Genomic DNA, 57,223 nt, shown 5'->3' on the forward strand with positions numbered 1-57,223 from the left:
CCATGTACCTGCACTTCGTGGAGGTGTCGGCGAAGATGGCCGACGTCATCGGCGAGACCGAGTACGCCGAGTCCCTCCGCCAGCGGTTCGCCCAGGGCAAGGAGAGCTTCAACAAGCTCTACGTCGACCCGCAGACCGGCTTCACCCTGAACGCCACCCCGGGCGAGGAGCTGGTCTCCGGCCGGAGCCTGCAGGACTCGCAGGCGTCCTACGCTACGCCGCTCAACCTCGACTTGTTCAGCGACGAGATGACGGTGCAGGCCGGGCCGAACGCGGGCCTGACCTACAAGGAGTTCGCCACCAAGCGGCTCCGCGAGCTCGTCGAGGACCCGGGGCAGAGCCACAACGGCGACGGTCCCCGCGACGGCGGCGGTGGCTTCTCAGGCGGTCAGGCGAGCAACAAGCCCTACACCATCACCACCGGCTTCAACGGCACGCCGAACATCCTGCCGGCGCTGACGAAGAACGGCGAGATCGAGACGGCCTACAAGCTGTTCAGCAGCGACGACTACACCAGCTGGCTCTACCCGGTCACGCTGGGTGCGACCACGATGTGGGAGCTCTGGAACTCCTACGAGCGTGCCTTCGCCCAGGGCGGGGAGAGCTCGATGAACTCCCAGAACCACTTCGCGCTCGGCGCCTCCCAGTCCTGGATGTACGAGTACCAGCTGGGCATCACCTCGGACGGGGGCAAGGGCTACCAGGACTTCGTGCTGCAGCCCATCGCCGGTGGTGACTTCACCTCGGTGGAGGGCAGCTTCGAGTCGAGCCACGGGCTCATCGAGTCGGGCTGGGAGGCGGCTGACGGTGAGATGACGTCGTACGCCACCACGGTTCCGGCGAACACGACCGCGACGCTCTACCTGCCGGTGGACGAGGAGGTCAGCGAGTTCGAAGAGGTGCCGGGCGTGACCTTCGAGGGCATGACCGAGCGGAACGGGATCGACACCGCGAAGTTCACCCTCCGCGCCGGCGGCTACGAGTTCGACATCGACGGCTCGGAGGTGTCGGCGACGATCGACCGTGGCTACGTCTCCGGTGAGGAGCCGAAGCCGCCGGTCAAGAAGGCCAAGGTGAAGGCGACCCCAGGCGCCGTCCGTGCCGGCAAGAGCCTGAAGGTCGTCGGGCGCAACCTGCCCGTGACCTGGGTCCGGATCAAGCTCGGCGGTCGCGACCTCGGTGCCGTCCGGGTGGAGGACGGGACCTTCAGGGTTCGCAGGGCGGTCCCCAAGGCGATGGCGGGCACCTTCCGCCTTCGCCTGGTCGCCGGCGGCGACGTGCTCGCCAAGGACAAGGTCAAGGTCCTGCGGGCCAAGCGCCGCTAGTCACCCAGCAACAGCCAGCAGCAACACCGCTGCAGCGCGAGGGGCCACGCCGCACGGCGTGGCCCCTCGTCGCTGTCTCGGGTGGCGAAGAGGTGGGAGGATGGCGCGGTGCGTGCGGTGGTCGTCGACGAGGTCCGGGCGCAGCCGCGGGTGCGTGACGTGCCCGAGCCGGAGCCCTCGCCGTCCGGCGTGGTGGTCCAGGTGCGGGCCACCGGCCTGTGCCGCAGCGACTGGCACGCCTGGGCCGGCCACGATGACATCGCGTTCCCGCACGTGCCGGGCCACGAGCTGGCCGGGGTCGTCGTCCGGACCGGTGCCGACGTGCGGCGGTGGTCGGTCGGCGACCGGGTGACCGTCCCCTTCGTCTGCGGCTGCGGGCGGTGCGAGTGGTGCCGGACCGGTCAGGCGCAGGTCTGCCCCGACCAGCAGCAGCCCGGGTTCACGCACTGGGGCTCCTTCGCCGAGCACGTCGCGCTGCATGCCGCGGACGTGAACCTGGTGGCGATCCCGGAAGGGGTCGCCTACACCACCGCCGCCAGCCTCGGGTGCCGGTTCGCCACCGCCTACCGCGCCCTGGTCGGCCGGGCGCGGGTCGCCGCCGGCGAGTGGGTGACGGTGATCGGTGCGGGCGGCGTCGGCCTCAGCGCCGTGATGGTCGCCCACGCCCTCGGCGCCCGGGTCGTCGCCGTCGACCGCAACCCCGAGGCTCTCGCAGCGGCGTCGCGCGCCGGCGCCGAGCACACGCTCCTGACCGGAGGTGGGGAGGGCGCCGACGTCCCCGCTGCCGTCGCGGAGCTCACCGCCGGCGGCAGCCACGTCGCGGTCGACGCGGTCGGCAGCGAGCAGACCTGCGCCGACGCCATCCTCAGCCTCCGGCGCCGCGGCCGGCACGTCCAGGTCGGCCTCCTGCCGCCGGTGGCCGGCCACCCGGCCGTGCCGATGGCGCGGGTGATCGCCTGGGAGATCGACGTCCTCGGGAGCCATGGGATGGCGGCCGCCGACTACCCGGAGATGCTCGCGCTGATCGAGGCCGGGCGGCTCCGGCCCGACCGGCTGGTCGAGCGCGTCGTCGGGCTGGAGGAGGTGGCCGCGATGCTGCCGGGGTTCGACCAGGCGGCGGTGGCCGGCATGACGATGGTCGACCCGACCCGGTAGCCCGGGCGGCGCCGGTCGTCTGCCGGCTGTTCACCCCTCGGCCCCGATCGGCCCCTACCGTCGCGCTCCGTGTGCGAGCAGAACCTGACCCGGCGCCAGCTGGTCCGCTACGGCGCCCTGGTCTCCGCGACCTTCCCGGCGCTGGGCGTCCTCGACCGCGGCTGGACCCTGGCCGACCAGGCCGAGTCACCTCGCGCGGGCGGCCTCGTCGTGCCGATGCACCTCGAGCTCGTGACGGTGACCGACACCTCCGCCGTCATCACCTGGTTCACCGGCGACCCGACGCGCCGCGACGAGTTCGGCCGTCCCCGACCGGTGGCGGCGCCGGGCCGCGTCCTGATCGGGACCAGCCCGGATCCGCGAACCTGGCGGGTCGTCGGCCGGCACGACGCCACGGCGTACCACTACGTCGAGGTGACCGGGCTGCGGCCGGGCACGACGTACTTCTGGCGCGCGGAGAGCAGCGGGCGGGTCGCCATCCCCCTCATGCCGACCCCGACCGCACCGCTCGTGGGCCCGGCCCCGCCGGTCTTCACCACCATGCGCCGGCCGGGCGGGCGGGAGATCGGCCGGGTGGCCTGGCTCAACGACCTGCACTTCGGTGAGCAGGTCGCCGGCCTGGCCTACAGCAACCCGGACCTCCCCGGTGGCGGGCTTCCCCCCGGCTTCCCCGTCGACCCCGAGCACCCCTACTGGCGGTTCATGGCGCAGGGTGCCGTGGCCGACGCCCGCCGCCGGGGCTGCAACCTGCTGCTCGCCAACGGCGACCTGTCCAACGAGTCGGAGCCCGCTGCGCTGCGGGAGTGCCGCCGCACCCTGGACGGGTTCGGCACCCTCGGCGGCCGGGGCATGGTCAGGCCCGGGGACGCGCCGCGCTACCACGTGACCCGCGGGAACCACGACCGTCAGCGTCCGCACGTCAGCGGCCGGCTCGTCGACGAGTTCGACCGACGCTTCGACCGCGGGTTCGAGCGCGGCTCCCAGCACTTCTCCGTCGCCGTGGGGACCAAGCGGGCCCGGTACCGTTTCGTCGGCCTGGACTCCAACGACGGGGAGAACACCGGTGTGCTGCGCCGCTCCGAGCTCGACTACCTCGAGGCGGAGCTCGAGAAGGGCGACATCACCATCCCGCTCTTCCACCACCCGGCCAGCCTCACCGCGTCGGCGATCGGCATCCCGCCGTTCATCGGCGGCCTCGCGCAGGACGACGCACGCGCCTTCCGGCAGCTGATCGCACGCCACCCCAACACCGGCGGCGTCTACGCCGGCCACACGCACCGCAACAACCTCTCCCGCAACGTCGAGACCGGGCGGCTGCCCTACTTCGAGGGCGGCGCGGTCAAGGAGTACCCGGGCGGCTACAGCGTCGTGCGGCTCTTCGAGCGCGGCTACATGGTCAACTTCTACAAGACCCGCCGGCGCGACGCCCGGGCCTGGTCGGAGCGGTCGCGTGGCGAGTACTTCGGGCTCGCCCCGTCGTACCTGCTCGGCGGCCTGCACGAGCGGAACTGGAGCTACGAGGTGGACGCCCGCCGGCGTACCCGGCTCTCGGTGCGGCCGGCCGCCGGCGCCACCGAGCCGGTGGACCTCGACGGCATCGGTGCCGTCACGGACGAGGCGTGAGTCAGCCGGTGAGGAAGAGCGTGAAGCCGGTGGTGACGGCGGCCAGGCACCAGGCCGCCGTCGAGGCGAGGAACGGCGCCCAGTCCCCGGTGCGCCGGCCCCGGACACCGAGGTAGCCCCACGGACCGAGCGTGACGAGGTGCCGCACCATCCGCACGATCGCGGGAGCGCCGCTCAGCACGCCCCAGCCCCGGAGGTCGAGCAGGTCGCGGACGGCCGCCACCAGGAGCACCCCGACGGTGGCGAGGGCCAGGCCCCCGCCGAGGACGACGGCCGCGCCCCGGGGCAGCACGACGAGCACCGGGCCGACGAGGACCAGCCAGGCGTGGGCGAGGGCCAGCTGCCAGGCCGGCTCGACGGCGTACCGGCGCAGCGCCGCGCGCCACGGCGTGCCCGGCGCGACGACCGGCGGCAGCACCGCCGCCGACGGCGCAGGAGGATCCGCCGGCTCCAGCGCGTGCGGGGACATGACCAGTCGCAGGTGCGGCCGGGCGGGAGGATCGTGAGCGACCGGCGCTGGGTGGAGAGGCTCGGCGGTCACGGCAGGGCGGTACCCCGAACGGCGGGGGGACAGCCGGGCCGACTGGGTACCGGGGGCCCATGAGCGAACACACCGACCGCACCGCGGACCCGGCGCCGAGCAGCGGCACGACGCCGGGGACGGCACCTGGGCCGACGGCTGGGGGAGGCAGGAGCGGGGACCCCCTCCGCGGCTCACGCACCAGCGGGCTGTGGGCGGCCCTGGTGGCCTTCGGCCTCGTGCTCGTGCTCCTCGTCGTGTTCATCGCGCAGAACACCGATCCGGTGCTCGTGCGGTTCCTGAGCTTCGAGGGCGAGACACCGTTGGCCGTGGCGCTGCTGGTCGCCGTCGCCGCGGGTCTGCTGCTGACCGCGCTGGCCGGCACGCTCCGGATGTGGCAGGTACGGCGGCGCGTGCGCCGGGACCGCAAGAGCCACTGAGGCCGGGCCTCAGCCGGGCGCGCGCCCGGCCCTGAGCCGGGCGTCGACGGCGGCGGGGCTGAGCTCGTGGTCGATGACGAGCGCCGCGCAGCCGACCAGGCCGGCGGAGTCCCCGTGCGCGGCCGGCGCGAACCGGAGGTCGCGCGCGACCGACGCCGCGGCCCGCGCGTAGACCGCCTCGCGCATGCCGGCGGTGTAGAGGTCGAAGGCCGCGCCCATGTCCCCGCCGACGACGACCGTCTGCGGGTGGAGCAGGTTGACGGCGACGGCGAGCACCTCGCCCACCCGGCGGCCGCTCTCGCGCAGGAGGCTGCGGGCCAGCGGGTCGCCGTCGAGGGCCAGGGCGACCAGGTCCCGCACGTGGCGGGCGGTGCCGCCCTGCTCGGTCAGCCGGTGGACGAGCGACCAGCCGGCGGCGACCGTCTCGAGGCAGCCGTGGGCGCCGCACCGGCACAGCAGGTCGTCGGCGCCGTCGACCCGGGTGTGCCCGAGCTCGCCGGTGACGCCGCGGTCGCCGTGGACCAGGCGGCCGTCGGCGATGATGCCCAGGCCCAGCCCGGTGGAGGCCTTGACGACGAGCAGGTCGCTGCCCAGCGGCGGCGGCCCGAAGAGCTCGGAGCGGGTGAGCGCCGCCGTGTCGTTCGCGAGGTGGACCGGGGCGTCGACCACCGCGGTGAGGTGGGGCGCGAGGGGCACGCCGTCCCAGCCCTTCATCACCGGCGCGTCGACGCTGACCCGGCGCTCGGGGTCCACGGTCCCGGGCAGCGACATGCCGATGCCCAGCACCGGCGGGCCCACGCGCTCGACGGCCGTGGCGACCCGGGAGGCGATGTCGGGCAGCAGCTCCTCGGGCCCCGTGCCGACGTCGTGGTCGCGGGTGTCGCCGACGATCTCGCGGCCGGCGAGGTCGTAGACGCCGATCTGGGTGCGGGAGCGGCCGATGGCCACGCCCACCACCGCGCCGGCGTCGACGTCGAAGGCGAGCGAGCCCGCGGGCCGGCCCCCGGTCGAGGCCCCGGCACCCTCGACGACCAGCCCTGCCTCGGCCAGGGCGGCGACCCGCACCGCGACCGCGGAGCGCGACAGGCCGGTGAGCCGCCCGAGCTCGGCCCGCGTGGCGGCCTCGCCCGACCGGATGAGGGCGAGCAGCCCTCCGGCCGAGGTCTCGGGCGTGGTGGCGGTCACGGCCGGATTGAAGCACGTCACTTCGACCGCCAAAAGTCCGAAGTCTGCTTGTATCGATCCAAAAGTCTTGAGACCGTGGAAGCCATGTACTCCTCACCGGACAGCCCGGCCGCGCACGCGGGCCTCCCGGACCACTGCGACTTCACTGTCTTCGGCGGCACGGGCGACCTCGCCCTCCGCAAGCTGATCCCGGCCCTCTACCACCGCGACCGTGAGGGTCAGCTGCCCGCCGACTACCGGATCGTGGGCGTCTCCCGCAGCGACGTCGACACCGCCGGCTACCGGGCCCTGGTCCGCGACGCCCTCGCCACCCACGTCCCGGCCGACGAGCTCGAGCCGGTCGCCGTCGACCGCCTGCTCGGCCGCCTGCACCACCTCTGCCTCGACGCGCACGCCGCCGACGGCTGGCACGAGCTCCACGGCCTCCTCAAGGACCGCCCGCACGCCGACGAGACCGTGCGCGTCTACTACCTCGCCGTCGCGCCGACCCTCTTCGGCGCCACGTGCGAGCGGCTCGACGACCTCGGCCTGGTCGACGAGCGCTCCCGGGTGGTGATGGAGAAGCCGATCGGCCACGACCTCGCCTCCGCCCGCGCCGTCAACGACGCCGTCGGCCGGGTCTTCGAGGAGTCGCAGATCTTCCGCATCGACCACTACCTCGGCAAGGAGAGCGTGCAGAACCTGCTGGTCACCCGGTTCGCCAACGCCTTCCTCGAGCCGCTGTGGAACAGCCGCTGGGTGGACCACGTCCAGATCACCGTCGCAGAGACCGTCGGGGTCGGCACCCGCGGCGGCTACTACGACGCCGCCGGGGCGCTGCGCGACATGGTCCAGAACCACCTGCTGCAGCTGCTCTGCCTGGTCGCCATGGAGCCGCCGACGTACATCGGTCGGGAGACCGTCCGCGACGAGAAGCTGAAGGTGCTGCAGGCGCTCAAGCCGATGGGTCCCGCCGACGTCGACCGCGACACCGTCCGCGGCGCCTACGACGGGTACGGCGACGAGGTCGGCCGGCCCGACACCGCCACCGAGACCTACGTGGCGCTCCGGGCGGAGGTGCAGAACTGGCGGTGGGCCGGCGTGCCGTTCTACCTGCGCACCGGCAAGCGGATGGACCAGCGGCTCTCCGAGATCGTCGTGGTCTTCAAGGAGCCTCCGCACCCGATGTTCCCCCACAGCGAGGGCACCACCGCGCCGAACCGGCTGCACATCCTGGTCCAGCCCGAGGAGGGCATGCGCCTCCACCTGACCGCGAAGGAGCCGGGCCCCGGTGGCATCCGGCTGCGGCCGGTCTCGCTGGACCTCTCCTACGCCACGGCCTTCGACCAGCGCTCGCCGGACGCCTACGAGCGGCTGCTCATGGACGTCGTCCGCGGCAACCCCACGCTCTTCATGCGCCGCGACGAGGTCGAGGCCGCGTGGACCTGGGTCGAGCCGGTGCTGGCCCGCTGGGCCCAGCGCAGCGCCGAGACCGGCGAGCGGCCGGTGGGCTACTCCGCTGGGAGCGCCGGGCCGGAGCCGGCGGCCGACCTCCTCGCGCGCGACGGCCGGGGGTGGCAGGCCTCCGACGGGTGACCCAGCCGGGACGGGCGGGTACTGGAGCGGTACGCACCCACCACGCGGCCGGAGAAGGTCGCCGCCGACATCGAGGAGGCACTCGCCTGATGGCCAGCTTCACCGCCGGGACCCGCGCCGAAGCCGTCGTCCTCGCCCCACGGGAGGCGATCTGGGACGTGCTCACCGATCCCACGCTGGTCGCCCGGCTGACCCCGCTGCTCGAGCGGATCACCGCCGAGGGCGACCACTGGACCTGGCAGATGACGGGGATCGACGTGCTCGGAGTCAAGGTGGCGCCGTCGTTCACCGAGCGGATGAGCTACCGGGAGCTGGAGCGGATCGGCTTCTCCCACGACCCGCCGGCCGGAGCCGCGGAGCGCGCCGGGGTGGAGGGCTGGTACCAGCTGGACGAGGTCCCCGACGCCGACGGCGGCGGGACCCGCCTGGCCACCAGTCTCGACATCACCCTCGAGCTGCCGCTGCCCAAGGTCTCCTCGCCCGCCGTCACGGCGGCGATGAAGGGCGTCGTCGGCCAGATGGGCGAGCGGTTCTCGAAGAACCTGCTCGCCCACCTCGGGGTCGAGGAGCGCTGACTTCTCGGGCCTGCGCCCCGCCCCGCCCGCTCAGACCGGCTGGCGCTCCTCGGCCGCGCCGGCCTCGCCGGGGACGAGGTGGCCGCTGCCCCGCTGGAGCTTCTCGCCCTCGACGTCGACCACCGGGAGCAGCCGGTCCAGCCACCGGGGCAGCCACCACGCCTTCTCGCCGAGCAGGTCGAGCAGCGCCGGGATGAGCGCCATCCGGACCACGAACGCGTCGAGGAAGACCGCGACCGCGAGCGCGAAGCCCATCGACTTGATGATCGGCTCGTCGATCAGCACGAAGGCCGCGAAGACCGAGATCATGATGACCGCGGCGGCCGCCACCACGCGGGCGCTGTTGCGGAAGCCGTCGATGACCGCGTCGCTCGTCGACATGCCGTGCACGTGCGCCTCGCGCATGCGGGTGACCAGGAAGACCTGGTAGTCCATCGCCAGGCCGAAGACCAGGCCGATGAGGAAGATCGGCATGAAGCTGACGATCGGCTGGCCCTCGACCAGACCGAGCGCACCCTCCTGGAAGACCGCCACCGTGATGCCGAGGGTGGCGAGCACCGAGAGCAGGAAGCCGAGGGTGGCGGTGAGCGGCACGAGGATCGAGCGGAAGACGATCATCAGCAGGATGAAGGCGAGCCCGATCACCACCGCGAGGTAGACCGGCAGCGCGTCGCTGAGCCGCTCGGAGATGTCGGTGAAGATCGCCGTGGTGCCGGTGATCCCCAGGTCCGCCCCGGTCCGCTCCTCGAGGTCGCCGGTGCCGGCGCGCAGGTCGCCGAGCAGGTCCTCGGTGGCGGTGTGCTCGGGGCCGGTCTCCGGAGTGACGAGCACCTGGGCGCCGGTGCCGTCCTCGTTCTGGCCGACGACCTGGGCGTTCACGACGCCGTCCTGGCCGGCCGCCCAGGCCACGACCTCGCCGTACGCCGCCGGCCGCTCGTCGGCGGGCACGTCCCGGCCGTCGACGACCACGAGCAGCGGCGCGCTGCGGCCGGGGCCGAACGCCTCCGCGACGAGGTCGGAGGCGCGGCGCTGGGTGGTGTCGGTGGAGGCGGTGCTGTCGGTGGGGAAGGCGAGGTGGAGGCCCTTGAGCGGCACCGCCAGGACGCCGAGCGCGACGACCACGATCGCCACCACCGCGGCCGGACGGCGGCCGACGAACCGGCCCCAGCGCACGCCGTTGTTGAGGATCCGGCCGTCGTGGTCGCGGGCCGGCCGGTAGCGGCGCACGCGTCCGGCGAAGACCTTGGAGCCGAGCATGCCCAGCAGGGCGGGCAGCAGGGTGAGGGCGACCAGGACCGCGACGAGCACGGTCGCGGCGGCCGCGAGGCCCATCGACGTCAGGAACGGGATCCGCACCAGCGAGAGGGCGGCCAGGGCGATGAGGACGGTGAGGCCGGCGAAGACGACGGCGGAGCCCGCGGTGCCGACCGCGAGGCCGGTGGCGTCCTGCCGGTCGGAGGTGTGGTCGAGCTCGGAGCGGAACCGGGCGAGGATGAACAGGCAGTAGTCGATGCCGACGGCCAGGCCGATCATCGTGGCGAGCATGGGGGTGGTGGAGCCGACGTCGGCGAACGCGGTCATCAGCGTGATGCCGGTGAGGCCGAAGCCGACGCCGATGGCGGCGGTGAGGATCGGCAGGCCGGCCGCCACGAGCGAGCCGAAGGTCAGGACCAGCACGACGAGCGCGACCGCGACGCCGATGATCTCCGAGGTGCCGCCCAGGTGCGGCATGCCGGCGGTGCCGGGCCCGTTGGCCTCCACGGTCAGCCCGCTCCCACGGGCCTCGGACATGACGTCCTCGAGCTCCTCGATCGTCGACGGCTCGACGTCGGCCACCGAGTCGACCGCGAAGTCCCAGGTGATGATGCCGACCCGCCCGTCCTCCGACAGCGGCGAGAGGGCGCGGGCGTCGGCCTCGGCCACCTGCCGGTCGGTGCCGGCCTGGGCGGCCGCCTGCAGCAGCTGCTGGCGCTGCTGCTCGGCCGCCGTCACCGGGCCGACCAGGGGCGTCTCCGGCATCTGGGGGAGGCCGGAGAGGTCCTCGATGAGGGCCTGGGTGGCCTCCTGCCAGCGCGGGTCGGAGAGCTGCTCGCCCTCGGGCGCGGCGACCACCACGTTGGCGGTGGCGCGCTCGGACGGGTCGGGTGCACCGGGGAAGAGCTCGGACTGCAGGTCCGCGGCCTCCTCCGACGGGATCCCCGGGATGGAGAACGAGTCGCTCATCGGCTTGGAGAACGCCGCGGCCGAGGCGCCCAGGGCGATGAAGAGGACGACCCACGTCCCGATGACGAGCGGCCATCGCCGGTAGGCGGTGAGTCCGAGGCGGTGCAGCAGGGTGGCCATGCGATTCCTTAGGGACGAGGGTCGAGAACCAGGTGTCGGGGGTCAGGCGAGGAGCTGGCGGGCGGCGGTCAGGTGCTCGTCGAAGAGCTCGACGAGCGGGCGGTCGTCGCCGGCGGTGTAGGCGGCCATGGCGCTGTCGAAGACGGTGACCAGGAGGCGCACGATGAGGCGGGCGCGGAGCGGGTCGACCGGGGTGCCGCGCTGGGCCTCGCGCTCACCGAGGAGGGTGGCGAAGTCGGCCGAGATCGTCTCGAAGCGGCCGTGGACCGCGAGCAGGATGCGCGGGTGCTCGTCGGCGATCTGGCGGAGCCGCTCGAAGCGCTCGCGGTCGACCTGCCGGGAGTCGAGGATCTCGCGGGCGAGGACCTGGAGGTCCTCGATCAGCACGCCGTGGGGCCCGCCGGCGACGAAGCGCGCCCGGCTCTGCTCCGACAGCGTCGGCGCGGGCCCCAGGACGGCATCGAGCTTGCTCGGGACGTAGTTGAAGAGCGTCCGCCGTGAGACGCCGGCTCCGGCGGCGAGGTCGTCCATCGTGAAGCCGTCGAGGCCGTGCTCCTCGGTCAGCCGGAGCGCGCTGGCGAGGATGCGCTCCTCGGTGTCGCGTCGCTTGGCATCGCGGAGCGACGGCTCGGTTGCACTCGAAGTCACGTAGTGCAGTATTGCACTGCGGCCACTATGGTGCAAAAACGTGACCGGCGTCACCCCGCGGAGGGACGGACTTGCCGGTAACCATTGCCGGGCCGGAGAGTGTCGTGGTGACCAACCGTGCCGCCGCCACCACCTCGTCGTACTCGATCACCATGCGCCTGCACACCGCGCCGGACCACGGCGTCGTCGGCGCGGTCGCCACGGCGGTCAGCCAGGCCGGCGGCATCGTCACCGCGATCGACGTCGCGGAGTCCAGCCACGAGCGGCTCGTCGTCGACGTGACCTGCTCGGCCAGCGACGCCGAGCACGCGGCCGACCTCGAGCGCGCCGCCGACGGCGTCGAGGGCGTCGAGGTGCACAAGGTCAGCGACCGGACCTTCCTGCTGCACATCGGCGGCAAGATCGAGGTCTCCTCCAAGGTGCCGCTGCGCAACCGGGACGACCTGTCGATGGCCTACACGCCCGGCGTCGGCCGGGTCAGCCTGGCGCTGGCGCAGAACCCCGACGACGTCTCACGCCTGACCGTGAAGGGCAACTCGGTCGCCGTGGTCACCGACGGCTCGGCGGTGCTCGGCCTCGGCAACATCGGCCCCGGCGCGGCGCTGCCGGTCATGGAGGGGAAGGCCGCGCTGTTCAAGCGGTTCGCCGACATCGACGCGTGGCCGATCTGCCTGGCCAGCCAGGACACCGACGAGATCGTCCGGGCGGTCGAGATGATCGCACCGGGCTTCGGTGGCATCAACCTCGAGGACATCGCCGCGCCGCGCTGCTTCGAGATCGAGCAGCGGCTCCGCGAGAGCCTCGACATCCCGGTCTTCCACGACGACCAGCACGGCACCGCCATCGTCGTGCTGGCGGCCCTCACCAACGCCCTGCGGGTGGTGCGCAAGTCGCTGGACTCGGTCCGGGTCGTCGTCTCCGGTGGCGGGGCGGCCGGTACCGCGATCGTGACGCTGCTGCTGGCCGCCGGGGTCACCGACGTCGTCGTCGTCGACCGTGCAGGCGCCCTCAGCGCGGACGACGACACCCTGGAGGGCGCCCACCGCGAGCTCGCCGCGGTCACCAACCCGCGGCGGGCCCGTGGCGACCTGCACAGCGTGCTCGTCGGGGCCGACGTCTTCATCGGGGTCAGCGCGCCGCGCATCCTGGACCCGGAGTGGATCCAGGAGATGGCCGACGACGCGGTCGTCTTCGCGCTGGCCAACCCCGACCCCGAAGTCGACCCCGCCGCCGCGGACAAGTACGCCGCGGTGGTGGCCAGTGGCCGGTCGGACTACCCGAACCAGATCAACAACGTGCTCGCCTTCCCGGGCGTCTTCCGCGGGTTGCTGGACGCGCGCGCCTCGGAGGTGACCATCGAGATGCTGCTCCGAGCGGCCGACGCCATCGCGCACGTCGTGCACGACGACGAGCTCAACCCGTCCTTCATCATCCCGTCGGTCTTCCACCCCGACGTGCCGAAGGCCGTGGCAGCGGCGATCCGGGGAGCCTGACCCGAGGTCCTGGCCCGCGCCCCCGCCTGCTCAGCGGATGACGGTCCCGCGCACCTCGCCGGGGTCGCGCATCTCCACGAAGCGCTTGAACGCACGGTCACGGGCCCGGGCCGTCGGGGCCTCGACCGTCACGAAGAACGGGTGCTCGCGGTACATCGAGGTCAGCACCCAGTCACCCGAGGGCGTCGGCTCGGGCAGCCGCCACACGTAGCGGTTGACCGAGCCGTCCGGCGCCTTCGCCTCGGCGCGCGCCCCGTCGGCGTACGTCTTCTCGAAGTAGGACCGGCCGCCCTCGACCTCGCCCACGGCGCCGTACCGGATCGTCACCGGCTTCCGCCCGATCGACTCCTCGCACTCGACCTTCGCCGGCCCGGTCCGGTCGGGGTGCGGGTCCTCGCACTCGGCGGTGTCGAGCGAGGGGAAGACCCACGCCAGGCCCTCCTCGCTGCGCGGGCGCGAGCAGTTCTCGAGGGAGTCGGTGCGCAGGCCGTCCCAGCACTCGACGGTGGCCCCGGCATCGGCCGGGTCGGGCTCGGACAGGAGCATGCGGGCACCGGTGGCGCCGCTGAGGGCGACCGCGACCAGGAGCGGTACGACGATGTACGGCGTGCGCGCCACGCGGCCTCCCTCGGGTCGGTCCCCACGAGGACAGTCCCCGGCGCGCTGGAGGGCTAAACGTTTGCGCTGCCGCAGGTCATCCGGTGGCGTGCAGGGCGGCGCCCACGACGCCGGCCTTGTTGCGCAGGGCGGCCGGCACCACCTCGACGTCCACGTCCAGCAGCGGGAGGAACTCGTCGGCGCGCTTGCTGACGCCGCCGCCCACGACGATGAGGTCGGGCGAGAAGAGCCGCTCCAGGTGGCGGTAGAACGCCGTCAGCCGGCCGGCCCACTCCTCCATCGACAGGTCCTCGCGCTCGCGGGCGCTGTTGGCGGCGCGCTGCTCCGCGACGTGCCCGTCGAGCTCGAGGTGGCCCAGCTCGCTGTTGGGCACGAGCACCCCGTCGTGGACGAGTGCGGAGCCGATGCCGGTGCCCAGGGTGGTCAGCACGACCAGCCCGGAGCGGCCGCGCGCCGCGCCGTACCGGACCTCGGCGAGCCCGGCGGCGTCGGCGTCGTTGACCACGTGCACCTCGCGGCCGGTCGCCTCGGTGAAGAGCGCGTCGGCGTCGGTGCCGATCCAGGACGGGTCGATGTTGGCGGCCGAGTGGACGACGCCGTGGCGCACGATGCCCGGGACGGTCACGCCGACCGGCCCGTCGCAGTCGGGGAACCTCGCCAGCAGGTCGACGAAGACCTCCGCGACCGCCGCCGGCGTGGCCGGTCGGGGCGTCGGGATGCGCTCCCGCTCGCGGGCGAAGTCGCCGCTGTCGAGATCCACCGGCGCGCCCTTGATGCCGGTGCCGCCGAAGTCGATGCCGAAGGGGGTCGCTGCCATGCCCCCATCTCAGCACGGCTCCGGCGACGCACCGATGAGTCGGGCGACCGGCGCCGGTCGGTGGAGTCGAAATCGGTTGACGCCGCCCCGTCACCGGCCCGAAGACTGTTCGCCGTCCCACCGTGACCGAGGAGCGCCCATGATCCGTGCACGAGGACTCGTGCAGACCTTCCACACCGGCCGAGGGAAGGAGAAGAAGCCCGTCCACGCCGTGGCCGGTGTCGACCTGGACGTCGCCGAGGGCGAGGTCGTCGGGTTCCTCGGCCCGAACGGCGCCGGCAAGACCACGACGCTGCGGATGCTCACCACGCTGCTCAAGCCGACGGCCGGCACGGCGACGGTGGCCGGCTACGACGTCGCCACCGAACCGGTGCAGGTGCGCCGCAGCATCGGCTACTGCTCCCAGGTCGGGTCCACCTTCTCCGGCGCCTACGCCGGGGACGAGGTGGTCGACCACGGCATGCTCTACGGGATGTCGCGGGCCGAGGCCGTGGCGAAGGGCCAGGAGCTGTTCGAGCGGTTGCAGCTCGACGGCCTGTGGCGCCGGATGCCGAAGAACATGTCCGGCGGCCAGAAGCGGCGTCTCGACATCGTCATGGGGCTCATCCACTCCCCGTCGCTCGTCTTCCTCGACGAGCCGACGACCGGGTTGGACCCGCAGGCGCGGGCCAACCTGTGGGAGCACATCGCCGACCTGCGCACCGCGCAGGGCGCCACGGTCTTCCTCACCACCCACTACCTCGACGAGGCCGACGCCCTCGCGGACCGGATCGTCATCATCGACAAGGGGCGGATCGTCGCGAGCGACACCAGCGACAACCTCAAGGCCCAGGTCGCCGGCGACCTGGTGGACCTGGAGGTGAGCGCCGAGGCCGAGGTGGCCGTCGCCCGCGACAAGCTCGCCTCCATCGCTCCCGACGTCGTGGTCGAGGGGCGCCACGTCCGCGGCCGGGTCGCACGCGCCGGCCGCGCCGTGCCGGGCCTGCTCCGCGACCTCGGGGCCGCCGGGGTCACCCTCGACTCCATCGAGGTCGCCCGGCCCACGCTCGACGACGTCTTCCTCACCCTCACCGGCCGGTCGCTGCGCGACGCGGAGGCCGCGGCCGAGGCGGACGGCGACGAGCCGGACGGCGACCCGGCAGGCGGCGACCCCGAGACCCCCGTCGTCGCCCAGCCCGCACCCACCACGCCCGCCGCCTCGGGCCCGACCACGGGAGCGGCCTGATGAGCACCTTCCTGCGCGAGACCTCGATCGTCTTCCGGCGCCAGCTGCGGATGAACCTGCGCAACCCGGCCTGGGTGATCATCGGAATGCTCCAGCCGGTGCTCTACCTGCTCCTCTTCGGGCCGCTGCTCGAGCCGGTCATCGGGCAGCTGGGCGTCAACCAGTACACGTGGTTCGTCCCGGGCATGCTCGTGCAGCTGGGCATCTTCGGGGCCTTCTTCGCGGGGTTCAGCCTGATCGGGGAGTGGCGCGAGGGCGTCATCGAGGCCGAGCGGGTCACCCCGGCGAGCCGCTCGGCGCTGCTCATGGGCCGGCTCGGGAGGGACCTGCTGCAGCTGCTGGTGCAGGCGCTGATCCTGGTCGCCCTCGGCCTGGCGATGGGGATGGAGTGGAACCCCGGCGGGATCCTGCTCGGCATCGTGCTGACGATCCTGCTCGGCGGGGCGTGCGCGGCCGGCTCGAACGCCTTCGCCCTCACCGTGAAGAGCGAGGACGTGATGGCACCGGTCATCAACCTGGTGATGATGCCGGTGCTGCTGCTCTCCGGGATCCTGCTGCCGATGAGCTTCGGCGCCGCCTGGCTCGACACGCTCGCCGACTTCATGCCGATCCGCCACGTCGTCGACGCGGTGCGAGGGGCGTTCTTCGGGGAGTTCGACGCCTCGGTCATGGGGTGGGGCGTGGGCTGGACCGTGCTCCTCTTCGCTCTCGCCGTCTGGTGGGGCACGGCGGTCTTCCGCCGCGAGAACGCCTGACTTTACATCGGCGGGCCTCTTGTCAATCGAGGTTTACAGACCCTATGGTCGTGTAAACCCACATCGGCAGGAGGTACGACGATGAGCGCCGCCCCACCGCACAGCACCGTCCCCGAGGGCTCCACCGAGCAGTGGACCGACAAGAAGCGCTACCTGTGGCTGATCGGCCTCGTGGTCCCGTCGCTGGCCTTCCTGGCGTACGCCGGCTGGAAGCTCACCGGCTTCGGCGGCTGGTTCTGGATCGGCCCGGTGGTGATCCTCGTGGTCGTGCCGGCGATCGACCTCGTCGCCGGGCTGGACCGCTCGAACCCGCCCGACGACGTCATCGAGGCGCTCGAGGAGGACCGCTACTACCGGTGGATCACCTACCTCTTCCTCCCGGTGCAGTACGCCGGGTTCCTCGGCGCGATGTACCTCATCGCGGCGGGCGACCCGCTGGCCGGGTTCCTCGGCGGCGGCGGCGAGCTGGCCCTGTGGGAGAAGGTCGGCCTGGCCATCTCGATCGGCTGCATCGGCGGCATCGGGATCAACACCGCCCACGAGCTCGGGCACAAGAAGGAGAGCCACGAGCGCTGGCTGTCGAAGATCGCCCTCGCCCAGAGCTTCTACGGCCACTTCTACATCGAGCACAACCGCGGCCACCACGTCCGCGTCGCGACCCCCGAGGACCCCGCGTCGTCCCGCGTCGGCGAGAGCTTCTACCGGTTCTGGCCGCGCACGGTGCTCGGCTCGCTGAAGAGCTCCTGGCGGCTGGAGAAGCGCCGCTACGCCCGCAAGGGCCGGCACCCGTTCCGGCTGGGCAACGACGTGCTCAACGCCTGGCTGATGTCGGCGGTGCTCTGGGGCGCGGTGGTCGCCTGGCTGGGCGTCGAGGTGCTGCCGTTCCTGGTGATCCAAGCCGTCGTCGGGTTCTCCCTGCTCGAGGTCGTCAACTACATGGAGCACTACGGGATGCTGCGGCAGAAGGTCGGCGTCGGTGAGCGGCAGCGCTACGAGCGGGTCGACCCCTCGCACTCGTGGAACTCCAACAACATCGCCACCAACGTGCTCCTCTACCACCTGCAGCGCCACAGCGACCACCACGCCAACCCGACCCGTCGCTACCAGACGCTGCGCGACTTCGAGGAGTCCCCGGTGCTCCCCACCGGGTACGCCGGGATGATCGTGCTCGCGCTCGTCCCGCCGGCCTGGCGCCGGGTGATGGACGCCCGAGTGCTGGCCCACTTCGACGGCGACATCTCCCGGGCTAACATCGAGCCGTCGAAGCGGGCGAAGGTGCTCGCGGCGTACCCGCCGCCGGCGGCCGCCCCGACGACCGCCGACCAGGCCGACGCCACGCCCGGCGCGGTCGAGGAGGTACTCGCGGCGCGCTGCCCGAGCTGCGCCTACGTCTACGACGTGGCGGCCGGCGACGAGCACGAGGGCTTCCCGGCCGGCACCGCCTGGGCCGACATCCCCGACGACTGGTGCTGCCCGGACTGCGGCGTGCGGGAGAAGGTCGACTTCGTGCCGCTCGAGAAGGCGGACGCCTGAGGCGCGCGGTCGACGCCTGCCCGGTGCTCGCGCTCTCGCTCGAGCCGCTCGACTGAGCGCGGGCGGGGGAGGGCTTCCTAGACTGGCGCCATGAACCCCGGCCCGCCCTCGGCGACCACCCGCGACCGGCTGGTCGACGCGGCGGTGCGGATGACCATCGACCTCGGCTGGTCGAAGGTGACGATGGTCCGGCTGGCCGACGAGGTCGGGGTCAGCCGGCAGACCGTCTACAACGAGATGGGCACCAAGGTCGGGCTCGCCGAGGCGATGATCCTGCGCGAGCTCGACCGGTTCCTCGGCGTGGTCCGCCTGGCCTTCGACGACCACCCCGAGGACCTCGTCGAGGCGATCCGGGCCGCCACGCGGACCGTGCTCGAGCACGCCCAGGACAACCCGCTGCTGCACGCGGTGGTCAGCGCGACGCACGGTGCGGACACCGAGCTGCTGCCGCTGCTCACCACCCACGCCGGGTCGCTGCTCGAGGTGGCCCGCTCGGTGCTCCTCGAGCGGATCGCGCCGTACGACGTCGACCTCACGCCCGCGGAGCTCGCGACCGCCATCGACATCGTCGTCCGGGTGGTGCTCAGCCACGTCATGCAGCCGTCGGGGACACCGGCGGAGACCGCGGACCGGCTGGCGTGGCTGGCCGGACGGGTGCTGCGCGTCCGGGTCGCGGACTGAGCAGCGGGCCCCGGTGACCTCGACCCCCGCGGGCGCTGCCGACCAGGTCCGCATGGGCACCGCGGGCGGCCGTGCGGTCGTGCTCGCGGCGACCCTCGGCTCGGGGATGACGCTGCTCGACGGCACGGTCGTCACCGTGGCGCTGGTGCGGATCGGCGCCGACCTCGACGCCAGCCTCGCGCAGCTGCAGTGGGTCACCAACGGCTACCTGCTCTCGCTGGCGAGCCTGATCCTGCTCGGCGGGTCGCTCGGCGACCGGTTCGGCCGGCGCCGGGTCTTCGTCATCGGCACCGTGTGGTTCGCGGTCGCCAGCCTCGCCTGCGGGCTGGCACCGAACGTCGAGACCCTCATCGTCGCGCGGGTGCTCCAGGGCGTCGGCGGCGCCCTGCTGACGCCGGGGAGCCTGGCGATGATCCAGGGCGCCTTCGTCGCCGAGGACCGGCCCCGGGCCATCGGCGCCTGGTCCGGCCTGGCGGCGATCGCCACCGCGGTCGGGCCCTTCGTGGGCGGCGCCCTGGTCGACCACGCCAGCTGGCGCTGGATCTTCCTCATCAACCTGCCGCTGGCAGCGGTGACCGTGGCCGTCGCGGTGCGCTCGGTCCCCGAGACCCGCGACCAAGGGGCCGCCGACCGGATCGACGTCGCCGGCGCCGTCCTGGCCACCGTCGCCCTCGCCGCCGTGACCTACGCGCTCATCCAGGCCGGCGACGTCTGGGCCGTGCCGGCGGGCGTGGTAGCCGCGCTCGCCCTGGCGGCCTTCGTGGCCGTGGAGCGGCGGGTCCGGGCGCCGATGCTGGAGCCGGGGATCTTCCGCGACGTGACCTTCAGCGCCGCGAACGTGATGACGCTCCTCGTCTACGCCGCCCTCGGCGCGGTGATGTTCTTCCTCGTCATCGAGCTGCAGACCGTCGGGGGGTACAGCGCGCTGGCGGCCGGCACGGCCACCCTGCCGGTGACCGCTTGCATGCTGTTCCTGGCCGCACGCGGCGGCGACCTCGGTGCCCGGATCGGCCCCCGGGTCCCCATGACCGTCGGGCCGCTGGTGATGGCGCTCGGTGTGGTGCTGCTGCTGGCCGTCGGCGAGGACGTCGACTACGTCGTCGACGTGCTCCCCGGCGTCACGGTCTTCGGGCTCGGCCTGGCGCTCATGGTCGCCCCGCTGACCGCCACGGTGCTCGCCGCCGCGCCCGACGAGCACGCCGGGCTGGCCAGCGGCGTCAACAACGCGGTGGCGCGGGCCGGCTCCCTGCTGGCGGTGGCCGCGCTGCCGGTGGCGGTCGGCCTCGGCGGCGAGCAGTACGCCGACCCGCGCGCGCTGGACGCGGCGTACGGCTCGGCGATGCTGGCCTGCGCCGGCCTCCTCGTCCTCGGGGGCGTGGTCTCGTGGTTCACCATCCCGGCCCGGGCGCTCGACGGGGCGGAGTGACCGGCGGCCCGGGAGTTCGGCCGCGGTCGTTGCGGCCGGCGCCTACCCTGGAGGGTCGACGGGGCTGCTCGGGGAGGGGAGGACCCATGAGGCACGCGCGTGCACTCGCGCCGGTGGCGGCCATCGCGCTGCTCACGCTGTCGGCCTGCGCCGGCGGCTCCGAGGCGCCGCAGACGTCGTCCCCGAGCCCCACCACCCCCGAGGCGTCCACGTCGGCGAGGACCGATCCGCAGCCGGGGTCGACCGCCGTGCCGGCCAGCAGCAAGGCGGTCGAGCCGCCCGGGCCGCTCAAGGAGAAGCTCGAAGGTCCCGACATGCTCGTCTACAGCCCCGAGTCGCTGAGCGACGAGATGGTCGAGCAGATCGCCGGGATGCGCGGCGTGGACGCCGTCGAGCCGATCGCGATGGCACAGGTGCCGGTCGAGGAGAAGGTCATCAACCTGGCCGCGGTCGACCCCGCGTCGTACCGCCGCTTCGTCCGCGACCGCGCCAGCGCCCGTCTCCTCAAGGCATGGAAGCGGGTCGCCGGCGGCGAGATCGCCGTCCTGCCCTCGATGAAGGACAAGGTCCCGATGGACGACCAGGGCTTCCTCAGCCTGGGCAACGGCGAGCAGGCCCCGCAGGTCCACGTCGGCGCCTACGTCGACCAGGTCCCCCAGCTCGACGCCGTCGTCAACGAGAAGTGGGGCGAGGAGCTGGGGATGAGGCCCGGCAACGCGCTGATCGTCTCCACCGACATCACCTCGCCCCAGGCGCTTCGCAAGCCGATCCAGGAGATCGCCGGCGCCGACGCCTCGGTGCAGATCCTCGGCCCCGACCTCGACACCACGGTGCAGCAGACGGCGTTCCTGGTCGGCAGCGTCTCCGAGGCCGTGGGCGCGTTCAGCTACCGCGTGCTCGAGGGCGGCCGGGTCGTGCCGGAGGCCTCGTGGGTGCGTGAGCACATCCGCACCGAGCCGGTGCCGATCCTCGGGTCGGTCACCTGCAACAAGGCGATGATCCCGCAGCTGCGCGCGGCGCTGCAGGAGGTGGTCGACCGGGGGCTCGCGGACAAGATCAACCCCGATGAGTACGCCGGGTGCTACTACCCGCGGTTCATCGCCGGGAGCACCAAGCTCTCCAACCACTCCTTCGGGCTCGCCGTGGACCTCAACGTCCCGGGCAACCTCCGCGGCACCGTCGGCGAGATGGACCGGACGGTGGTGTCGATCTTCAAGAAGTGGGGCTTCGGCTGGGGCGGCGACTGGAGCTTCACCGACCCGATGCACTTCGAGATGGTCGCCATCGTCGAGCCCCGCTCCTGAGCGGGCGGTCCCGGTCGTGCGCGTCGTCTCCCTGCACCGCTACCCGGTCAAGTCGATGGCCGGGGAGACCGTCGACCGGGTATTGGTCGACCGGCGGGGGATCGTGGGCGACCGCGCCTGGGCGGTCGTGGACCCCGACGGGAAGCTGGGCAGCGGCAAGTCGACCCGGCGGTTCCGGCGGATGGAGGGCCTCGAGCGGCTGGCGGCCCGGTACGACGGTGATCCGGCCCCGGACACCGGGCCGGTCGCCGGCCCGATCGTGACGCTGCCCGACGGGCGGTCGTGGCCCGCGGGGGACCCCGCGCTCGACGCGGCGGTGACCGCGCACGTCGGCCGCCCGGTGCGGGTGGCTGCCGAGTCCGCCGTACCGCACCACGACGAGGGGCCGCTCCACCTGGTCACCACGGCGACCCTGGCCCGGCTCGGCGCGGAGGCCGCGCTGCTGCGTGCGAACGTGGTGCTGGACGCCCCGGGGCTTGCGGCGTTCGCCGAGGACGGGTGGACGGGGCGCGAGCTGCTCCTCGGCGGCGTCCTGGTGCGGGTCCGGGAGCCGATGGCGCGCTGCGTGATGGTCGGTCGCCGGGTGCTGCACGAGGTCGCGGAGGTCAACGACGGGTGCGCGGGCCTGGTCCTCGACGTCGTCGATGGCGGGACGGTATGGCTCGGCGACGAGGTCCGGCCGATGAGCGTGGGAGCCACTGGGTAGCGTGCGCCCATGCGCGCCGTACAGGTCCTCGACACCACCGGTCCCGCCGACGTCCAGCTCCGCGAGGTGCCGGAGCCGACGCCCGGCCCCCACGACGTCCTGGTGGAGGTGCACCGCGTGGGTGTCTCCTTCCCGGACCTGCTGCTGTCCCGCGGCGAGTACCAGATGAAGCCCGAGCCGCCCTTCACGCTCGGCGTCGACTTCGCAGGCACGGTGGTCTCGGGTCCCGGGTTCGAGGCGGGGCAGCGGGTGGCCGGCGTCGGCGGCTGGGGCGGTGCCTCGGAGCTGGTCGCCAACCCTGCGGGGTTCGTCTTCCCGCTGCCCGACGCCATGTCGTTCGACCACGGCGCCGCCCTGCCGATGAACTACCTGACCGCCGACTTCACCCTCCACGAGCGGGCCGGCCTCCGCGAGGGCGAGACGGTCCTCGTCCACGGCGCCGCCGGCGGCGTCGGCACCGCGACCATCCAGGTCGCCAAGGGGATGGGTGCCCGGACCATCGCGGTGGTCTCCACCGAGGAGAAGGCCCGGGTCGCCCGGGACGCCGGCGCCGACGAGGCCGTCCTGGTCGAGGGCTTCAGGGACGCAGTCAAGGAGCTGACCGACGGCCGCGGCGTGGACGTCGTCGTCGACGTCGTCGGCGGTGACCTCTTCACCGACTCGCTGCGGTCGCTGGCCACCCAGGGCCGGCTGATGGTCGTCGGGTTCGCCGCTGGCCAGGGCATCCCGCAGGTCAAGGTCAACCGGCTGCTGCTCAACAACATCGACGTGCGCGGCGTCGGCTGGGGCGCCTTCGCGATGGTCCGCGACGGCTACATGCACGAGCAGTGGGAGCGGCTGGTGCCGATGATGGAGGCCGGCGTCGTCGAGCCGCCCATCGGCTCGTCGTACGCGCTCGAGGACTTCGGCCAGGCCCTGCTCGACATGGACGCACGCCGCACGCTCGGGAAGTCGGTCGTGCGGGTGCGCGACTGACCCGACCGCGCCGCTCCGGCGCACCGGCACGGCCCCGATGTAACGCGACGTCCGCCACTGTTTCTGCACGCTGCAACGTGCAGCAAGAGCAGCGAACGTCGCGTTACATCCCGGGGCGCCCCGGATCAGACCGGCTTCAGCGGGTGCAGCCCCACCTCGCCGGCGAGGATCGGGCCGAGCACGCCGAACGCCTCGGCGACGTGCGGGGCGGCCATGTGGGCATCGATCGCCTGCTGCGACTCCCACGCCTCGATGGTGAGGAAGGTGCCCGGCGCCGTGGCCGACTCGAAGGCGTCGTACTGCAGGCAGCCCTCGTCGTTCGCGAGCGACGCCGCGGCGAGGGCCGCCAGGGCCGCGCGGGCGGCCTCGGCCTGGTCGGGCTGGACGGGGAGGGTGGCGATGACGCGGATCGGGGAGCTCATGGCCGGAACGTAGCCGCGACCGACCTCGACGGGCCGTCCCCGCTCCCGGTTAAGGTCGACGGCGTGACGATCCTCGACGACGCCCGCCCGGGCATGAACCTCGACATCCGGCCGCAGGACGACCTCTTCGGCCACGTCAACGGCCGCTGGCTCGACGAGACGGAGATCCCGAGCGACCGGTCGAGCTGGGGTCCCTTCGTCCAGCTCGCCGACGCCGCCGAGGAGCACGTCCGCGAGATCATCGAGACCCTCGCCGCGCGGGCGGCCGAGGGCGAGGCCGGCGACGAGGACGCCCGCAAGATCGGCGACCTCTACGCCTCCTTCATGGACACCGACGCGATCGACCGGCGGGGGTTGCGGCCGATCAAGGCGCTGCTCGACGCGGTCGAGGGCCTGCGCGACGTCCGCGACCTCGCGGCCTTCTTGGGCGAGTTCGAGCGGGTCGGCGGCCACGGCCTCTTCGGCTCCTACGTCGACACCGACGACCGCCGCTCGGACCGCTACCTCTTCCACCTCGTCCAGGGCGGGCTCGGGCTGCCCGACGAGTCCTACTACCGCGACGAGAAGTTCGCCGACATCCGCGACGCCTACGTCGGCTACCTGGAGCGGATGTTCGGCCTAGGCGAGCACCCGGACCCCGGCGCCGCGGCCCGCACCGTCCTCGAGATCGACACCCGCCTGGCCAAGGGCCACTGGGAGCGCGCCGAGACGCGCGACGTCCAGCGCACCTACAACCTCCGGACCCTCGCCGAGCTGAAGCAGCTGTGCCCGTCGTTCGACTGGGACGCCTACGTCACCAACCTCGGCGGCGACGAGCAGACCCTCGCCGAGGTGTGCGTGCGGCAGCCGTCGTTCTTCGAGCACCTCTCGACCGTGCTCGACGAGGTGCCGCTCGAGGACTGGCGCGCGTGGCTGCTCAGCCACGTCCTGCGCTCGTCCGCGCCGTACCTGCCCGAGGCGTTCGTCGAGACCAACTTCGACTTCTACGGCCGCACCCTCAACGGCACGCCCGAGCTGCGGGCGCGGTGGAAGCGCGGCGTCGCCTTCGTCGAGGGCGCCATCGGGGAGGCGGTGGGCAAGGAGTACGTCGCCCGCCACTTCCCGCCGACCTCCAAGGCCCTCATGGACGACCTGGTCGCCAACCTGCTGGCGGCCTACCGCGAGTCGATCTCCCGGCTGGACTGGATGACCGAGGAGACCAAGGAGCGCGCCTACGAGAAGCTCGCGACCTTCCGGCCCAAGATCGGCTACCCCGAGGAGTTCCGGGACTACTCCGCGCTCCAGGTCACCTCCGACGACCTGCTCGGCAACGTGGCCGCGGCCGCCGCCTTCGAGACCGACCGGCAGCTCGCGAAGATCGGCAGCCCGGTCGACCGCGACGAGTGGTTCATGCTGCCGCAGACGGTCAACGCCTACTACAACCCCGGCACCAACGAGATCTGCTTCCCGGCCGGCATCCTGCAGAAGCCCTTCTTCAGCCCCGACGCCCACCCGGCGGAGAACTACGGCGGCATCGGCGCCGTGATCGGCCACGAGATCGGCCACGGCTTCGACGACCAGGGCGCCCAGTACGACGGCGAGGGCAACCTCAACGACTGGTGGACCGCCGACGACAAGGCCGCCTTCGAGGTCCGGTCGAAGACCCTGATCGAGCAGTACGACGCCTTCGAGCCGCGCAACCTGCCCGGGGAGCGGGTCAACGGGTCGCTGACCGTCGGCGAGAACATCGGCGACCTCGGCGGCCTCACCATCGCCCACCGCGCCTTCCTCATCTCCCAGGGCGGCGACGCCTCGGTGGAGGACCGGCGCCGGCTCTTCCTGAACTGGGCCTACGTGTGGCGGACCAAGCGACGCACGCAGCAGGAGCAGCAGTACCTCACCATCGACCCGCACAGCCCGCCGGAGTTCCGCGCCAACATCGTGCGCAACCTCGACGAGTTCCACGAGGTCTTCGAGACCCGCGAGGGCGACGGGCTGTGGCTCGACCCCGACCGGCGGGTGCGCATCTGGTGACCGTGTCGAGTCGGGACCTGTGACCGTTCAATCAGGGTCTGTGCCGGTCGAATCGGGGGTTGTGACCGTTCAATCGGCCGCCTCGACGGTCACAGGTCACGACTCGACGGTCGCAAGTCCCGATTCGACCTGCTTCGCCTGTGGATGGCGGCGGGACTCGTCGGCGTCCGCTGGTAGACAGGCGGCATGACCCCTCCTCCCGCTGCGAGCACCCCGGCGACCGCGACCGACGTACGCGAGCAGGCCGAGGCGCACCTGCGCGCCCTCGTCGGGACCAGGGAGGGGCAGCCCGACCCGGTCCTGCGCGAGGACCAGTGGGCGGCCATCGAGGCGCTCGCGGTCGACCGTCGCCGGGCGCTGGTCGTCCAGCGCACCGGCTGGGGCAAGTCGGCGGTCTACTTCGTCGCCACGCTGCTCCTGCGCGGGCAGGGCGCGGGACCCACGGTGATCGTCTCCCCGCTGCTGGCGCTGATGCGCAACCAGATCGCGGCCGCCGAGCGGGCCGGCATCCGCGCCGTGACCATCAACTCGACCAACATCGAGGACTGGGAGCCAGTCCACGAGGCGATCCGCGCCGGTGAGGTCGACGTGCTCCTGGTCAGCCCCGAGCGGCTGAACAACCCCGGCTTCCGGGACGAGGTGCTGCCCCGGCTCGCGGCCACCTGCGGCCTCCTCGTCGTCGACGAGGCCCACTGCATCTCCGACTGGGGTCACGACTTCCGGCCCGACTACCGCCGCATCCGCACGCTCCTGGCCGAGCTGCCCGACGGGATCCCCGTGCTCGCCACCACCGCGACCGCCAACGAGCGGGTCACCGCCGACGTCGCCGAGCAGCTCGGTCCCCTCGGCCAGCAGGTGCTCGTGCTCCGCGGCTCGCTGGACCGGGAGTCGCTGCGACTGGGTGTGGTGCGCCTCCGGACGGCCGAGCAGCGGCTGGCCTGGCTGGCCGACCACCTCGCCGAGCAGCCCGGGTCCGGCATCGTCTACTGCCTGACCGTCGCGGCCACCCAGGAGATCGCCGACTACCTCCGCTCCCGCGGCCACGACGTCGCGGCGTACTCCGGCCAGACCGACGCCACCGAGCGGCAGGCGCTGGAGCAGGACCTCGCCGCGGGGCGGGTGAAGGCGCTGGTGGCGACCAGCGCCCTCGGCATGGGCTTCGACGCGACGCTCGGCTTCGTCGTGAACATGGGCGCACCGTCCTCGCCGGTGGCCTACTACCAGCAGGTCGGCCGGGCCGGCCGCGGCACCGACGAGGCGGTCGTCGTGCTGCTGCCCGCGGTCGAGGACCGCGACATCTGGGCCTACTTCGCCTCGCTGGCCTTCCCGCGCGAGGAGGTCGTCCGGCAGACCCTCGCGGTCCTCGCCGAGGAGGGCCGCCCGATGAGCACCGCGGCGCTCGAGACCCGTGTCGAGCTCAACCGAACCCGGCTGGAGACGATGCTCAAGGTGCTCGACGTCGACGGCGCCGTACGCCGGGTGCGCGGCGGCTGGGAGTCCACCGGGCGCGAGTGGGCCTACGACGAGGACCGGTACCGGCGGGTGACCGAGGCGCGCGAGCGCGAGCAGCAGGCGATGCTCGACTACATCGCCACCGACCGGTGCCGGATGCGGTTCCTGCGTGACCAGCTCGACGACCCCGAGTCGACCGACTGCGGCAGGTGCGACAACTGCGGCGGCCTGCAGCTCTCCGCCGACGTCTCCGCCGCGGCCCTCGAGGAGGCCGAGAGCCGGCTGGCGCGGCCCGGTGTCGTCGTGGAGCCGCGCAAGATGTGGCCGACCGCGCTGGCCAACCTCGGCGTCGACCTCAAGGGCAAGATCCGCGAGGGCGCCGCCGAGGGCCGCGCCGTGGCCCGGCTGACCGACCTCGGGCACGGCCAGGCGCTGCGCGAGCTGTTCCGCGCCGACACCCCGGACGGCCCGGTCCCGGTGCCGCTGGTGCGGGCGGTCGTCGACGTGCTGGGCGACTGGCGGCCCGCCGTCGACGCGGTCGTGCACGTCGAGTCCGCCACCCGCCCGACCCTCGTGGCCGACCTCGCCTCCGGGCTCTCGCGCTACCTCAAGATCCCCGTCGTGGGGACCTGGGCGATCGTGGACCCCGACGTGGCCCCCGGGCAGGGAGCGGCGAACTCCGCCCAGCGCGTGGCGGCCGTGGGTCGCCGCTTCGACCTGCGGGCCGACGTGCCCGCGGGAGCCCGGGTGCTGCTGGTCGACGACCGGACCGACACCGGCTGGACGCTCACCCTGGCCGCGCAGGCGCTGCGGCGTGCCGGTGCCGCGGAGGTTCACCCCCTGGTGCTCGCGCTCGCCGGCTGACCCCCGAGACGCCGCGTGCTGCCCACCGTGCGCCAGAGCGCACGCTGGGCAGCACGAGGCGGCAGATGAGAGGGGTCAGTGACCGATCATGGCGGTCGGGTCGACCGGCTCCTCCGGAGGCTTGCGGGGCAGGAAGAACGCCGGGACCAGCACGCAGCCGACCAGGACCGTGCCCACGATGAAGACGGTCGCGAAGGCGTCCGCCAGCTCGGGCAGGGCCACCGGTGCGATCGCCTCCAGCTGGGCCCTGAGCTCGGCTGCCTGCTCGCCTCCGGCCTGGCTGAGCTGGCTGTTGAGACCGAGGAACGCGGCCGCGGTCTCGCTCGCCTTGATCTGGTTGGTCAGCACCACGGAGAACAACGCCGTGCCGATGGAGGCGGCGACCTGCTGGGTGATGTTCATCAGCGTCGATCCGCGCGCGATGTTGTGGTCGCTCAGGGTCTGGAGCGCGGAGCTCATGATCGGCATCATCGTGCCGCCCATGCCCAGCCCCATGACGAAGAGCGAGCCGAGCAGGTAGGCGTAGGAGGTGTCCGCCCCGACCTGGGTGAACATCGCCATGCCGATGGTGACCAGCGTGATGCCCACCATGACGACCTTGCCCGGACCCCGCTTGTCGGCGAGGAGGCCGGCGACGGGCATGGTGACCATCGCGCCGATGCCCTGCGGAGCCAGCAGGAGGCCGGCGCCGAGGGCGTCCTCGCCGCGGACCTGCTGGAAGTAGAGCGGGAAGAGCAGGCTGGCGCCGAAGAAGGCGATGGCGAAGAGCGCCATCGCGATGACGGCCACGGTCATCCTGGCGTTCTGGAACAGCCGCAGCTCGACGAGCGGGTGGCGGTTGTTGCGGTGGAGCGCCCACGGCACGAAGGCGGCCACCAGCAGCAGGCCGAGCGTCGAGGTCACCGCCACCTCGGCGGCGAGGAACGTGCCGTGCTCGGGGAGCGAGGAGACGCCGTACAGGAAGAGCGCGAGGCCGGGCGAGAGCAGCAGCATGCCGACCCAGTCGAAGGTCTCCGACGGCTCCACGCGGTCCTGGGGCAGGACGACCATCGCGTAGACCAGGGCGAGGACGCCGATGGGGAGGTTGATGAGGAAGATCCAGTGCCACGAGGCGGTCTCGATCAGCCAACCGCCCATGATCGGGCCGAAGATGGGGCCGAGGAGCATCGGGATGCCCAGCACGGCCATCACCCGGCCGATGCGGTGCGGGCCGGCGGCCCGGGTCAGGATGGTCATGCCGAGCGGCATCAGCATGCCCCCGCCGAGGCCCTGGAGGACGCGGAAGGCCACCAGCGTGGAGAGCGAGTCCGCCACCGCGCAGAGCACGGAGCCGGCGGTGAAGAGACCGACAGCCATCAGGTAGAGCCGCTTGGTCCCGAACCGGTCCGCCGCCCAGCCGGTCAGCGGGATGACCGAGGCCAGCGCGAGGGTGTAGCCGGTCATCGTCCACGCGACGTCGGCGGCGGTGGCGTCGAACTCCTGCTGGAAGGTCTGCAGCGCGACGGAGACGACGGTGATGTCGAGGATCGACATGATCGCGCCGAGGACGACGACGCCGGCGATCATCAGGACGCCCCGGTCGAGCCTGTCGGAGTCCCCGGGAGTGTCGCCAGAAGTGTCGCCGGGAGGGAGGTCGGTGGGGTCGCCCGGAGGCGCGCTGGAGGTCAGGTCGGTGCTCACCGCCGGAGCCTAATCTCGCCTCCTACGTGGCGGCCAGCGGACGCCGCCGCAGCGCCGCGTGGGGTTGGTCACCCGGGACCGGTCGGGGGCGGCCCGCAGCCTCAGGACGCGCTGGAGACCAACGCGCGAACGGCGTCCTGCAGGCGCGGGTCGCCCGGCTCGACGCCGGGCCGGAAGCGGGCCACCACCGTGCCGGTCCCGTCGACGAGGAACTTCTCGAAGTTCCACTGCACGTCGCCCGCCTCGCCCTCCTCGTCGGGCACCTTGACGAGCTCGGCGTAGACCGGGTGGCGGTCCTCGCCGTTGACCTCGATCTTCTCGGTCATCGGGAAGGTGACGCCGTAGCTCGCCGAGCAGAACTCCTGGATCTCCTCCGAGGAGCCGGGTTCCTGCCCGAGGAACTGGTTGCACGGCAGCCCGACGACCGTGAACCCGGCGTCGGCCAGCTCCTCGTGGAGCGCCTCCAGGCCGGCGTACTGGGGGGTCAGTCCGCACTTGCTCGCCACGTTCACCAGCAGCGCCGGCCGGCCGCCGGTGATCTCGCCGAGCGTGGTGGGCGTGCCGTCGAGCCGGGCGATCGGCTGGTCGAGGATCGTCATGGCACGACCGTAGCGGCAGCCCCTCTGTCGGCGAGGGTGACTACGTTTGCTCCGGTGAGCTTCGTCCCCGTCACCGGCCCGGCTGCGTTCCGGCCAGGTGAGCCGCCGCGCGACGGGGTCGTCGACTTCAGCGACGAGCGGCGCAGCGTCAGCCTGCCCATGCGGGCCGCGCTGCCGGTGCTGACCAAGGCGCACGCGCGCGAGGACCTGCACCCGAGCGTCGGCCTGCTCTCCGGCGCCGCCCTGCTCGGGTTGCGCCTGGTCGCCGCGGGGCGGCTGGAGCCCGCCGACGCCGGGCCGCCGGGCTGGCGGATCGGCCCCCTCGACGGCTCCGACCGCGACCGGGTGGAGATGCTGGCCCGCGCCCGGGCGTACGACGGCGTCGACCCGGCCGCCGCCGAGGTGCTGGTGCGGCAGGTGCTCGACGCGGTCGCCGACGCCGTGCCCCGCAGTGCTCCGGGTCCCCGGGAGCCGCGCGCCGCCGGCGAGCAACGCCGCCCCCAGGCGCCCGCGCACCCGCGCCGGGACTTCGCCGCCCGCCTGCAGGCCCGGATCGACCGCCACCACGCGGCCGGCGCCCGGGTGGCGGAGCCGCCGCAGCTGGTGACGATCTCGCTCCGCGTCGAGGCGGACGAGGAGCAGCTGGTCGCCGGCGCCGTCCGGCTGGTGCTGCAGGTGCACGACGAGCGAGACCCGCTCCACCTGTGCGACGCCGCGCTGCTGTGGGCCGAGCCGGGGCCGGACGCCGGGCACGGCTTCGGCGAGCGGGCCCGCACCCACGCCACCATCGCGCTGCGCGCCGCCGCGGAGGCATGGCCAGTCCTCGACCGCCTGCTGGAGCTGCGCGTCCCTGATGAGATCACCCTCGACTCGGTCGAGCTGGTGAGCCTGCTCGAGCACGGCGTCGCGGCCCTGCGCGAGCGGGGTGTCGACGTGCTCTGGCCGCGCAGCCTCGGCCGCGACCTCACCGCCACCGCGGTCCTCGACGCCGCGCCGGCCGGCCAGGCCGCGGGTCGGGCCGGGGAGGTCAGGGAGGAGGCGCTCAACGACGGCCTGCTCGGGACCCAGGACCTCTTCGCGTTCCGCTGGCAGGTGGCCCTGCACGGCGAGCCGCTGACCGAGGAGGAGATGGACCAGCTCGCCGAGGCCGCCTCTCCGATCCTGCGGCTGCGCGGCAGCTGGACGGTGGTCGACCCGTCGGTCGCCCGGAAGGCCCGCAAGCGACTGCTGCGCAGCGCCACCCCCGCCCAGGCCGTCGCCGCCGCCCTCACCGGCACCGTCCAGGTCGGCGACCCTTCGACGGGCTCAGGAGGGACGTCCGAGGAGCAGGTGGTCGTCGGCGCCCGCCTGCTCGAGCTGCGCGAGCGGCTCCGGTCGGCGGCCACCCGGGAACCCGTCGCGTCGCCGGCGGCCCTCCGCGCGGAGCTGCGCGACTACCAGCGCCACGGCCTGACCTGGCTGGCCGAGCTGACCTCGCTGGGCCTGGGCGCCTGCCTGGCCGACGACATGGGGCTCGGCAAGACGGTCACGCTGATCGCCCTGCACCTGCACCGACGCGAGCAGGGCGCCCGCGGGCCGACGCTCGTGGTCTGCCCCACCAGCCTGCTCGGCAACTGGGAGCAGGAGGTCGCTCGGTTCGCCCCCGGCGTGCCGGTCCGCCGGTTCCACGGGGCCGCCCGTGACCTGGCCGACGTCGGCCCCGATGGAGGCGGGTTCGTCCTCACGACGTACGGCACCATGCGCCGTGACGCCGCCGCGCTCGCCGGGGTCGCGTGGGACCTCGTCGTCGCCGACGAGGCGCAGCACGTGAAGAACGCCCGCTCCGCCACCGCCCGGGCCCTGCGCACGATCCCCAGCCGGGCCCGCGTGGCGCTCACCGGCACGCCGGTGGAGAACGACCTGACCGAGCTCTGGTCGGTGCTCGACTGGGCGACGCCGGGGCTGCTGGGCAGCCGCGGCGCCTTCCGCAAGGTCTGGGCGGCGCCGATCGAGTCCGGTCTGGAGCCGACCAAGGCCCGCCAGTTCGCCGACCTGATCGACCCCTTCCTGCTCCGCCGCCGCAAGTCCGACCCGGGGATCGCGCCGGAGCTGCCGGCGAAGACCGAGACCGACCACCCGCTCCGGCTGACCCGCGAGCAGACCGTCCTCTACGAGGCGTTCGTCCGCGACACGATGGCGCGGATCGAGCGCGCCGACGAGGATGCCCGCCGCGGCCTCGTGCTCGCGCTGCTCACCGGGCTCAAGCAGATCTGCAACCACCCGGCCCAGTTCCTCAAGCAGTCCAGCGCCACCCGCCTGGCCGGCCGGTCGCAGAAGCTGGACCTGCTCGAGGAGCTGCTCGACACCGTCCTCGCGGAGGGGGGTGCCGCGCTGGTCTTCACCCAGTACGTCGCCATGGCCCGCCTGGTCGAGGCGCACCTGGACCGCCTGGGGCTCCCGCACCAGCTCCTGCACGGAGGCACGCCGGTCCGCGAGCGCGAGGCGATGGTGGCGCGGTTCCAAGCCGGCCCCGACGAGCCGGGAAGCGTGCCGGTGTTCCTGCTCTCGCTGAAGGCCGGCGGCACCGGCCTGAACCTGACCCGCGCCGACCACGTCATCCACCTCGACCGCTGGTGGAACCCGGCGGTGGAGGAGCAGGCCACCGACCGGGCGTACCGGATCGGGCAGACCCGACCCGTGCAGGTGCACCGGATGGTCACCCGGGGCACCGTCGAGGAGCGGGTGGCTGAGCTGCTCGACCGCAAGCGGGCGCTGGCCGACGCGGTGCTCGCCCGCGGCGAGGCCGCGTTCACCGAGCTCTCCGACGCGGACCTGCGCGACCTCGTCACCCTGCGGCCGGAGGCCTGAGGTGCCTGCGGTCGTGCACCCGCGCGCGGCGGCCCGCCGGGGCACGGCCCGCCCCGCGACCTGGTGGGCCCGGGCCTGGCTCCGAGCGGTCGAGGAGGCGGCGTACGACGACGCCGACCTGGTCGCGGCCCGCCGCCTCGCGCGGTCGGGCCGGATCGGCGGCGTGATCGTCGATGCCGGGTCGTTCGTCGCCGCGGTCGAGGATGAGGGCGGGCTGTGGACCACCTCCGGCACGGTCCCCGTCCTCGACGAGGCGGCCCGGTCGGCGTTCGTGGAGACCGTCGCCGCGGAGTCCGGCCGGGTGGCGGCGCTGCTCGCCGGCGAGCTGCCGCACGACCTGGTGGAGCATGCCGAGGACGCCGGCGTGGAGCTGCTGCCGTACGGCGGTGAGCTCGCCGCCACCTGCACCTGCTCCGCCTGGACCGACCCGTGCGTCCACGCGCTGGCGGTCCTGCACCAGCTGGGATGGCTGGTGGAGGCAGACCCGATCGTGCTGCTGCACCTGCGCGGGCTGTCCCGCGAGGAGCTCCTGGCCCTGCTGCACCGCCATGCCGGGCCGACCAGCACCCCCGACCCGGCTGGCGCCGACGAGGAGACGGCGTACGACGCCGCCCTGCGGGCTGCACGCGCCCTGGAGCTGCTCGCCGACGGCCGCCCGTTCGACCACCTGCTCTGAGGGCCTGCTCGGCCTCGGCCCGGCCCGAGGGGCCGACACGTTCAGCCGGCGTTCAGCACGGGTCCGCGAGACTGGGGCTCCCCCATGCCTGCAACCCGGGAGGTCCCCATGCGCGTGCTCGTCGTCGACGACGAGAGACGGCTGGCCCGCTCCCTCCGGGTGGGCCTCGAGGCGGAGGGCTTCGCCGTCGACGTGGCGCACGACGGCACCGACGGCCTGTGGCTGGCGCGGGAGCACACCTACGACGCGATCGTCCTCGACCTGATGCTGCCGGGCATCAACGGCTACCGCGTCTGCGCGACGCTGCGCGCGGAGCAGGACTGGACCCCGGTGCTGATGCTCACCGCCAAGGACGGCGAGTGGGACCAGGTCGAGGGGTTGGACACCGGTGCCGACGACTACCTGACCAAGCCGTTCTCCTTCCCCGTCCTGGTGGCTCGGCTGCGGGCGGTGGCCCGACGCGGCGCCCGCCCCCGGCCCACCCGGCTCGAGCTCGGCGACCTCCGGATCGACCCGGCGGCCCGGCGGGTCTGGCGCGGCGAGGTCGAGGTGTCGCTGACCGCCCGGGAGTTCTCGCTGCTGGCCTTCCTCGCCCGGCACCCCGACGAGGTGCTCTCGAAGCGACAGATCCTCGACGCCGTGTGGGACGTCGACTTCGAGGGTGACCCCAACATCGTCGAGGTCTACGTGCGTCATCTCCGCAACAAGCTCGACCGCCCCTTCGACCGGGCGGCGATCGAGACGGTGCGGGGAGCCGGCTACCGGCTGGCGGGCAACGGTGGCTGACGCGCGGTGGAGCCGTGCGTCGGTGCGGCTGCGGACCACCGCCGCCGCGGTGGTCGTCGTCGCGGTCGTCCTCCTCCTCGGCGCCGTGGCCCTGGTCGCGCTGGTCCGCGGCTCGCTGCGCGACGGGTTGGCGGCGAGCGCGGAGGAGCGTGCCTCGGTCCTGGCCGACCAGGTGGAGTCGTCGGGGCTCCCGACGCCCGACCCCGACGAGGCGGACGACCTGGACAACCTGGACGACCCCGACGACCTGCTCTGGCAGGTGGTCACCGCCGACGGGGAGGTGGTGGCCGCCTCCCAGCCCCTGGGTCGGTCGCTGCCGGTCGAGGAGGACGACGTCACGCTGCGGGGGGCCGACCACGACTACCTCGTGGTCACCGAGGACGTCGAGCTGGACGGCGAGGAGCTGCACGTCGTCGTCGCCACCTCCCTCGAGGACGTCGCCGATTCCACGGAGGCGCTGCTCACCCCGCTCGCGGTGGGGTTGCCCCTGGTCCTCCTCCTCGTCGGCGGGACGACGTGGGCGGTGGCCACCCGGGCGCTCGCACCGGTCGAGCGGATCCGCCGCGAGGTCGAGCTGATCACCGGCGACCGGCTCGACCGGAGGGTCCCCGAGCCGCGCTCGCGCGACGAGGTGCACCGGCTGGCCCGGACGATGAACCAGATGCTCACCCGGCTGCAGGAGTCCCGCGACCGGCAGCGGCAGTTCGTGGCCGACGCCTCCCACGAGCTGCGCTCGCCGCTGGCCGGCATCCGGCAGACCGCCGAGGTGGCCCGCGCTCATCCCGGCGCGCTGCCGGAGGGCGAGCTCGCCGACGCGGTGCTCGAGGAGTCCACGCGGATGCAGCGCCTCGTCGAGCAGCTGCTGCTGCTCGCGCGCACCGACGACGGATCGCAGCCGCGGGAGCGCCGCGAGGTGGACCTCGACGACCTGGCCCTCGCCGAGGCGCGCCGCCAGCGCCGCGCGGGTCTGGTGGTCGACACCGCCGGGGTCGCAGCCGGCCGGGTGGTCGGTGACGAGGTCGCCCTCGGCCAGGTGGTCCGCAACCTCCTCGACAACGCGGCCCGCCACGCGCGCAGCACGGTGGTGGTCGCCGTGCGGGAGGCCGAGGACGCCGTGGAGCTGGTCGTCGAGGACGACGGCCCCGGGATCCCCGAGGACGACCGGCAGCGGGTCTTCGAGCGGTTCGTGCGGCTCGACGAGGCCCGCGCCCGGGACGCCGGCGGCAGCGGCCTCGGGCTGGCGATCGTGCGCGAGCTCGCCAGCGCGCACGGCGGGACGGTCCGGGCCGACCGCGGCGTGCTCGGCGGGGCCCGGGTCACCGTCCGGCTGCCCCGTCCCTGAACGGCCCTTCAGCGGCGTTCAGGTCTGGTTCAGCGGCGCCGTCGCAGGGTGGTCGCACCAGCTCCGGAACGGCCGGAGCAGCCAGAACAGGAGCCCCTCATGAACACCTCCACCCTCCGCCGCAAGCGCGTCCTGCTGCCCGCCATCGCCGTCGTCGCCGTCCTCGGTGTCGGGGGCACCGCATGGACCGCGACTGCGGACGGCAGCGTCGACGGCAGCGAGCGCGACCGCGTCGCGGCCGCGGCGACGGACGCGGTCGGCGGCACGGCCATCGAGGTCGAGGCCAGCGACGACCGCGGCGAGGCCTACGAGGTCGAGGTCCGCCTCGCCGATGGCACCGAGGTCGACGTCGCCCTGGCCGAGGACCTGTCGGTGGTCGCCGAGGAGCGCGACGACGACACCGACGACGCCGACGAGGCTGGCGACGACACCCCGGACCGCCCGCTCACCGACGCCGAGCAGGACGCGGCGGGCGAGGCTGCCGTCGAGGCGGTGGGCGGCGGCGAGGTGCTCCGCGTCGAGGCCAGCGACGACGCCAGCCAGGCCTACGAGGTCGAGGTGCGCGACGCCGACGGCGCCGTGTGGGACGTCGACCTCGACGCCGAGTACGGCGTGGTCGACCAGACCCTCGACGACTGACCGCGACGACGGGGGACCTACGGGGGAGTCACTGGTGAACCGGGGACCCCGGCAGGCGCGACACCCCGCGCGCCCAGGGAGGCCAGCGCCATGTCGCACAGCAGCGCGTGCATCGGTCCGTCCGGGAGCAGCCCGCTGTGCGGGGTGGAGTTGAGCAGGCCGAACGCCGCGTGCGCCATCGCCCGGGCCCGGTCCAGGGCCAGCCCCTCGTGCACACGCTGGAGCTGGGCGGCCCAGAGGTCGACGTACTCCCGCTGCAGTGCGCGGACCTCCTCCCGGGCGTCACCGGGAAGCGACTCCCAGTCGCGGTGGTGGACGACGATCAGGGCGCGCCGCGAGAGCGCGAACGACGCGTGCCACTCGACGAGGGCCACCACCGCGGCTGCCGGGTCGTCGGCCCGCGCCACCCGGGCCCGTCCCTCCCGGAGCAGCTCGTCGCTGATCGAGACCAGCATCTCGGCCAGCATCGCGTCCTTCGAGGGGAAGTGCTTGTAGAGCGCCGGCCCGCTGATGCCGCAGGCCGCGCCGAGGTCGGCGACCGACACCCCGTGGAACCCGCGCGCCGCGAAGAGCTCGGCGGCGGTCGCCAGGATCTGGGCGCGGCGGGTCACGGAGCGAGGTTAGCGGTCGCTAACCCAGACGTCGCCGCGCCGCCCCTCGACGGCAGTGGTTAACGATCGCTAACCTGGGCGCGTGCCCCAGGACCTAAGATCGCTCGTCGACGACCTGCGTGCCCGGCTCGCCACCGCGCGGGTCGGCGGCTCGGACGCGGCCCGCGAGAAGCACACCGCCCGCGGCAAGATGCTGGTGCGGGAGCGGGTGGACCGGTTGCTCGACCCGGGCAGCCCGTTCCTCGAGTTGAGCCCGCTGGCCGCGACCGGCATGTACGGCGCCCCGGGGGAGACGCCGGTGCCCTCGGCGGGCATCGTCACGGGGATCGGCCGGGTCAGCGGGCGCGAGTGCGTGGTGGTGGCCAACGACGCGACCGTCAAGGGCGGCACGTACTACCCGATCACGGTCAAGAAGCACCTGCGCGCCCAGCAGGTCGCGGCCGACAACCACCTGCCGTGCGTCTACCTCGTCGACTCGGGCGGCGCGTTCCTGCCCATGCAGGACGAGGTCTTCCCCGACCGGGAGCACTTCGGGCGGATCTTCTTCAACCAGGCCAACCTCTCGGCGCGCGGCATCCCGCAGGTCGCCTCGGTCATGGGCTCCTGCACCGCGGGTGGTGCCTACGTGCCGGCGATGTCGGACGAGACGGTGATCGTCAAGGAGCAGGGGACGATCTTCCTCGGCGGGCCGCCGCTGGTGAAGGCCGCCACCGGCGAGGTGGTCACGGCCGAGGAGCTCGGTGGTGGTGACGTGCACGCCCGCACCTCCGGCGTGGTCGACCACCTCGCCGAGGACGACGCCCACGCGCTGGCAATCGTGCGCTCGATCGTGGACACGCTGCCGCGCGGGGATCGGCCGCCCTGGGAGGTGCGGGAGGTCGAGGAGCCGGCGGAGGACCCCGAGGGCCTCTACGACGTCGTGCCGGCCGACCCGCGCACGCCGTACGACGTGCGCGAGGTGGTGCGCCGGGTCGTCGACGGCAGCCGGTTCCACGAGTTCAAGAAGCTCTACGGCGAGACCCTGGTCTGCGGGTTCGCACGCATCTGGGGCCACCCGGTGGGGATCGTGGCGAACAACGGCATCCTGTTCAGCGAGTCGGCGCTGAAGGGCGCGCACTTCATCGAGCTGTGCAACCAGCGCGGCATCCCGTTGGTCTTCCTGCAGAACATCTCCGGCTTCATGGTCGGCCGGGAGTACGAGAACCGGGGCATCGCCCGGGACGGGGCCAAGCTCGTGACCGCGGTCGCCTGCTCGGTGGTCCCGAAGTTCACCGTCGTCATCGGCGGCTCCTTCGGCGCCGGCAACTACGGCATGTGCGGGCGCGCCTACGACCCGCGGTTCCTGTGGATGTGGCCCAACGCGCGGATCTCGGTGATGGGTGGCGAGCAGGCGGCCTCGGTGCTGGCGACGGTCGCGGGAAGGCCCGAGGACGAGGAGTTCAAGGCGCCCATCCGCGAGCAGTACGAGACCCAGGGGTCGCCCTACTACTCCACCGCCCGGCTCTGGGACGACGGCGTCATCGACCCCGTCGAGACCCGCCGGGTGCTCGGCATGGGGCTCGCGGCCGCCGCGCACGCCCCGGTCCCGGCGCCCTCCTACGGCGTCTTCCGGATGTGAGGCGCTCAGTGACGCGCGAGGAACGAGCGCGGCGGGTGGGGGCGACCGGGTCGAGCAAGCCCTGCGGCCGAGGGACGAGGGCGCAACGGGCGCGTCGAGACCGACCGGCGCAGACGAAGGACACGTGAGGGGAGCGGACATGGTCTCGACAGGCTCGATGGTCTCGACAAGCTCGATGGTCTCGACAAGCTCGACCAGCGGGGGGATCCACACCCTCCTCGTCGCCAACCGCGGCGAGATCGCGCTGCGGGTGATGCGGACCGCGCACCGGATGGGCATCCGGACCGTGGCGATCCACACCGACCTCGACGTCACCGCCCCGCACGTGCGGGCGGCCGACGAGGCCGTGCGGGTCGGCAGCTACCTCGACGTCGACGAGGTCGTCGGCGCCGCGGTGGCGACCGGCGCCGACGCGGTGCACCCCGGCTACGGGTTCCTCTCCGAGCGGTCGGCCTTCGCCGCCGCCCTCGAGGCCGCGGGCGTCACGCTGGTCGGCCCGAGCGCGTCGGTGATGGAGCAGATGGGCCGCAAGGACCGCGCCCGCGACGTCGCCGTCGCCGCCGGCGTGCCGGTCGTGCCGCACTACTCGCTCGAGGACGTGGGCTCGACAGGCTCGACCACCGAGGTCGTCTATCCCGTCCTGGTCAAGGCCGCGGCCGGCGGCGGGGGCAAGGGCATGCGGGTCGTGCACCGCCCCGAGGACCTCGCCGAGGCCAGGGCGGCCGCTGCCCGCGAGGCGGCCAGCGCCTTCGGCGACGACACGCTGCTGGTGGAGAAGTACGTCGAGCGCGGCCGGCACGTCGAGGTCCAGGTCGTCGGCGACACCCACGGCACCGTGCTGCACTTCTTCGAGCGCGACTGCTCGACCCAGCGGCGGCACCAGAAGGTGCTCGAGGAGGCACCCGCCCCCACGATCGATGCCGCGACCCGGGCCCGGATGACCCAAGCGGCGGTCGACCTGGCCGCCCAGGTCGGCTACGTCGGTGCGGGCACCGTCGAGATGCTCCTCGACGCCGACACCGGCGAGTTCTACTTCCTCGAGATGAACACCAGGCTCCAGGTCGAGCACCCGGTCACCGAGGCGGTGGTCCGCGTCGCCGGCGCCCCCGTCGACCTGGTGGAGCTGCAGCTGCGGGTGGCGGCCGGGGAGCCGCTGCCGTTCACCCAGGACGCGGTCACGCTCGCGGGCCACGCGGTCGAGGCGCGCGTCTACGCCGAGGACGCGTTCAGCGGCTTCCTCCCGCAGGCCGGCACCGCCGACCTGGTCCGCTGGCCGGGCGGGCACGGGATCCGCGTCGACCACGCCCTGGAGGACGGGCAGGCCGTCTCCACGGCGTACGACCCCATGCTCGGCAAGGTGATCGCCTGGGGCCCGGACCGCGAGGCCGCCCGCCGGGCGCTGGTGCGCGCCCTCGACGAGACCGCCGTGACCGGGCTGACCACCAACACCGGATTCCTGCGCGCGCTGGTGGCCGGCGGGGAGTTCCGCGACGCCACCATCGACACCGCCTGGCTCGACCGGCACCGGCTCGACGCGCCCGGGCCCGACGAGGCCCGCCTCGTCGCGGCGTGGACGTCGGCGTACCTGCAGGACCCGGCGGTCACCGGCGACCAGGACCCGTTCCGCTCCGACGGCTGGCGGCTCGGGGCACCGCCGGCGCCGGTCGTCGTGGAGCTCGACCGGCCCGTCGTCGTCGACCGGCGCGCCGGCACCGTCGACGGCGTGCCCGTGACCGCGGTGAGCGCCGCCCACCACGTCGTGGTCCTCCAGGTCGACGGCCGGCGCCGGCGCGCGGTCGTCGACGTCCAGGCGCACACCGTGGAGGTGGTCCTCGACGGCCAGCGGCACGTCTTCACCCGGCCCGACGTCCTCGCCGACCACGGCCCCGACCTCGGGGACGGCTCGGTGCTGGCACCGATGCCGGGCACCGTGCTCGAGGTGCGGGTGGCGGAGGGTGCGGAGGTGGCGGCCGGCCAGGTGCTCGGCGTGCTGGAGGCGATGAAGATGGAGATGGCCCTCACCGCGCCGTACGACGGCACGGTCACGGCCGTGGACGCGGTGGCCGGCGGCCAGGTGCCGCTGGGGGCCCGCCTCTTCGAGGTGACGGCGATCGGCTCGGACACTGAGGAGGAGGACCCGGCATGACGCTGCCGGCAAGGGTGACCGTCTACGAGGTCGGCCCGCGCGACGGCCTGCAGAACGAGGCCGGTGCGGTGCCGACCGAGGTGAAGGCCGAGCTGGTCGAGCGGCTGCTCGACGCCGGCCTTCCCGTGGTGGAGGCGACCTCGTTCGTGCACCCGCGCTGGGTGCCGCAGCTGGCCGACGCCGCCGACCTGCTCACCATGCTGGCCGAGCGGATCGGCGACCGGGTCCGCGACCTGCCGGTGCTGGTGCCCAACGACCGCGGCCTCGACCGGGCCCTGGAGCTCGGCTGCCGGCACGTCGCGATCTTCGGCTCGGCCACGGAGTCCTTCGCCCAGCGCAACCTCAACCGCAGCCTCGACGAGCAGTTCGCCATGTTCGAGCCGACGGTGCGCCGGGCCCGGGACGCGGGCCTCCGGGTGCGGGCCTACCTCAGCATGTGCTTCGGCGACCCGTGGGAGGGCGAGGTCCCCGTCGAGCAGGTGGTCGCGGTGGGCCGCCGGCTGCTCGACCTCGGCGCCGAGCAGCTCAGCCTCGGCGACACGATCGGGGTCGGCACCGTGGGCCAGGTCGGTCCGCTGGTGGCGGCGTTCGAGGCGGCCGGCGTGCCCGTCGAGCGGCTGGCGATGCACTTCCACGACACCTACGGCCAGGCGCTGGCGAACACCTACGCCGCCCTCCAGGCCGGCGTCACCACCTTCGACGCGAGCGCGGGCGGGCTCGGCGGCTGCCCGTACGCGCGGAGCGCCACCGGCAACCTCGCCACCGAGGACCTGCTGTGGATGCTGCGCGGCCTCGGCATCGAGACGGGCGTGGACCTCGACGCCGTCGTGGGGACCAGCGCCTGGCTGGCGCGGCACCTCGGGCGGCCGAGCCCCTCGGCCGTCGTGCGGGCCCTCGCCACCGGCGCCTCGTGAGGCCCAGCGTGCGCCGGAGCGCACGCTGGGCGTCACGACGCAGGAGGTCGCTGGCACAATCGGGGCCGTGAGCCCTCGCCGCGTCTACCTCCACATCGGCGCGCCGAAGACGGGCACGACGTACCTGCAGGACCGGCTCACCCTCAACGCCCGGTCCCTCGCCAGGCGCGGCGTCCACTTCCCCACCGGCTCACCGCTGGTGAGCCCGGCGCTCTTCCACTTCCGCGCCGCCCTGGACCTGCTCGACCAGGACTGGGGCGGACCGCGCGGCCACGCGGTGGGTAGCTGGGACGCGCTGGTGCGCAAGGTCCGCAAGCGGTCGGGCAGCGTGATCGTGAGCCACGAGATCCTCGCGCCCGCCACCGCGGCGCAGGTGGCGCGGGCCAAGCGCGAGCTCGGCGGCGACGGCACCGAGCTGCACGTCGTCTACTCCGCCCGCGACCTCGCTCGTCAGGTGCCGGCCGCCTGGCAGGAGAGCATCAAGCAGGGGCGCAAGTGGAGCTACCGGCGCTACCTCGCCCGCGTCCGGGGCGGCCGGCCGTGGTTCGCCCGCGCCTTCGACCTGCCCACCGTCCTGGAGAGCTGGGGCGCCGACCTGCCGCCGGAGCGGGTGCACCTGGTGACGGTCCCGCCCCGGGCCGTCGTGGCGACCCAGCCCGACGCCCTCTGGTTGCGGTTCTGTGCGGCGTTCGGCATCGACCCCGCCTGGGCACCGCGGGACAGCGACCGCACCAACCAGTCGCTCGGCATCGCCGAGACGCAGCTGGTGCGGCAGCTCAACCGGCGGATGGACCGGGCGACCAGGCGCGAGGCCTCCTACGACGAGCTGATCCGCGAGATGCTCGCGCAGGGCGAGCTCGTGGGCCGGACGTCGGCGCCGCTCCGGCTGCCGCCGACGATGCACGACTGGGCCGAGGAGCAGGCCGAGCGCTGGATCACCTGGGCCCGCTCCAGCGGCGTCCACGTCCTCGGCGACCTCGAGGAGCTGCGGCCGGCGCCGGTGCGCGAGGACGAGCCGTGGCACGACCCCGACAAGGTCCCGGCCAAGCAGCAGCTGCAGGCGTCTCTGGACGCCCTCGCCGCGATGACGCGCGAGGCCGCGCGCCGGCAGGACCCCGACCGGCAGCTGGTGCGCAAGGTCCGCACGCACGCGCAGCGGCTGCGGCAGCAGTGAGCGACGCCGCGCGCGGCGAGCGGCGCGCCCGGGCCTGGGTCGTCCACCTCCGCGACGGCGGCACCACGCCGTGGCTGGAGTGGTCGGGCGAGGCCGACGTCGACGGCACCGCCCTGCGGGACGTCTCGCCCGGAGTCCGCTCGGGAGTCCTGCCCGGCGCCCAGCAGCTCGAGCTGCTGCGCCGGCTCAACGCGGCCGGCCCCGTCCCCCCGGCGCTGGCCCAGCAGGTGCTCGGCGCGAGCGCGGCCGGCCGTGGCCAGCCGGACCTCGACCTGGTCGGTGCCGGCGCCGACGCTGCCTTCGGACCACCGCCGGTCGACCCGGCGGCCCTGCCCGCCGACGAGCTGCTGCGGGTCGCGACGTCCCTCCTGGCCGACCGGCTCGCCGCGACGCCCCTCCCGCCCCGGCGCCGGCCCCGTCCGTCTCGGTGGCGCCGCGGCTACCGGCTGGTGGGCGACCGCTGGCTGGCCGACGCGGTGCGCGAGGAGCTGGTCGCGCGGGGCCGCCCCCCGGGTGGACGGCGGGCCGTCGTCCTGGTCCTCGGCACCGACCTGCCCACCATGCTGGCCGACGCCTGGCGCCACCGGGTCACGACGGAGGGTGGCCCGCCCTGGCCCGAGTGGCTGGAGGGGACCGTCGCTCGGGACCGGGTCCCCCCGCGTGTCGACCTGCTCCGGGCCGCCCGCACCTGGGCCGGGCGGGTCGGTCCCGGCCGGGTCCGGCTGGTGCTCGACCCGGCGCACCTGCCCCGCCTCACCGGCACCCGCGGCGCGCTCCCGGCCCCGCCGGCGGTCTCGGCCGACGGCGCAGAGCTGGCCAGGCGGGTCGCGCCGGTGCTGGGCCTGCTGGTGCCGGCCGAGCGGCGGACCGCCCTGCTGCGCCGGGTGCTCGTGCCGCGGCTGGCCGCGGCCGGGGGGGAGCCGCTGGCGGTGCCGGCCCAGCACCACCCGTGGGTACGGCGGCGGGCCGCGGGTCTGCATGCCGAGGTCCGCTCCGCTGGCTACGCTGTCGCCGGCGACCTGGCCACGCTGCTGGCGGGGCCGCAGGGGTCGCTGGACGGTGGCCAGCCGTCCGACGCCGGCGTGCTGCAGGTGGCGCTCCGGCTGCTCCTCGAGCCGACGACCGAACCCCAGGGTCCAGCCCAGAGCCGACCCCTGACCAGCACGGAGGACCGATGAGCGCCCGGGTCCTGCTGCACGTCGGCACGCCGAAGACGGGGACGTCGTACCTGCAGGACGTCCTCTTCCGCAACCGCGAGCGGCTCGCCGACGCCCGTGTCCTCTACCCCGCCGACCGGTTCGACGCGCACTTCCTCGCGGCGCTGGACCTGCTGCGGCTGCCGTGGGGCGGGCTGGAGACCGAGGCCGTCGGTGCGTGGGACCGGCTGGCCGAGCAGGTGCGTGCCCACCGGGGCACCGCGATCGTCAGCCACGAGATCCTCGCGACCGCGTCCCGGGCCCAGGTCGCCCGGGCGCTCGAGTCGCTGGGCCACGGCCGGGGCACGGAGGTGCACCTCGTCGTGTCGGCGCGCGACCTGGTCCGCCAGCTCCCCGCCGAGTGGCAGGAGAACGTCAAGCACCGCAGCACCGTCTCGTACGCGGCCTTCCTCGAGCAGGTGCGCGACCCCGCTCGGAAGGGCCGGATCGCCAGCTGGTTCTGGGCGGTGCAGGAGGTCCCGGACATCCTCGACCGGTGGGGCCGCGACCTGCCCCCCGAGCACGTGCACCTGGTCACCGTCCCGCCGCCCGGTGGCGCGCCCGAGCTGCTCTGGCAGCGGTTCAGCCGCGCCTTCGGTCTCGACGGCGTGGGCCTGGAGCTGCACGCCGAGCGGACCAACCCGTCCCTGGGGGTGCCGGAGACCGCGCTCCTGCGCCGGGTGAACCGGGCCGCCAACCAGCTGGTCGAGCCGGCCGACTACCGGCCGCTCGTCCGCGAGCTCCTCGCCCACCAGACCCTGTCGCGGCGCACCGGCTCGCCGCGGCTCGCGCTGCCCCCTGAGGTGCACCCGTGGGCGCAAGGGGTGGCGCGGTCGTGGGTCGGCGAGCTGGAGCGGTGCGGGTACGACGTCGTCGGCGACCTCGCCGACCTCCTCGGCGGCCCGCCGGCCGCCCGCTGGGTCGACCCGGACCGGCCCCCGGAGAAGCAGGTCGCCGGCGCAGCCGTCGACGCCATCACCGCGCTGCTCCTCGAGAACACCCGGCTCCGGGGCGAGGAGGGCCGGCTGCACCGGGAGCTCGACGAGGCGCGTCGGGCGCTGGACCGGGCCTACCTGCGGCCGTCGTACCGCGTGCGGGAGCGGCTGGTGCGCCGGCTCCAGGGCAGCGGCGCCGGCCGGGCCGCGCTCCGTGCCTACCGGCGGGCGCGGGGCAGGAGCTCGCGGTCGGCGTAGCGCCCGACCCGCCAGGTGGCGTAGCCGTCGGCGCCCATGCCGACGATGCCGCCGACCACCGGCACCCGCCTGCCCACCGTCACCGCGATCCGCTTGCCGGCGACCTTGGTGATCAGCTCGGAGGCGACCTCCGCCGACACGACGCGGTCAAGGTCGGGGTCGTGGGCGGGCGCGGTCGCGAGCGCCATGGGCGGGGCGGGCAGCTTCCGCTTGCGGACCAGCTCGTCGACCTTGTCCTCGCCGAGCAGCGTCACGAGGATCGCGTTGCGCACCCGCGGGTCGTCCAGGTCGTAGCCGCGCAGGTGCGCGATGCAGGCGATCATCCGGCACTGGACCAGTGCCTGGCCCGAGATGTTGGTCGGGATGGTGACCGCGGCGGTGACCAGGCCGCCGACGTTCGTGACGAAGCCGCTCGCACCGGCGTACCGCACGTGGTTCTCGATCACCTCGTGCACGGCCTTCGCGACATCGCCACCCTGCTCGGCCAGCTGCTTCTCCGCCGCCGCGGCGGCCGGCGGCAGTGGGCCCACACCGTTGATCGCGCGGACCAGCGCCTCGCGGACGAACGACGTGGTCAGTCCCGGCGCGAGCTCGGCGATGCGCGGCGCGAGCTGCCTGCCGAGACGTCCGGTGACGGTGCGCTTCACGCTCATGCGCGCCATCGTAGGGACCGCTCGCTAACGTCGGCCGCGTGCCCGTCGAGCCGCCGCCCTCCGCCTGGGGTTTCGGCGACCCGGCGGGCTACGACCCGCTCGACGACCTGGTGGCGATCGGCGCGGACCTCGAGCCCGGCACGCTGCTGGCCGCCTACCGCCACGGGCTCTTCCCGATGCCGTCGGGCTCGCCCGGGGACCCGATGTACTGGTTCTGCCCGGTCCGCCGCGGCGTCCTCCCGCTCGACGGGCTGCGGGTCTCCCGCTCGCTGCGCCGGTCCGCCCGGGACTTCGAGATCCGCGTGGACACCGCGTTCGGCCAGGTGGTGGACGCCTGCGGCGACCCCCGGCGACCGCAGGGTTGGATCGACGCCGACATCCGAGCGGCGTACCTCCGCCTCCACCGGCTGGGGTGGGCGCACTCGGTGGAGGCCTGGTACGACGGCGAGCTGGCCGGCGGCCTCTACGGACTCGCGGTGGGCGGCCTCTTCGCCGGGGAGTCGATGTTCCACCGGCGCACCGACGCCTCGAAGGTCGCCCTGCTCGGCCTCGTCGACCTGCTCCGCGACGAGCACGCTGCCGACCGGCTGCTCGACGTCCAGTGGTCCACGCCCCACCTGGCCTCGCTCGGGGTGGTCGAGGTGCCGCGGGCGACGTACCTGCGCCGGCTGCGGCGGGCGCTCGAGCTCCCGCTGCCCGCAAGGTGGGCCACCGACCGCCCCGGCGCAGCCGCGGGGGAGCCTGGTGCATAGTCCGTGGCAGGCTGGGGACGGTCAAGGCCGTGCCCTCCCGACGGGTGAGGCGCTGCTCCCCGTCCCCGACCCGTGAGGAAAATCCATGAAGCTGCGACGCGCTGCCGTCACCTCCACCCTGCTCCTGCTCGCCCCGCTGGCGGCCTGCGGCGGTGACGAGGAGGCGAGCTCGGCGCCGGAGGACGCGTCGACGGAGGAGTTCTGCGAGGCCTACAACAGCCTCTACGAGTCGCTGATGTCCGCCAGCCCCGCCGAAGGTGAGGACCCGCAGGAGGCTGCCGTCGCGGCCCTCCAGGACTGGGTCGAGCGGATGCAGGAGGTCGGCACTCCCGATGAGCTGCCCGACGACGCGCGTGCGGGCTACGAGCTGATCCTCGACACCGCCTCGGAGATCGACGAGAACTCCTCGATGGAGGACCTCCAGGGGCTCGGCGGCGACCTGAGCGCCGAGGAGCAGGAGCAGGCCACCGCGTTCACCACCTGGGCGCAGGAGGAGTGCCCGATGGAGACGCCGGAGCTCGGCCTGCCCTCGGACGCGCCGACGGACGCGCCGTCGGACACCGCGACGGACACGCCTTCGGACGCGCCCTCCGACACGCCCTCCGACATGACGGAGTCCGAGACGCCCTGAGGCTCGGCCCTCAGACGACGCGTGGCGGCTGGCCGGTCTCGCTGACCATCGGCCGGCCGGCCGCCGCCCAGTCGAGCATCCCGCCGTCGAGGTTGACCGCGTCGTACCCCTGCTGGACGAGGTAGCCGACCGCCTGGGCCGAGCGCCCGCCGACCCGGCAGACCACCAGCGTCTGCCCCTCCGGCAGGTCGGCCAGGCGCTGCGGCAGCTCCATGAGCGGCACGTGCACGGCACCCTCGACGTGCCCGTGCGCCCACTCCACCTGCTCGCGCACGTCGAGCACCGACAGGTGCTCGGGCAGCGGGTCTGGCACGCCGTCGACGGAGACGGTCGGGATCGGGGTCACGGGTTCCTCCGGTCTGAGTGGGTGGCGGCTTCGGCGGACCGGGGAGGATCCCCGGCGCCTGCTGCCCACGATCCTCCCCCGTCACAGGTGATCGGACCACTCAGCGCCCTGCCGAAGCTGGCGGCGCTTGAACGAGGCGGTGGCCCGCCGGGCTGGTCAGGACCAGCTCGACGGGCCACCGTGAGGCAGGGGCGGGCGCTACCGCGTGCCCACCCGCTTGACGGTGTACGGCACGACGCGGACGTCGCCGGTCAGGCCGTAGTCCTGCGCCGGACCTCTGGTGCCGCGGTACTCGCGCTGGAGGAGCCGGTTGGTCAGGGTGGTAGTCACGACGACCTTCACCCGGTTGGTCTTGCCCTTCCGGAGCAGGTCGGAGATGTCGACCCGCAAGGTGCGCAGGTCGAGCCCCGGTGCCTGCTTGCCGTTGACGAAGACCCGCGTCTCACCACCGTTGGTCGAACCGACCTCCAGGTAGGCGCCGTTCTTCGCGTTCCACCTACGAGGCAGGCGGAACCGGTTCTGGTACACACCGACGCCCGAGACGTGGGACATGGACGGGTCGTCCCCGGCGAGCTTGGCCAGCTGCTCGGCCGAGGCCGGCAGGTCCTTCCACGGCAGCAGGTCACTGTTCGGGAAGCGCAGCTCGGTCTTCTTGGTGGTGTAGTACACCTCCGTGGTGACGTGATCGAACTTCTCCTCGGTGTTGACGACGCGCTCGCCCTCGTTCCAGTCCTGCACGGTGATGTCCCACGTCCGCAACGGGATGGCGCGGGGGACGCGGACGGAGGTACGGACCTTTCGACCGTTGCTGAGCGTGGTCGTGTAAGTGCCAGACTTCGTCGCCCGGATGGCCGGCTTGCCCTTGACCTCCACGGCCTCGGCGGCGGTGGTCGACACCGCGTGGAGGTCGCGGCCACGGTCGGCCAGGTTGAGGGCGACGATCTGCGCCTCGCCAGGCTTCAGGGTCAGCTCCACGTTGGTGCGTCCGCGTCGGATCTCGTAGGCCCCCACCGGAGCGACGTCGCCCGTCCAGTCGTCGATGGTGTAGGGCTTGCCGAGGGCGTCCATGGAGAGGTCGAACGTGGTTGCCGGCGCGCCCCGGTCCTTCTCGAACTTGAAGTTGTAGGCAAAGGTGTAGAGGACGTCGTTGGCCTCGTCGAGCCGCGAGATCGTCATGATCTTGTTGTTGGGCTTCTGGTAGCCGACCCGGGGCTCGACGCCCATGTTGTGCAGCGTGGCGAGCGTGTTCGACTGGTTGTGGATCGTCCTCACGTTCGGCAGCGCCTTGATCTGGTCGACGACCGCCTTGAGCTCCTCCGCGTCGTCCCCGAGGAACCGGGTGGTGGAGGCCGCCTCGGCGTGCTCGATCTCCGGACCGTCGTGGGTGCGGATCTCCGAGGTGTTGTTGACGAAGAGGACCGGCAGTCCGTCCTTGGCGATCTCGAGGATCCTCTTGGCCGCCGAGACCTCGAGTGACTCCTGGTAGAGCACCAGGGCCTGGTAGCCAGGACCATCGGGCTGGAGCTCCTCGCTGGTCCACTCGACGTTCTCCTCGTCCTCGAGGAGCTGGGGGGAGAAGTAGTCGTAGGTGTAGCCGGCGTGCTGGAGGGACAGATCCTTCCAGAAGTACGGCTTGTTGTTCATGAAGTAGTTGTTCTCCGCCGGGGTGTTCTCACGGGGCTGGCCGTAGGAGATGAAGGCGTTGTCGGTGCGCAGGATCGCGACGTCGCGACGGGGCTGGCCCTGGCGCAGCACCTTCTGGTTCCGGCCGAGCATCTCGGTCCACTCCGGGTAGAACATGGCAGCCGGCTGTCGGCTGTTGAAGCGATCGGAGAAGAAGGGGTACATGCCCTCGTGTCCCGGCCAGCGGGTGTCTGCCTCGGACCCCTCGATGCCGGAGTACCCGTGGAAGACCGTGCGGTTGACCCCTCCGGCGAACTGGAGGTACGCCAGTCGGGTCCAGTAGTCCATGCCGTAGTAGTAGTTACGGCCGCCGACCGCGCCGGTCTCGCTTGAGAACGGCCGGTCGTACATGTGCGCCCCGCCGAGCATTCCGCGGTAGACGTCGAGGTCGGCGTTGTGCGCGAAACTTTCGGTCTCGATGCCGTCGAGGTACTTCGCCGGCGTGGAGATCTCGAAGGTCATGCCGTAGGACGGCTCGGCGCGGAGCGTCATGCCGAGGCCGTGCAGCCACCTCTGGAGCGGCGCGAGGACGTTCTCCTCGTACAGCTCGCTCATCGTCTGGGCGACGTCGTTGCGAATCTTGCGCAGCGCCGCCTGGTCCTCGGCGTCCGCGACGGCGTAGTCGTACTGCGGCGGCACGTTGGAGTCGTGCCGTCCCTTGTCCCACGTGATGAGCGGGAGGTAGGGGACGACGTCGTAGCCGCGGCGCTTCTCGAACTCCTCGTTGAAGTGGTAGCCCCATAGCGTGCCGCCAGCGCTGTCGCTCTCCAGCTCCAGGGAGTCCATGTAGAGCTCGCCACGCCCGCTGCGGCGGATCAGCTCCTTCAACTCCGGGGTGAGCACGACCTCCTCCCAGTAGTCCTTCATGGCGTCGATGCCGTACGGATCGAGGTAGTTGACGGTGTAGTTCTTGCTGACCGACGGGTCGGCGGTCTGGCCGCTCCCGTGCAACCAGTACGCGAACAGGCCGTACCGGCCGTCGGCCGGCGCGGTCCAGTCGAGCCGGTGCTCGCCGCCGGTCGACACGACCTTGTCGGAGAGGTCGACGAGGGAGTCGAAGTCCAGCGTGCCGGTGCCTGTTCCCTCGCCGTACTGGTGGTCCTGCCCGCTCTCGGGGCGCACCTCGGTCAACTTGGCGGCGACGACGCCCTGGAACACGAACTCCTCGGCCTCGGCGGCGTGCTCCGAGGGCACTGGGCGGGGCAGGGCCCCGCGGAAGGACTCGCCGGAGCCGAGGACGACGGTGGCGTAGTCGATCTCCTTGGAGGCGCCCTTGTTGTCGAGGTCGAACTCCTCACCCTCCCAGGTATAGGTGTCGGGCAGGTTCGCCGACGCCCAGTGCGTACCGCTCGTGAGACTGAAGCCCAGTCCGCGCCTGGTCGCCTCCTCCATGACCAGCTGTGAGTCGTGGGTCCACTCCTCGGAGCCCCACCCGTAGATCTTGTCGTCGGCGCCCGGCTCGGGCATGGCGAGGAACTCCGCCGCACCGAAGCCCGAGTCGGCGATCTCGTCGATGTTCTTGCGCAGGGTGGCGTCGGTGTTGAGGCCTTCGGCCAGCCACCACCGGACGTCGGGCCGGTACTCGGCCTCGATGTCGTCGTAGAGGGCCTCCATCTTCTTCACGAAGGGATCCCTCGAGCCACCGGGCCGCTCGACGGCAGCAGCGGACGTCGACAACTGGGTCAGGGGAACCAGAAGTGGCACGGAGAGCAGTGCCACCAATCTGCGATTCATTATGTGCTCCTCGGGTCGTTCGCCCCGCGGTTCCGGACGGGTCCCCGAGTGACGCGGACGACCGTTTGGTGAAGGGGATTCGCGGAGTGAATCGTTTCACAGCAGGACGTGATCGACGTTACATTGCCGACGCATCCGGTCACAAGAGGTCCCGAGGCGGGGACGACCGCCCGACGGAGTCGCGCGCTCGTTACTTGAGTAGCTTGGACAGTCGCCGGTCGGCGAGCGGCTTTCCGCCGGTCTGGCAGGTGGCGCAGTACTGCAGGCTGGAGTCGGCGAAGGACACCTCGCGGACCACGTCCCCACAGTTCGGGCACGCCTCGCCGGTACGGCCGTGGACGGCGAGGTGCGACTTCTTCTCGCCCTTCAGCTCGCTGGCCGCCAGCCCGCGGGAGCGGTCGACGGCGGCCCCGATGGTGCCGCGCAGCGCGTCGTAGAGACCCTGGAGCTCTTCGCCCTCGATCGAGCTCGCCGGCTTGTACGGCGACATGCGGGCCGCGTGCAGGATCTCGTCGGAGTAGGCGTTGCCGATGCCGGCGATCGTGCCCTGGTGCCGCAGGACCCCCTTGATCTGCTTGCGGCCCTCCCGCTGCAGGATCTCGCCGAGCCGCTGAGGCGTGAAGTCGTCGGTGAGCGGGTCGGGCCCCAGCGAGGCGATGCCCGGCACGTCGAGCGGGTCGCGCACGACGTACATCGCCAGGCTCTTGCGGGTGCCGGCCTCGGTGATGTCGAGGCCGGAGGAGTCGTCGAGGACGACGCGGACCGCGAGGGTCGACTTGCTGCTCGGCTTGGGCGGGATGCTCGGCACCTCGTCGCGCCAGCGCACCCAGCCGGCGCGCGCGAGGTGGAGGACCAGGTGGATGCCGGAGCAGTCGAGGTCGAGGAACTTCCCGTGCCGGGTCACGTCGTCGACGAGCGTGCCCTCGAGTGCCGACAGGGGCGGGTCGAAGGTCTTCAGCGCGCTGAACGCCGCGACGTGGACCTTGACGACCGCGCGACCGTCGAGCCGGCCTCTGAGGTCGAGGGCCAGCGCTTCCACCTCGGGCAGCTCGGGCACGGCACGAGCCTAGCCGCCGGGCTCAGAGCAGCAGTGCGAGCGCGAGGACGATCGTGCACACCAGCCCGACCAGCCCCAGCCCCAGCGCGAACCAGGCGGCGATGAACATCGTCCGGGTGTGGTCGATGTCGCCGGAGCGGTACGCCGCCATCCGGAACAGGCCGACCGGCAGCGCACCCAGCGTCACGATCAGGGCGACGCCGAGCGCGATCTCGAGCGGGGTCATCGGCACGGTGTGCCCGGTATGCCGGCGGGGTCCCCGGCATACCCCGTGCCGGACCGCTGGCACACCCGTGACAAGGGTGGGGTGGGAGGAGCACCATGGGCAGGTGTCCGCCGCGCGACCGCTGCCGACCTCGGGCTCGATCCACCTCGACGCCCGTGGAGGCGACCGCGCCCTGCGCGTCTCCTGGCACCACGAGTCGGGCCTGGTCGTGCTGTCGCTGTGGCGCGAGAACGTCTGTGCCGGCTCGTTCCGGCTGGAGGTGAACGAGGTTCCTGAGCTGATCGAGGCGCTGCGCGCCGGCCTCGACCACCAGTACGACGTCGCGCTCGGCCGCCGCTCGGCCGGCTGAGGGCCGGCGCGCCGTCTAGCAGATCCGCTAGACGCGCCGATATCACCGATACGGTCGGCGGGTGGACCCGGTCCGGAACCCGTACGCCCCCGGCGCCGGCCAGCGCCCGCCCGAGCTCGCCGGCCGCGACCGCGAGCTCGGCCAGTTCGAGGTCACCCTGGAGCGGGTCGCCAGCGGCCGGCCCGAGCGGAGCATGGTCCTCTCCGGACTGCGCGGGGTCGGCAAGACCGTCCTGCTCAACGCGCTGCGCAGCCAGGCGGTCCAGCGCGCGTGGGGGACCGGGAAGATCGAGGCACGCCCCGACCGCAGCATCCGGATCCCGGTGGCCCAGGCGGTGCATGCCGCGGTCCGGGAGGTCGCCCACCGCCACCGTGACCCCGACCGGGTCGACGCCGTCGCCGGCGTGCTCAAGGCGTACGCCGTCCGCACCACGCTGCCCGACCGCAAGGGGTTCGCCTGGACGCCGCCGGTCGACGTGCCCGCCACCCGGGGCCGCGCCGACTCCGGCGACCTCGAGCTGGACCTCCTCGAGCTCTTCACCGACGTCGGCAGCCTCGCCGGGGACCTGGGCGTCGGCATCGCGCTCTTCGTCGACGAGATGCAGGACATCCCCGCCGACGAGCTCGCCGCCCTCTGCGGCGCGGTCCACGAGATCAGCCAGCAGGGCGCGCCGCTGGTCGTGGTGGGCGCCGGCCTTCCGCACCTGCCGGTGGCGCTCGCCGCGTCGAAGTCCTACGCCGAGCGGCTCTTCCGCTACGTCGCTGTCGACCGGCTGCCGCGGGAGATGGCCGACCGCGCCTGGCGGGTGCCGGCGGCGGGCGAGGGCGTGGAGTTCGAGGCCGACGCGCTGGACGAGCTCTACCGGCTCACCGACGGCTACCCGTACTTCGTCCAGGCCTACGGCAAGGTCGTGTGGGACACGGCCGTCGGCACGCCAGTCACGCTCGAGGACGTCGCCGAGGCGGCGCCGCTGGCCGAGGCGGAGCTGGCGATCGGCTTCTTCGGCGCCCGCTACGAGCGCGCCACCCCCGCCGAGCGCGACTACATGACCGCGATGGCCGACCTCGGCGCGGACGGGGCAGCCGGGGTGGCCGGCGACGGGCCGGTGCCGACCGCCGAGGTGGCCCGCCACCTCGGGCGCAAGCCGCAGTCGCTGTCACCGGCGCGCGACGGGCTGATCAAGAAGGGCCTGGTCTACTCGGGCGAGCGTGGATCGGTCGCCTTCACCGTGCCGCACTTCGGCAAGTTCCTCCGCGCCCGGTGAGGCGGTGCGGCACGATCGTGCCGTGACCCGTCCGCAGGTCGTCGCCCACCGGGGCGCGAGCGAGGAGAACGCCGAGCACACCCTGGGCGCCTACCTCGCCGCCCTCGACGCAGGCGCCGAGGCGCTGGAGTGCGACGTGCGGCTCACCGCCGACGGGCACCTGGTGTGCGTCCACGACCGCGACCTGCGCCGCACCGCCAGCCGCCGCGGGACCGTGTCGACCATGGAGCTCGCCGACCTCGCCGAGCTCGACTTCGCCAGCTGGAAGAACCCCTGGGCCGACCTCGACGACGAGGCGCCCGACCGCGACGTCGAGCACGACCGGGTGCTCACGCTGCGGCGGCTGTGCGAGGTCGTCGCCGACCACGAGCGCCGGGTGGAGATCGCGATCGAGACCAAGCACCCGACGCGGTACGGCGGCCTCGTGGAGCGCCGGCTCGTCGAGACCCTGCGCGGCTTCGGCTGGGACCGGCCGGGCTCGCCAGCCCGCGTGATGAGCTTCAGCCCCACCGCGCTGCGCCGGGTCGAGCGGCTGGCGCCGGCCGTCGGGCTGGTGATGCTGCTCGACCGGCCGCGCAGCTGGCCCGGGCTGCGCCGGCTGATCGGCCCCGACTGGCGGGTGGGGCCGGGCATCGACCAGCTCACCGCCGAGCCTCGCCTCGGCCCGCGGATCGCGCGCTCGGGCCACGCCCTGCACGTGTGGACGGTCAACACCCGCAGCCAGTTGGACCTGTGCCTCGAGCTCGGCGTGGAGGCCGTCATCACCGACCGCCCGGCGTACGTGCTCGACCAGCTCGACGCCTAGAGTCGGCTCCATGGCGAAGAAGTCCCGCACCAAGGCCCGCAGCGCAGCACCCCTCGCCGAGGGCGAGGTCGGCCCGCGCCAGCCGTGCCCTTGCGGGTCGGGGAAGCGCTACAAGGCCTGCCACGGCGCGCCGGGCGGTGCCGCGACGCCATACGTCGCCCGCCCGTTCGCCGGCCTGCCCTCGGAGTGCGACATCGTCGCCATGCGCGAGCTGGTGCCCGCCGCCACCGCGCCGCTGACGCTCAAGGACCACCCGGACCGGACGGTGGTCCTCGCCTCCCTGCTCCCGGGCGCCGCGCCGGCCATGGCCCGGGAGAGCGGCCAGGTGTGGCTGGGCCTCCAGGTGCAGCACCACTTCGGTGACCCCTCGCGCGACCTCGCGGCCGCGCTCGAGCGCGCCCTCGCGGCGGACGAGCCGGGGATCATCGGGCTCACCGACCCGCCTGCCACCGGCCCGCGGCTCCAGGACCTCGTCGTCGGCGACGAGCTGGACGTGACGGTGCACGAGGGCTTCGAGTACTGGCTGGCCGACCTCGAGGACACCTCCGGCATGGAGACCGCGCTGGAGCAGGCGAACGCCGCCGCCTCGCCGACGGCCCGGCTGACCGGAGTCGGCGCGGCGTACTGGACCAACGTCGGCACCAAGGAGCACCTGCGCTGGGTGATGCCCGAGCCCGAGGACCAGCTCCTCGACGCGCTCGCGCGGCTGCACGCGGCCGGCAAGGACGTGCTCGTGCCGGAGTCGCGCCTGGTCGGCATGTTCCGGGCCCACGGGCTGCTCGCCCCGGTGTGGGACCTCGCGGTCGGGACCGGCCCGGAGGCCCTCGAGGAGCCGGCCGACCGCTTCGCCCGGGACCTCGCCGAGGCGCTCGCGGACACCTCCGACCTGACGTCGGAGGAGCGCTCGGCACGCTCGGGCCTGGCCAACCGCCAGGTGACGATCCGCTAGTACCGGCGCAGGCGCTGGGCTCAGTAGCGGCGCAGCCGCCAGGACTGCAGTCGGGCGTAGCCCTTGACCGAGGCCCGCCGGACCCGTCGGAACGAGTACGCCGCGCGCGGCTCGCCGTCGGCCTCCTCGTCCTCCGCGGGCTCCTCGCTGCCCACCGTCCGCCCGGAGAGCGCCTCGTACGCGCCGCGGTCTACCAGGACCGTGCCGGGTCGGGCGAGCGAGGTGAGCCGGGCCGCGATGTTGACCGTCGGGCCGTAGACGTCACCGAGCCGGTTGACCACATCGCCGTACGCCACGCCGGCTCGGACGTGCGGGAACGCATCCTCCTCGTCGGCGCCACGGGCCACCATCTCCAGCGCCATCTCGGCACCGGCGACCGGGTCGTCGGCGACCACGAGCACCTCGTCGCCGATGTTCTTGATGATCCGTCCGCCGTGGTCGGCCGCGATGTCGGCGCAGATGTCCTCGAAGTCCTCGAGCCAGGCGACCAGCCCGGCCTCGTCCAGCGACTTGCTGCGCGAGGTGTAGCCGACGATGTCGACGAAGACCACGGCCTGCGGCACGGCCGGGGAGCCGGGCGAGTCGACGACGAGCAGCCGGCTCCCCGCGCTGGCCAGGTGGCGGCGCCAGACGTAGGCCTGCAGCGCCTCGACCCGGGGGAGGACGGTCTCGGCGAGCTCGGTGAGCTCCGCCGCCGGGTCGCTCGCCCCGCTCTCGAGGGCCAGGTCGGCCAGGAGCGACGTCTGCCACTCGGCGAGGCGGGCGAAGCTGCGCCCCCAGGTGCGCACCAGCGCCGCCTGCCGCTCCTCCCCGAGGATGCCGAGCTCGATCAGCTCGCTGCTCTGCCGCAGCGCGTCGACGTCGAGCTGGGTGAAGGCGACGTCGGTGTTCGAGGCGTGGGGGAAGCCGAGCCAGCGCCACAGCTGCTCGGCGACCTCCAGCGGTACGCCGGCCGCCTCGGCCACCTGCACGCGGGTGAGCCGGGGTGTCCCCTCCAGCAGGTAGGCCTCGACGGCCGCCGCCGGGTCGGGGGTCACGACAACCGCGACTCGACCACCGCGTCGAGGGCCTCGCGGAAGCGGGGCATCTCCTGGCGCAGCTTCTCGACCGCCTCGGCCGTGAAGTGGATCAGCTCGAGCGGGGTCAGCGCCACGATCGTGGCGGTGCGCAGCGAGTGGCCGACGATGGCCTTCTCGCCCATGATGTCGCCAGGACCGAGCTGGGCGATCTCCTCCTTGCCGCGACGCACGGAGACCCGGCCGTCGAGCAGGATGTAGGCCTTGTCGGCCGGCGTCCGTTCCGAGATGGGCGACCAGCCCTCGGGGAGGTGCACGCGGGTGCCGGCCGCACTGATGCGGGCGACCTCCTGCGGAGTGAAGTTCTCGAAGAACGAGACGCTCATGTCGTTCCTTCCTCACCGCGAACGGTGCGACGGGCCCCTCCCGCGGGCGATCCTCGCAGACGCCTGCCGGGGTGGGAAGGCGGGCGGCCCCCACGTGCGCGGGATCACCGTCCGGGGCTCCGCGCCGGGATGGGTCAGACGGCCAGCGGGTCGCGGCTGACCGGGCAGCTCATGCACCTCGGACCGCCGCGCCCCGAGCCGAGCTCCGAGCCGGCGATCCGGACGACCTCGATCCCGGCCGCCTCCAGCCGGTCGTTGGTCTCGACGTTGCGCTCGTA

General features: G+C 73.4%; 52 protein-coding genes (2 of these 52 cut by a window edge). 34 read left to right on the forward strand and 18 right to left on the reverse strand.

Features of this window, described 5'->3' with window-relative positions; genetic code table 11:
• The 3 genes from ACSMHG_RS02585 to ACSMHG_RS02595 form a co-directional block, all read left to right on the forward strand.
• Window positions 1-1,325, forward strand: the 3' end of a protein-coding gene (locus ACSMHG_RS02585; RefSeq protein WP_435741809.1) for a family 78 glycoside hydrolase catalytic domain. It extends 2,998 nt beyond the left edge of the window; 1,325 of the gene's 4,323 nt are visible here — the last part of the coding sequence; its start codon lies off the left edge, out of view; it ends in the stop codon at window positions 1,323-1,325.
• 108 nt (window positions 1,326-1,433) lie between these two features.
• Complete coding sequence (locus tag ACSMHG_RS02590) at window positions 1,434-2,480, forward strand: zinc-dependent alcohol dehydrogenase family protein (protein ID WP_435741810.1); 1,047 nt, start codon at window positions 1,434-1,436, stop codon at window positions 2,478-2,480.
• 69 nt (window positions 2,481-2,549) lie between these two features.
• Window positions 2,550-4,103, forward strand: a complete 1,554-nt coding sequence (locus ACSMHG_RS02595) for a purple acid phosphatase family protein (RefSeq protein WP_435741811.1) — start codon at window positions 2,550-2,552, stop codon at window positions 4,101-4,103.
• A gap of 1 nt (window position 4,104) precedes the next feature.
• Here the strand turns inward: ACSMHG_RS02595 and ACSMHG_RS02600 are convergent, their stop codons facing one another.
• Entirely contained in the window at window positions 4,105-4,644 is a 540-nt protein-coding gene (locus ACSMHG_RS02600) for a hypothetical protein (RefSeq protein ID WP_435741812.1), read from the reverse strand.
• 59 nt (window positions 4,645-4,703) lie between these two features.
• Here ACSMHG_RS02600 and ACSMHG_RS02605 point away from each other — a divergent pair, with 59 nt between their 5' ends.
• Window positions 4,704-5,063, forward strand: coding sequence for a lipopolysaccharide assembly protein LapA domain-containing protein (locus ACSMHG_RS02605; RefSeq protein ID WP_435741813.1), 360 nt, complete (start codon window positions 4,704-4,706; stop codon window positions 5,061-5,063).
• A gap of 9 nt (window positions 5,064-5,072) precedes the next feature.
• Here ACSMHG_RS02605 and ACSMHG_RS02610 read toward each other — a convergent pair whose 3' ends face one another.
• Complete coding sequence (locus tag ACSMHG_RS02610) at window positions 5,073-6,248, reverse strand: ROK family protein (protein WP_435741815.1); 1,176 nt, start codon at window positions 6,246-6,248, stop codon at window positions 5,073-5,075.
• An 84-nt stretch (window positions 6,249-6,332) separates the two neighbouring features.
• On the opposite strand from ACSMHG_RS02610, the gene zwf reads away from it, so the two are divergent.
• Window positions 6,333-7,823: a glucose-6-phosphate dehydrogenase gene (gene zwf / locus ACSMHG_RS02615; protein ID WP_435741816.1), complete on the forward strand. Its 1,491-nt coding sequence runs from the start codon at window positions 6,333-6,335 to the stop codon at window positions 7,821-7,823.
• Window positions 7,824-7,912: 89 nt separating this feature from the next.
• The gene (locus ACSMHG_RS02620) at window positions 7,913-8,398 is read left to right on the forward strand and encodes an SRPBCC family protein (protein ID WP_435741817.1); all 486 of its coding nucleotides are present in this window, start codon (window positions 7,913-7,915) and stop codon (window positions 8,396-8,398) included.
• 30 nt (window positions 8,399-8,428) lie between these two features.
• On the opposite strand, the gene ACSMHG_RS02625 is transcribed toward ACSMHG_RS02620, so the two are convergent.
• Both ACSMHG_RS02625 and ACSMHG_RS02630 read right to left on the reverse strand, forming a co-directional pair.
• On the reverse strand, window positions 8,429-10,741 hold the full coding sequence (locus ACSMHG_RS02625) for an MMPL family transporter (protein ID WP_435741818.1): 2,313 nt from the start codon (window positions 10,739-10,741) through the stop codon (window positions 8,429-8,431).
• 42 nt (window positions 10,742-10,783) lie between these two features.
• Window positions 10,784-11,389 (reverse strand): TetR/AcrR family transcriptional regulator, encoded by a 606-nt coding sequence (locus ACSMHG_RS02630; protein WP_435741819.1) that lies wholly within the window; start codon window positions 11,387-11,389, stop codon window positions 10,784-10,786.
• A gap of 152 nt (window positions 11,390-11,541) precedes the next feature.
• On the opposite strand from ACSMHG_RS02630, the gene ACSMHG_RS02635 reads away from it, so the two are divergent.
• Window positions 11,542-12,882 carry an NAD-dependent malic enzyme gene (locus ACSMHG_RS02635; protein ID WP_435741928.1) on the forward strand — a complete coding sequence of 447 codons (1,341 nt, stop codon included), beginning with the start codon at window positions 11,542-11,544 and terminating at the stop codon, window positions 12,880-12,882.
• Window positions 12,883-12,912: 30 nt separating this feature from the next.
• Here the strand turns inward: ACSMHG_RS02635 and ACSMHG_RS02640 are convergent, their stop codons facing one another.
• Window positions 12,913-13,500, reverse strand: coding sequence for a hypothetical protein (locus tag ACSMHG_RS02640; RefSeq protein WP_435741820.1), 588 nt, complete (start codon window positions 13,498-13,500; stop codon window positions 12,913-12,915).
• Window positions 13,501-13,576: 76 nt separating this feature from the next.
• Window positions 13,577-14,317, reverse strand: a complete 741-nt coding sequence (gene ppgK / locus ACSMHG_RS02645) for a polyphosphate--glucose phosphotransferase (protein ID WP_435741822.1) — start codon at window positions 14,315-14,317, stop codon at window positions 13,577-13,579.
• A gap of 139 nt (window positions 14,318-14,456) precedes the next feature.
• Between ppgK and ACSMHG_RS02650 the strand changes: the two genes are divergently transcribed.
• From ACSMHG_RS02650 to ACSMHG_RS02685, 8 genes are all read left to right on the forward strand, one after another.
• Complete coding sequence (locus ACSMHG_RS02650) at window positions 14,457-15,542, forward strand: ATP-binding cassette domain-containing protein (protein WP_435741823.1); 1,086 nt, start codon at window positions 14,457-14,459, stop codon at window positions 15,540-15,542.
• Window positions 15,542-16,297, forward strand: a complete 756-nt coding sequence (locus ACSMHG_RS02655; RefSeq protein ID WP_435741824.1) for an ABC transporter permease — start codon at window positions 15,542-15,544, stop codon at window positions 16,295-16,297. The genes ACSMHG_RS02650 and ACSMHG_RS02655 overlap by 1 nt, the downstream gene beginning before the upstream one ends.
• Window positions 16,298-16,378: 81 nt before the next feature.
• Window positions 16,379-17,830 (forward strand): fatty acid desaturase, encoded by a 1,452-nt coding sequence (locus ACSMHG_RS02660; protein ID WP_435741825.1) that lies wholly within the window; start codon window positions 16,379-16,381, stop codon window positions 17,828-17,830.
• A gap of 90 nt (window positions 17,831-17,920) precedes the next feature.
• Window positions 17,921-18,511 (forward strand): TetR/AcrR family transcriptional regulator, encoded by a 591-nt coding sequence (locus tag ACSMHG_RS02665; RefSeq protein WP_435741826.1) that lies wholly within the window; start codon window positions 17,921-17,923, stop codon window positions 18,509-18,511.
• A gap of 13 nt (window positions 18,512-18,524) precedes the next feature.
• Complete coding sequence (locus tag ACSMHG_RS02670) at window positions 18,525-19,937, forward strand: MFS transporter (protein ID WP_435741827.1); 1,413 nt, start codon at window positions 18,525-18,527, stop codon at window positions 19,935-19,937.
• Between the two features lie 86 nt (window positions 19,938-20,023).
• On the forward strand, window positions 20,024-21,241 hold the full coding sequence (locus ACSMHG_RS02675; protein ID WP_435741828.1) for a M15 family metallopeptidase: 1,218 nt from the start codon (window positions 20,024-20,026) through the stop codon (window positions 21,239-21,241).
• Window positions 21,242-21,257: 16 nt separating this feature from the next.
• A complete protein-coding gene (locus ACSMHG_RS02680) occupies window positions 21,258-21,947 on the forward strand; it encodes an MOSC domain-containing protein (protein WP_435741829.1) in 690 nt (229 codons plus the stop codon).
• A gap of 9 nt (window positions 21,948-21,956) precedes the next feature.
• Entirely contained in the window at window positions 21,957-22,922 is a 966-nt protein-coding gene (locus ACSMHG_RS02685; protein WP_435741830.1) for an NADPH:quinone oxidoreductase family protein, read from the forward strand.
• A gap of 125 nt (window positions 22,923-23,047) precedes the next feature.
• On the opposite strand, the gene ACSMHG_RS02690 is transcribed toward ACSMHG_RS02685, so the two are convergent.
• Entirely contained in the window at window positions 23,048-23,344 is a 297-nt protein-coding gene (locus tag ACSMHG_RS02690; RefSeq protein ID WP_435741831.1) for a putative quinol monooxygenase, read from the reverse strand.
• A gap of 63 nt (window positions 23,345-23,407) precedes the next feature.
• Here ACSMHG_RS02690 and ACSMHG_RS02695 point away from each other — a divergent pair, with 63 nt between their 5' ends.
• Complete coding sequence (locus tag ACSMHG_RS02695) at window positions 23,408-25,357, forward strand: M13 family metallopeptidase (protein WP_435741832.1); 1,950 nt, start codon at window positions 23,408-23,410, stop codon at window positions 25,355-25,357.
• 186 nt (window positions 25,358-25,543) lie between these two features.
• Window positions 25,544-27,673 (forward strand): RecQ family ATP-dependent DNA helicase, encoded by a 2,130-nt coding sequence (locus ACSMHG_RS02700; RefSeq protein ID WP_435741833.1) that lies wholly within the window; start codon window positions 25,544-25,546, stop codon window positions 27,671-27,673.
• A 75-nt stretch (window positions 27,674-27,748) separates the two neighbouring features.
• Here the strand turns inward: ACSMHG_RS02700 and ACSMHG_RS02705 are convergent, their stop codons facing one another.
• Both ACSMHG_RS02705 and ACSMHG_RS02710 read right to left on the reverse strand, forming a co-directional pair.
• On the reverse strand, window positions 27,749-29,353 hold the full coding sequence (locus ACSMHG_RS02705) for a DHA2 family efflux MFS transporter permease subunit (RefSeq protein WP_435741835.1): 1,605 nt from the start codon (window positions 29,351-29,353) through the stop codon (window positions 27,749-27,751).
• Window positions 29,354-29,454: 101 nt separating this feature from the next.
• Window positions 29,455-29,952, reverse strand: a complete 498-nt coding sequence (locus ACSMHG_RS02710; RefSeq protein ID WP_435741836.1) for a glutathione peroxidase — start codon at window positions 29,950-29,952, stop codon at window positions 29,455-29,457.
• A gap of 54 nt (window positions 29,953-30,006) precedes the next feature.
• Here ACSMHG_RS02710 and ACSMHG_RS02715 point away from each other — a divergent pair, with 54 nt between their 5' ends.
• From ACSMHG_RS02715 to ACSMHG_RS02735, 5 genes are all read left to right on the forward strand, one after another.
• Window positions 30,007-32,799: a DEAD/DEAH box helicase gene (locus ACSMHG_RS02715; protein WP_435741837.1), complete on the forward strand. Its 2,793-nt coding sequence runs from the start codon at window positions 30,007-30,009 to the stop codon at window positions 32,797-32,799.
• 13 nt (window positions 32,800-32,812) lie between these two features.
• Window positions 32,813-33,475 (forward strand): SWIM zinc finger family protein, encoded by a 663-nt coding sequence (locus ACSMHG_RS02720; RefSeq protein ID WP_435741838.1) that lies wholly within the window; start codon window positions 32,813-32,815, stop codon window positions 33,473-33,475.
• An 84-nt stretch (window positions 33,476-33,559) separates the two neighbouring features.
• Window positions 33,560-34,261: a response regulator transcription factor gene (locus ACSMHG_RS02725; protein ID WP_435741839.1), complete on the forward strand. Its 702-nt coding sequence runs from the start codon at window positions 33,560-33,562 to the stop codon at window positions 34,259-34,261.
• A complete protein-coding gene (locus tag ACSMHG_RS02730; RefSeq protein ID WP_435741840.1) occupies window positions 34,254-35,603 on the forward strand; it encodes a sensor histidine kinase in 1,350 nt (449 codons plus the stop codon). The genes ACSMHG_RS02725 and ACSMHG_RS02730 overlap by 8 nt, the downstream gene beginning before the upstream one ends.
• Window positions 35,604-35,702: 99 nt before the next feature.
• Window positions 35,703-36,242 (forward strand): PepSY domain-containing protein, encoded by a 540-nt coding sequence (locus ACSMHG_RS02735; RefSeq protein ID WP_435741841.1) that lies wholly within the window; start codon window positions 35,703-35,705, stop codon window positions 36,240-36,242.
• Between the two features lie 17 nt (window positions 36,243-36,259).
• On the opposite strand, the gene ACSMHG_RS02740 is transcribed toward ACSMHG_RS02735, so the two are convergent.
• Entirely contained in the window at window positions 36,260-36,853 is a 594-nt protein-coding gene (locus tag ACSMHG_RS02740) for an SACE_7040 family transcriptional regulator (protein ID WP_435741842.1), read from the reverse strand.
• A gap of 82 nt (window positions 36,854-36,935) precedes the next feature.
• On the opposite strand from ACSMHG_RS02740, the gene ACSMHG_RS02745 reads away from it, so the two are divergent.
• The 6 genes from ACSMHG_RS02745 to ACSMHG_RS02770 all read left to right on the forward strand — a co-directional run bounded on the left by ACSMHG_RS02745 (window position 36,936) and on the right by ACSMHG_RS02770 (window position 45,094).
• The gene (locus ACSMHG_RS02745; protein ID WP_435741843.1) at window positions 36,936-38,471 is read left to right on the forward strand and encodes a carboxyl transferase domain-containing protein; all 1,536 of its coding nucleotides are present in this window, start codon (window positions 36,936-36,938) and stop codon (window positions 38,469-38,471) included.
• 124 nt (window positions 38,472-38,595) lie between these two features.
• Entirely contained in the window at window positions 38,596-40,617 is a 2,022-nt protein-coding gene (locus ACSMHG_RS02750) for an acetyl/propionyl/methylcrotonyl-CoA carboxylase subunit alpha (RefSeq protein WP_435741844.1), read from the forward strand.
• The gene (locus ACSMHG_RS02755; protein ID WP_435741846.1) at window positions 40,614-41,531 is read left to right on the forward strand and encodes a hydroxymethylglutaryl-CoA lyase; all 918 of its coding nucleotides are present in this window, start codon (window positions 40,614-40,616) and stop codon (window positions 41,529-41,531) included. The genes ACSMHG_RS02750 and ACSMHG_RS02755 overlap by 4 nt, the downstream gene beginning before the upstream one ends.
• 67 nt (window positions 41,532-41,598) lie before the next feature.
• Entirely contained in the window at window positions 41,599-42,705 is a 1,107-nt protein-coding gene (locus ACSMHG_RS02760) for a hypothetical protein (protein WP_435741847.1), read from the forward strand.
• Complete coding sequence (locus ACSMHG_RS02765) at window positions 42,702-43,883, forward strand: hypothetical protein (protein ID WP_435741848.1); 1,182 nt, start codon at window positions 42,702-42,704, stop codon at window positions 43,881-43,883. The genes ACSMHG_RS02760 and ACSMHG_RS02765 overlap by 4 nt, the downstream gene beginning before the upstream one ends.
• Window positions 43,880-45,094, forward strand: coding sequence for a hypothetical protein (locus ACSMHG_RS02770; protein WP_435741849.1), 1,215 nt, complete (start codon window positions 43,880-43,882; stop codon window positions 45,092-45,094). Before ACSMHG_RS02765 ends, ACSMHG_RS02770 begins: the two co-directional genes overlap by 4 nt.
• Here ACSMHG_RS02770 and ACSMHG_RS02775 read toward each other — a convergent pair.
• Window positions 45,055-45,747: an EcsC family protein gene (locus tag ACSMHG_RS02775; RefSeq protein ID WP_435741850.1), complete on the reverse strand. Its 693-nt coding sequence runs from the start codon at window positions 45,745-45,747 to the stop codon at window positions 45,055-45,057. The genes ACSMHG_RS02770 and ACSMHG_RS02775 overlap by 40 nt on opposite strands.
• A gap of 38 nt (window positions 45,748-45,785) precedes the next feature.
• Here ACSMHG_RS02775 and aat point away from each other — a divergent pair, with 38 nt between their 5' ends.
• Complete coding sequence (aat, locus tag ACSMHG_RS02780; RefSeq protein WP_435741851.1) at window positions 45,786-46,499, forward strand: leucyl/phenylalanyl-tRNA--protein transferase; 714 nt, start codon at window positions 45,786-45,788, stop codon at window positions 46,497-46,499.
• 85 nt (window positions 46,500-46,584) lie between these two features.
• Entirely contained in the window at window positions 46,585-47,130 is a 546-nt protein-coding gene (locus ACSMHG_RS02785; RefSeq protein WP_435741852.1) for a hypothetical protein, read from the forward strand.
• 10 nt (window positions 47,131-47,140) lie between these two features.
• Here ACSMHG_RS02785 and ACSMHG_RS02790 read toward each other — a convergent pair whose 3' ends face one another.
• The 4 genes from ACSMHG_RS02790 to ACSMHG_RS02805 all read right to left on the reverse strand — a co-directional run bounded on the left by ACSMHG_RS02790 (window position 47,141) and on the right by ACSMHG_RS02805 (window position 52,176).
• Complete coding sequence (locus ACSMHG_RS02790; RefSeq protein WP_435741853.1) at window positions 47,141-47,476, reverse strand: rhodanese-like domain-containing protein; 336 nt, start codon at window positions 47,474-47,476, stop codon at window positions 47,141-47,143.
• Window positions 47,477-47,674: 198 nt separating this feature from the next.
• Window positions 47,675-50,773 (reverse strand): glycosyl hydrolase, encoded by a 3,099-nt coding sequence (locus ACSMHG_RS02795; RefSeq protein ID WP_435741929.1) that lies wholly within the window; start codon window positions 50,771-50,773, stop codon window positions 47,675-47,677.
• Window positions 50,774-51,083: 310 nt separating this feature from the next.
• Complete coding sequence (locus tag ACSMHG_RS02800; RefSeq protein WP_435741854.1) at window positions 51,084-51,950, reverse strand: Fpg/Nei family DNA glycosylase; 867 nt, start codon at window positions 51,948-51,950, stop codon at window positions 51,084-51,086.
• A 22-nt stretch (window positions 51,951-51,972) separates the two neighbouring features.
• Window positions 51,973-52,176 (reverse strand): hypothetical protein, encoded by a 204-nt coding sequence (locus ACSMHG_RS02805; protein WP_435741855.1) that lies wholly within the window; start codon window positions 52,174-52,176, stop codon window positions 51,973-51,975.
• Window positions 52,177-52,279: 103 nt separating this feature from the next.
• Here ACSMHG_RS02805 and ACSMHG_RS02810 point away from each other — a divergent pair, with 103 nt between their 5' ends.
• The 4 genes from ACSMHG_RS02810 (at window position 52,280) to ACSMHG_RS02825 (ending at window position 55,543) form a co-directional block, all read left to right on the forward strand.
• On the forward strand, window positions 52,280-52,525 hold the full coding sequence (locus ACSMHG_RS02810) for a hypothetical protein (protein WP_435741857.1): 246 nt from the start codon (window positions 52,280-52,282) through the stop codon (window positions 52,523-52,525).
• A gap of 61 nt (window positions 52,526-52,586) precedes the next feature.
• On the forward strand, window positions 52,587-53,789 hold the full coding sequence (locus ACSMHG_RS02815; protein WP_435741858.1) for an ATP-binding protein: 1,203 nt from the start codon (window positions 52,587-52,589) through the stop codon (window positions 53,787-53,789).
• 22 nt (window positions 53,790-53,811) lie between these two features.
• Window positions 53,812-54,594 (forward strand): glycerophosphodiester phosphodiesterase, encoded by a 783-nt coding sequence (locus ACSMHG_RS02820; protein ID WP_435741859.1) that lies wholly within the window; start codon window positions 53,812-53,814, stop codon window positions 54,592-54,594.
• Window positions 54,595-54,604: 10 nt separating this feature from the next.
• Window positions 54,605-55,543, forward strand: coding sequence for a DUF5926 family protein (locus tag ACSMHG_RS02825; protein ID WP_435741860.1), 939 nt, complete (start codon window positions 54,605-54,607; stop codon window positions 55,541-55,543).
• Between the two features lie 20 nt (window positions 55,544-55,563).
• Here the strand turns inward: ACSMHG_RS02825 and ACSMHG_RS02830 are convergent, their stop codons facing one another.
• The 3 genes from ACSMHG_RS02830 to ACSMHG_RS02840 all read right to left on the reverse strand — a co-directional run.
• Window positions 55,564-56,580 (reverse strand): adenylate/guanylate cyclase domain-containing protein, encoded by a 1,017-nt coding sequence (locus ACSMHG_RS02830; protein WP_435741861.1) that lies wholly within the window; start codon window positions 56,578-56,580, stop codon window positions 55,564-55,566.
• Window positions 56,577-56,945 (reverse strand): Crp/Fnr family transcriptional regulator, encoded by a 369-nt coding sequence (locus tag ACSMHG_RS02835; protein ID WP_435741862.1) that lies wholly within the window; start codon window positions 56,943-56,945, stop codon window positions 56,577-56,579. Before ACSMHG_RS02835 ends, ACSMHG_RS02830 begins: the two co-directional genes overlap by 4 nt.
• Window positions 56,946-57,079: 134 nt before the next feature.
• Window positions 57,080-57,223 carry the end of an arginine deiminase gene (locus ACSMHG_RS02840; protein ID WP_435741863.1) on the reverse strand. 1,104 nt of this gene lie beyond the right edge of the window, so the window shows 144 of its 1,248 coding nt (coding positions 1,105-1,248); its start codon lies off the right edge, out of view — the gene reads right to left on this strand; the stop codon is at window positions 57,080-57,082.

Source organism: Nocardioides ureilyticus (assembly GCF_051280745.1).
Lineage (GTDB): Bacteria > Actinomycetota > Actinomycetes > Propionibacteriales > Nocardioidaceae > Nocardioides.

Coding starts and splice junctions, on each gene's coding strand:
- ACSMHG_RS02605 (WP_435741813.1), top strand. CDS start 4,704: ATGAGCGAACACACCGACCGCACCGCGGACCCGGCGCCGAGCAGCGGC.
- zwf (WP_435741816.1), top strand. CDS start 6,333: ATGTACTCCTCACCGGACAGCCCGGCCGCGCACGCGGGCCTCCCGGAC.
- ACSMHG_RS02620 (WP_435741817.1), top strand. CDS start 7,913: ATGGCCAGCTTCACCGCCGGGACCCGCGCCGAAGCCGTCGTCCTCGCC.
- ACSMHG_RS02625 (WP_435741818.1), bottom strand. CDS start 10,741: ATGGCCACCCTGCTGCACCGCCTCGGACTCACCGCCTACCGGCGATGG.
- ACSMHG_RS02635 (WP_435741928.1), top strand. CDS start 11,542: ATGCGCCTGCACACCGCGCCGGACCACGGCGTCGTCGGCGCGGTCGCC.
- ppgK (WP_435741822.1), bottom strand. CDS start 14,317: ATGGCAGCGACCCCCTTCGGCATCGACTTCGGCGGCACCGGCATCAAG.
- ACSMHG_RS02650 (WP_435741823.1), top strand. CDS start 14,457: ATGATCCGTGCACGAGGACTCGTGCAGACCTTCCACACCGGCCGAGGG.
- ACSMHG_RS02655 (WP_435741824.1), top strand. CDS start 15,542: ATGAGCACCTTCCTGCGCGAGACCTCGATCGTCTTCCGGCGCCAGCTG.
- ACSMHG_RS02660 (WP_435741825.1), top strand. CDS start 16,379: ATGAGCGCCGCCCCACCGCACAGCACCGTCCCCGAGGGCTCCACCGAG.
- ACSMHG_RS02665 (WP_435741826.1), top strand. CDS start 17,921: ATGAACCCCGGCCCGCCCTCGGCGACCACCCGCGACCGGCTGGTCGAC.
- ACSMHG_RS02675 (WP_435741828.1), top strand. CDS start 20,024: ATGAGGCACGCGCGTGCACTCGCGCCGGTGGCGGCCATCGCGCTGCTC.
- ACSMHG_RS02685 (WP_435741830.1), top strand. CDS start 21,957: ATGCGCGCCGTACAGGTCCTCGACACCACCGGTCCCGCCGACGTCCAG.
- ACSMHG_RS02690 (WP_435741831.1), bottom strand. CDS start 23,344: ATGAGCTCCCCGATCCGCGTCATCGCCACCCTCCCCGTCCAGCCCGAC.
- ACSMHG_RS02700 (WP_435741833.1), top strand. CDS start 25,544: ATGACCCCTCCTCCCGCTGCGAGCACCCCGGCGACCGCGACCGACGTA.
- ACSMHG_RS02710 (WP_435741836.1), bottom strand. CDS start 29,952: ATGACGATCCTCGACCAGCCGATCGCCCGGCTCGACGGCACGCCCACC.
- ACSMHG_RS02725 (WP_435741839.1), top strand. CDS start 33,560: ATGCCTGCAACCCGGGAGGTCCCCATGCGCGTGCTCGTCGTCGACGAC.
- ACSMHG_RS02735 (WP_435741841.1), top strand. CDS start 35,703: ATGAACACCTCCACCCTCCGCCGCAAGCGCGTCCTGCTGCCCGCCATC.
- ACSMHG_RS02755 (WP_435741846.1), top strand. CDS start 40,614: ATGACGCTGCCGGCAAGGGTGACCGTCTACGAGGTCGGCCCGCGCGAC.
- ACSMHG_RS02770 (WP_435741849.1), top strand. CDS start 43,880: ATGAGCGCCCGGGTCCTGCTGCACGTCGGCACGCCGAAGACGGGGACG.
- ACSMHG_RS02775 (WP_435741850.1), bottom strand. CDS start 45,747: ATGAGCGTGAAGCGCACCGTCACCGGACGTCTCGGCAGGCAGCTCGCG.
- ACSMHG_RS02785 (WP_435741852.1), top strand. CDS start 46,585: ATGAAGCTGCGACGCGCTGCCGTCACCTCCACCCTGCTCCTGCTCGCC.
- ACSMHG_RS02795 (WP_435741929.1), bottom strand. CDS start 50,773: ATGGAGGCCCTCTACGACGACATCGAGGCCGAGTACCGGCCCGACGTC.
- ACSMHG_RS02805 (WP_435741855.1), bottom strand. CDS start 52,176: ATGACCCCGCTCGAGATCGCGCTCGGCGTCGCCCTGATCGTGACGCTG.
- ACSMHG_RS02825 (WP_435741860.1), top strand. CDS start 54,605: ATGGCGAAGAAGTCCCGCACCAAGGCCCGCAGCGCAGCACCCCTCGCC.
- ACSMHG_RS02835 (WP_435741862.1), bottom strand. CDS start 56,945: ATGAGCGTCTCGTTCTTCGAGAACTTCACTCCGCAGGAGGTCGCCCGC.